The sequence below is a fragment of the Nonomuraea antimicrobica genome, assembly GCF_039536965.1.
In the GTDB taxonomy this organism is placed as follows: domain Bacteria; phylum Actinomycetota; class Actinomycetes; order Streptosporangiales; family Streptosporangiaceae; genus Nonomuraea; species Nonomuraea antimicrobica.
In genome coordinates, this window is sequence record NZ_BAAAZP010000057.1 from 1 (window position 1) to 54,377 (window position 54,377).

General features: G+C 66.7%; 39 protein-coding genes and 2 pseudogenes. 22 read left to right on the forward strand and 19 right to left on the reverse strand.

The features are described from left to right. Positions 1-180: 180 nt before the first annotated feature. Positions 181-807 (forward strand): thioesterase II family protein, encoded by a 627-nt coding sequence (locus ABD844_RS53120; protein WP_425568574.1) that lies wholly within the window; start codon positions 181-183, stop codon positions 805-807. Here ABD844_RS53120 and ABD844_RS15520 read toward each other — a convergent pair. Next, positions 737-931 carry a hypothetical protein gene (locus ABD844_RS15520; RefSeq protein ID WP_344877422.1) on the reverse strand — a complete coding sequence of 65 codons (195 nt, stop codon included), beginning with the start codon at positions 929-931 and terminating at the stop codon, positions 737-739. The two genes, ABD844_RS53120 and ABD844_RS15520, sit on opposite strands and share 71 nt — an antisense overlap. Before the next feature lie 291 nt (positions 932-1,222). Here ABD844_RS15520 and ABD844_RS15525 point away from each other — a divergent pair, with 291 nt between their 5' ends. The 5 genes from ABD844_RS15525 (at position 1,223) to ABD844_RS15545 (ending at position 9,814) form a co-directional block, all read left to right on the forward strand. Continuing rightward, entirely contained in the window at positions 1,223-3,928 is a 2,706-nt protein-coding gene (locus ABD844_RS15525; protein ID WP_344877424.1) for an AfsR/SARP family transcriptional regulator, read from the forward strand. A gap of 1,040 nt (positions 3,929-4,968) precedes the next feature. Continuing rightward, positions 4,969-7,776: an AfsR/SARP family transcriptional regulator gene (locus tag ABD844_RS15530; RefSeq protein ID WP_344877426.1), complete on the forward strand. Its 2,808-nt coding sequence runs from the start codon at positions 4,969-4,971 to the stop codon at positions 7,774-7,776. Between the two features lie 249 nt (positions 7,777-8,025). Beyond that, the gene (locus ABD844_RS15535; protein WP_344877428.1) at positions 8,026-8,316 is read left to right on the forward strand and encodes a PqqD family protein; all 291 of its coding nucleotides are present in this window, start codon (positions 8,026-8,028) and stop codon (positions 8,314-8,316) included. A 20-nt stretch (positions 8,317-8,336) separates the two neighbouring features. After that, complete coding sequence (locus ABD844_RS15540) at positions 8,337-9,020, forward strand: dTMP kinase (RefSeq protein WP_344877430.1); 684 nt, start codon at positions 8,337-8,339, stop codon at positions 9,018-9,020. A gap of 68 nt (positions 9,021-9,088) precedes the next feature. After that, positions 9,089-9,814, forward strand: a complete 726-nt coding sequence (locus ABD844_RS15545; protein WP_344877432.1) for a CPBP family glutamic-type intramembrane protease — start codon at positions 9,089-9,091, stop codon at positions 9,812-9,814. A gap of 17 nt (positions 9,815-9,831) precedes the next feature. On the opposite strand, the gene ABD844_RS15550 is transcribed toward ABD844_RS15545, so the two are convergent. Both ABD844_RS15550 and ABD844_RS15555 read right to left on the reverse strand, forming a co-directional pair. Further along, complete coding sequence (locus ABD844_RS15550) at positions 9,832-10,380, reverse strand: DUF6817 domain-containing protein (protein WP_344877434.1); 549 nt, start codon at positions 10,378-10,380, stop codon at positions 9,832-9,834. 14 nt (positions 10,381-10,394) lie between these two features. Further along, the gene (locus ABD844_RS15555) at positions 10,395-11,204 is read right to left on the reverse strand and encodes a hypothetical protein (RefSeq protein WP_344877436.1); all 810 of its coding nucleotides are present in this window, start codon (positions 11,202-11,204) and stop codon (positions 10,395-10,397) included. Between the two features lie 425 nt (positions 11,205-11,629). Between ABD844_RS15555 and ABD844_RS15560 the strand changes: the two genes are divergently transcribed. From ABD844_RS15560 to ABD844_RS15575, 4 genes are all read left to right on the forward strand, one after another. Then, positions 11,630-12,442, forward strand: a complete 813-nt coding sequence (locus tag ABD844_RS15560; RefSeq protein ID WP_344877438.1) for an SDR family oxidoreductase — start codon at positions 11,630-11,632, stop codon at positions 12,440-12,442. Positions 12,443-12,527: 85 nt separating this feature from the next. Beyond that, positions 12,528-14,048: an aldehyde dehydrogenase gene (locus ABD844_RS15565; RefSeq protein WP_344877440.1), complete on the forward strand. Its 1,521-nt coding sequence runs from the start codon at positions 12,528-12,530 to the stop codon at positions 14,046-14,048. 309 nt (positions 14,049-14,357) lie between these two features. Continuing rightward, a complete protein-coding gene (asnB, locus tag ABD844_RS15570) occupies positions 14,358-16,154 on the forward strand; it encodes an asparagine synthase (glutamine-hydrolyzing) (protein WP_344877442.1) in 1,797 nt (598 codons plus the stop codon). Positions 16,155-16,369: 215 nt separating this feature from the next. Then, a complete protein-coding gene (locus ABD844_RS15575) occupies positions 16,370-16,624 on the forward strand; it encodes a hypothetical protein (RefSeq protein ID WP_344877444.1) in 255 nt (84 codons plus the stop codon). 119 nt (positions 16,625-16,743) lie between these two features. On the opposite strand, the gene ABD844_RS15580 is transcribed toward ABD844_RS15575, so the two are convergent. Beyond that, positions 16,744-17,607 (reverse strand): TauD/TfdA family dioxygenase, encoded by an 864-nt coding sequence (locus ABD844_RS15580; RefSeq protein ID WP_344877446.1) that lies wholly within the window; start codon positions 17,605-17,607, stop codon positions 16,744-16,746. 559 nt (positions 17,608-18,166) lie between these two features. On the opposite strand from ABD844_RS15580, the gene ABD844_RS15585 reads away from it, so the two are divergent. From ABD844_RS15585 to ABD844_RS15595, 3 genes are all read left to right on the forward strand, one after another. Continuing rightward, positions 18,167-20,368 carry a RiPP maturation radical SAM C-methyltransferase gene (locus ABD844_RS15585; RefSeq protein WP_344877448.1) on the forward strand — a complete coding sequence of 734 codons (2,202 nt, stop codon included), beginning with the start codon at positions 18,167-18,169 and terminating at the stop codon, positions 20,366-20,368. Between the two features lie 229 nt (positions 20,369-20,597). Next, positions 20,598-21,806, forward strand: coding sequence for a cytochrome P450 (locus tag ABD844_RS15590; RefSeq protein WP_344877450.1), 1,209 nt, complete (start codon positions 20,598-20,600; stop codon positions 21,804-21,806). A gap of 247 nt (positions 21,807-22,053) precedes the next feature. Next, entirely contained in the window at positions 22,054-23,325 is a 1,272-nt protein-coding gene (locus ABD844_RS15595) for an MFS transporter (protein ID WP_344877486.1), read from the forward strand. Between the two features lie 182 nt (positions 23,326-23,507). On the opposite strand, the gene ABD844_RS53125 is transcribed toward ABD844_RS15595, so the two are convergent. Then, complete coding sequence (locus ABD844_RS53125) at positions 23,508-23,912, reverse strand: integrase core domain-containing protein (protein WP_425568572.1); 405 nt, start codon at positions 23,910-23,912, stop codon at positions 23,508-23,510. 18 nt (positions 23,913-23,930) lie between these two features. After that, on the reverse strand, positions 23,931-24,224 hold the full coding sequence (locus ABD844_RS53130) for a hypothetical protein (protein WP_425568573.1): 294 nt from the start codon (positions 24,222-24,224) through the stop codon (positions 23,931-23,933). A gap of 90 nt (positions 24,225-24,314) precedes the next feature. On the opposite strand from ABD844_RS53130, the pseudogene ABD844_RS15600 reads away from it, so the two are divergent. After that, a pseudogene (locus tag ABD844_RS15600) lies at positions 24,315-24,458 on the forward strand (IS701 family transposase); the annotation flags it as partial. Between the two features lie 2 nt (positions 24,459-24,460). Here the strand turns inward: ABD844_RS15600 and ABD844_RS15605 are convergent. Beyond that, on the reverse strand, positions 24,461-24,895 hold the full coding sequence (locus ABD844_RS15605; protein WP_344877452.1) for a tautomerase family protein: 435 nt from the start codon (positions 24,893-24,895) through the stop codon (positions 24,461-24,463). Between the two features lie 80 nt (positions 24,896-24,975). On the opposite strand from ABD844_RS15605, the gene ABD844_RS15610 reads away from it, so the two are divergent. Further along, positions 24,976-25,485, forward strand: coding sequence for a winged helix-turn-helix transcriptional regulator (locus ABD844_RS15610; protein ID WP_344877454.1), 510 nt, complete (start codon positions 24,976-24,978; stop codon positions 25,483-25,485). A gap of 381 nt (positions 25,486-25,866) precedes the next feature. Here the strand turns inward: ABD844_RS15610 and ABD844_RS15615 are convergent, their stop codons facing one another. Next, the gene (locus ABD844_RS15615) at positions 25,867-26,925 is read right to left on the reverse strand and encodes a hypothetical protein (protein WP_344877455.1); all 1,059 of its coding nucleotides are present in this window, start codon (positions 26,923-26,925) and stop codon (positions 25,867-25,869) included. Between the two features lie 1,136 nt (positions 26,926-28,061). Continuing rightward, positions 28,062-28,430 (reverse strand): site-specific integrase, encoded by a 369-nt coding sequence (locus ABD844_RS15620; protein ID WP_344877456.1) that lies wholly within the window; start codon positions 28,428-28,430, stop codon positions 28,062-28,064. A gap of 280 nt (positions 28,431-28,710) precedes the next feature. Here ABD844_RS15620 and ABD844_RS15625 point away from each other — a divergent pair, with 280 nt between their 5' ends. After that, positions 28,711-29,253, forward strand: a complete 543-nt coding sequence (locus ABD844_RS15625; protein WP_344877458.1) for a hypothetical protein — start codon at positions 28,711-28,713, stop codon at positions 29,251-29,253. A 309-nt stretch (positions 29,254-29,562) separates the two neighbouring features. Here the strand turns inward: ABD844_RS15625 and ABD844_RS15630 are convergent, their stop codons facing one another. Both ABD844_RS15630 and ABD844_RS15635 read right to left on the reverse strand, forming a co-directional pair. Beyond that, positions 29,563-30,441, reverse strand: coding sequence for an IS5 family transposase (locus ABD844_RS15630; protein ID WP_344877460.1), 879 nt, complete (start codon positions 30,439-30,441; stop codon positions 29,563-29,565). Positions 30,442-30,635: 194 nt separating this feature from the next. Further along, a complete protein-coding gene (locus tag ABD844_RS15635; RefSeq protein ID WP_344877462.1) occupies positions 30,636-31,004 on the reverse strand; it encodes a TetR/AcrR family transcriptional regulator C-terminal domain-containing protein in 369 nt (122 codons plus the stop codon). A gap of 246 nt (positions 31,005-31,250) precedes the next feature. On the opposite strand from ABD844_RS15635, the gene ABD844_RS15640 reads away from it, so the two are divergent. Continuing rightward, positions 31,251-32,720 carry a DHA2 family efflux MFS transporter permease subunit gene (locus ABD844_RS15640; RefSeq protein WP_344877464.1) on the forward strand — a complete coding sequence of 490 codons (1,470 nt, stop codon included), beginning with the start codon at positions 31,251-31,253 and terminating at the stop codon, positions 32,718-32,720. 468 nt (positions 32,721-33,188) lie between these two features. Then, positions 33,189-34,313: pseudogene (locus ABD844_RS15645) on the forward strand (alpha/beta hydrolase). 147 nt (positions 34,314-34,460) lie between these two features. On the opposite strand, the gene ABD844_RS15650 reads toward ABD844_RS15645, so the two are convergent. From ABD844_RS15650 to ABD844_RS15675, 6 genes are all read right to left on the reverse strand, one after another. Further along, complete coding sequence (locus tag ABD844_RS15650; protein WP_344877466.1) at positions 34,461-35,711, reverse strand: Gfo/Idh/MocA family protein; 1,251 nt, start codon at positions 35,709-35,711, stop codon at positions 34,461-34,463. Positions 35,712-35,724: 13 nt separating this feature from the next. Next, the gene (locus ABD844_RS15655; protein ID WP_344877468.1) at positions 35,725-36,705 is read right to left on the reverse strand and encodes an ABC transporter permease; all 981 of its coding nucleotides are present in this window, start codon (positions 36,703-36,705) and stop codon (positions 35,725-35,727) included. Next, positions 36,702-37,688, reverse strand: coding sequence for an ABC transporter permease (locus ABD844_RS15660; RefSeq protein ID WP_344877470.1), 987 nt, complete (start codon positions 37,686-37,688; stop codon positions 36,702-36,704). The genes ABD844_RS15655 and ABD844_RS15660 overlap by 4 nt, the downstream gene beginning before the upstream one ends. Beyond that, entirely contained in the window at positions 37,685-39,220 is a 1,536-nt protein-coding gene (locus tag ABD844_RS15665) for a sugar ABC transporter ATP-binding protein (protein WP_344877472.1), read from the reverse strand. The genes ABD844_RS15660 and ABD844_RS15665 overlap by 4 nt, the downstream gene beginning before the upstream one ends. Next, positions 39,217-40,251: an ABC transporter substrate-binding protein gene (locus ABD844_RS15670; protein WP_344877474.1), complete on the reverse strand. Its 1,035-nt coding sequence runs from the start codon at positions 40,249-40,251 to the stop codon at positions 39,217-39,219. Before ABD844_RS15670 ends, ABD844_RS15665 begins: the two co-directional genes overlap by 4 nt. 151 nt (positions 40,252-40,402) lie before the next feature. Next, a complete protein-coding gene (locus tag ABD844_RS15675; protein WP_344877476.1) occupies positions 40,403-41,611 on the reverse strand; it encodes an ROK family transcriptional regulator in 1,209 nt (402 codons plus the stop codon). A 97-nt stretch (positions 41,612-41,708) separates the two neighbouring features. On the opposite strand from ABD844_RS15675, the gene ABD844_RS15680 reads away from it, so the two are divergent. The 4 genes from ABD844_RS15680 to ABD844_RS15695 all read left to right on the forward strand — a co-directional run bounded on the left by ABD844_RS15680 (position 41,709) and on the right by ABD844_RS15695 (position 46,582). Next, positions 41,709-42,716: an ROK family protein gene (locus ABD844_RS15680; protein ID WP_344877487.1), complete on the forward strand. Its 1,008-nt coding sequence runs from the start codon at positions 41,709-41,711 to the stop codon at positions 42,714-42,716. 174 nt (positions 42,717-42,890) lie between these two features. Next, positions 42,891-45,167, forward strand: a complete 2,277-nt coding sequence (locus tag ABD844_RS15685; protein ID WP_344877478.1) for a polysaccharide deacetylase family protein — start codon at positions 42,891-42,893, stop codon at positions 45,165-45,167. A 245-nt stretch (positions 45,168-45,412) separates the two neighbouring features. Further along, positions 45,413-46,255 carry an integrase core domain-containing protein gene (locus ABD844_RS15690; protein ID WP_344877480.1) on the forward strand — a complete coding sequence of 281 codons (843 nt, stop codon included), beginning with the start codon at positions 45,413-45,415 and terminating at the stop codon, positions 46,253-46,255. Positions 46,256-46,333: 78 nt separating this feature from the next. After that, entirely contained in the window at positions 46,334-46,582 is a 249-nt protein-coding gene (locus ABD844_RS15695; protein ID WP_344877488.1) for a CHRD domain-containing protein, read from the forward strand. A 38-nt stretch (positions 46,583-46,620) separates the two neighbouring features. Here ABD844_RS15695 and ABD844_RS15700 read toward each other — a convergent pair whose 3' ends face one another. Both ABD844_RS15700 and ABD844_RS15705 read right to left on the reverse strand, forming a co-directional pair. Further along, positions 46,621-46,788: a hypothetical protein gene (locus ABD844_RS15700; protein WP_344877482.1), complete on the reverse strand. Its 168-nt coding sequence runs from the start codon at positions 46,786-46,788 to the stop codon at positions 46,621-46,623. Between the two features lie 31 nt (positions 46,789-46,819). After that, positions 46,820-54,304, reverse strand: a complete 7,485-nt coding sequence (locus tag ABD844_RS15705) for an RHS repeat-associated core domain-containing protein (RefSeq protein ID WP_344877484.1) — start codon at positions 54,302-54,304, stop codon at positions 46,820-46,822. Positions 54,305-54,377: the final 73 nt, after the last annotated feature.

The following is a 54,377-nucleotide window of genomic DNA, read 5'->3' on the forward strand; positions in this document are numbered from 1 at the left end:
TGGCCACCAGCGGTGACCTCAACCCGGCCACCTGCGGCTACTTTTGCACGGCCACGGACATGCTGGAGGGAACACCTGACGTCACGGCCAGCCGGCGGCTCAATATGTCGCCTCGAACGTTCAGCAGGCGCGTGGCCGAACTGCTCGAATATCTGGGGGTTCAGACACGTTTTCAGGGAGGTGTGGAGGCGGTGTTGCGGGGTTGGGCGCCGGCGCAGCACGGACGCCCGAGGGGGCGGCAGCCGTTCACAGACAGCTCGGGGAACGTGGTCCGGTCGGCGGGGCGTCTCACCACCGTGCTGCTCGACCCACCGAGACCGATTCCGGTGTCCTCCAGGAGGGTCCGGACCGCAGCAGAGGAAGGGCGGCCGGCTGTTCGCGGACGAACTCGGTGACGACCTGACCCAGCTGCCCCACGCCTTCTTCGGCCACAGCATGGGAGCCTGCATCGCCTACGAGCTCGCCTTGGAGATCCGGCCCCGCGGCCTCCCAGAACCGGCCAGGCTCATCGTCTCCGCGCACCGGGCGCCCCACTGGCCCACCCTTGGTCCCACGCACCACGATCTGCCCAAAGAGGAGTTTCTGGCCAGGCAGAAAGAGTACGGAGGGACACCGGAGGAGGTGTTCTCGGCGTCGGATCTGCTGGACCTTGTGGTGCCGCTGCTCCAGAAGGATTTCGCCCTGTTCGAGCGGTACCGGTGGACGGCGGGCGATCCGCTGGGCTGCCCGGTGACCGTCATGGGTGCGCTGGACGACACGGCGTCAGGGGCAACCGGACATTGTCGGAATCCGGCTGCAGTTCGGTGATCTCCACGGTGCTGTCCTCGAGACGCCGGACCCGCCGTACGCCCAGCAGGGCCGCTCCGTCCAGCACCGAGCCCACCGGTAACGGAAACAGGTTGACCAGGGCCTCCTGGATCAGCTCGCTCACTTGGACGAGGGGGTGCGCCCGGCGGGCACCTGGCGACAGCTGATCGCGGAACACGCCCTCGTGAGCGCAACCCACGAACGTGCGCCGCGACAAAGTGAGGTGGAGCCCGCTTCACCTGGGTGGTTTGACATGATGATCTCGCTCGGTCCACCATCTTCTACCGGCCTGCCAGGACAAGATGGTGACCGAGCGACACACCCGCGGGCGATCCCTGCCAAATCGCAGAGGATGTGTATGGAGTTCCAGGTGCTGGGCCAAGTGGGAGCGACTGTGGGCCATCACCAGGTTGAGATGGGCACACCGAGACAGCGCTGCGTCCTGGCGGTGCTGCTGATCGAGAAGGGCTCGGTCGTCCCGACCGAAAAGCTGATCGAGCGCGTATGGGCACATTCCCCGCCGCGCGAGGCCCGCAGCACCCTGTACAGCTATGTGACCCGTATCCGCGCCGCCATCCAGTCGCGGGGCACTGAGACGGATGGCGCCGAGCTTGTCCGCCACGCGGGAGGCTATGCCCTCCATGTCGCGCCAGAACGAGTCGATCTGCACCGCTTTCGCCAGTTGGTCAAGAAGGGACGCGCCGCCGATGACGAGCGCGGCAGCACGCTGCTACGGAGGGCTCTTGCCCTTTGGCAGACGGACGCGCTCACAGGAGTGTCGGGGATGTGGGCCGAGCGGACACGCGTACAGCTGGACGACGAGCGGATCATGGCGTACCTGCTGTACCAGGACATGCAGCTCAACCTCGGACGGCATGAGGAGCTGCTGCCGGGGCTGCGCGATCTCGTCGCGTCTCACCCCTTCGACGAGAGACTGGCGGCCAGGCTCATGACGGTGCTGGACCGGTGCGGGCGGCAGGCGGAGGCCCTGCGTCTGTACGAGCAGGTCCGCTCCCAGCTCGCCGAGCAACTCGGCGTCGATCCCAGTCCGGAGCTGCGGGAACGGCATCTCGAGCTGTTGTCCTCGGCCTCCACGCCCGCCGCTCTCACACCCCCTGTGCCCCGTGAGCTGCCGCTGCCGCCTACGGGATTCGAGGCCAGGGCTCGCGAACTCGCCGAGCTGAGCCGCATGAACGAGCAGGGCGAGGACGTGATCCTCGCCCTGGTCGGCACCGGCGGCATCGGAAAGACCTACTTGGCCCTGTACTGGGCCCACCAGCACCTGGACCGGTTTCCCGACGGGCAGTTGTACGCCAACCTGCGCGGCTTCAGCCCGACGGGCGAACACCTGTCATCGTCGACCGTGTTGCGGAACTTCCTCGAATCCCTCGGCGTCGAGCCCTCGGCGATGCCTTCCGACGGCGACGCCCAGTCCGCCCTCTACCGCTCGCTCGTCGCGGGGCGGCGCATGCTCGTCGTCCTGGACGACGTCCGTGACGCGGCCGACGTGATACCGCTGCTGCCCGGCAGCCCCGCGTGCACGGTTCTGGTCACCAGCCGCAACAAGCTCACCGGCCTGGCGGTCACTCATGGGGCCCGCACCCTGACCTTGGACGTGTTCACGCCCGACGAAGCACACGGGATGCTCACCCGCAGGATCGGCACCATGCGCGCCGCCGCTGAGGCGGAGACCCTGATGGCCCTGCTGGAGCACTGCGGGGGCCTGCCGCTCGCCATCGGCATCCTGGCCTCCCGGGCCACGGCGCACCCGGAGTTCCCGCTGGCGTTCTTGGCGGAGGAACTGGAAGGGGAATCCAGCCGGCTCGACGCCCTGGACGTCGGCGACTCCAGCACGGACGTACGCGCCGTCTTCGCCTCCTCATACCGCGCCCTGCCCTCCGGCGCGGCGCGCAGCTTCGGGCTCCTGGGCCTGGCACCTAGCTCGAGCATCAGCCTTTCGGCGGCCGCCGCCCTCCTGGCTCTGCCGATCCCGCGCGCCCGCACCGTGCTCCGCACTCTGGAAGCGGCCCACCTGGTTCAGCAGCACGTGCCTCTGCGGTACCGCATGCACGACCTCGTCCGCCTCTACGCGATGGAAGTCGCCGAATGTCACCTGCCGGCGGACACGCACGAGGCGGCCATGCGCCGCCTGATCAGCTTCTACCTGCGCAGCGCGCACACCGCCGACCGCATGCTGTATCCCAACCGCCTGGACATCGAGCTGACGCCTCCTTCGAACGACGGCGCCTCTCTCCCCCCGATAGCGAACACGGCGGAGGCGCTGGCCTGGTTCGATGCCGAATACTCCTGTCTGCTTGCCGCGCACCGGTTCTCCGCGGCCCGCGGCTGGGACACCGCGACCTCGCAGTTGGCATGGACGCTGGACACGTACTGCTGGCGCCGGTGTCACCAAGCGGATCGCGTCGAGATCTGGAAGACCGGGTTCGAGGCTGCGGAACGGCTGGCTGACCCGGTGCACCGCGCCATGGCCCGATGGCGCCTGGGGTTCGCCCGCGGGCACGCCGGAGAGCGAGACGGGGTTATTGATCTGCTGAACGAAGCGTTGGCCCTGTTCACTGAGGCCGGAGACGCCGTGTCGCAGGCCCAGGTTCACCAGTCGCTCGGCTGGGCCCTGTCGCAGCGGGACGAGCACGAACTGTCGCTGCACCACGCCGAGCGCGCCCTGTTCATGTACCAGGCCCTCGGCAACTCGGTCTGGGAGGCCAATGCCCTCAACAGCGTGGCCTGGTGCCTGGCCCAGCTCCACCAGCACGACAAGGCCCTGCTCCACGGCGAGCGGGCCCTCGAACTATTCCGCAAGAGTGACGACCGCGACGGTGAGGCCGCCACCTTGGACAGCATCGGCTACATCGTCCACCACATGGGACGGTACAGGGAAGCCATCGGCTACTACCGCTCGGCCGTACGGCTGCGCAACGTGATCGGCAACGCCGCCCAGGAGCCCGACACCCTGGTCAGGATCGGAGACTCCCATGCGGCCCTGGGGGAGAGCGCCCAAGCCCGGGCCGCGTGGGAGCGTGCGGCCCTCCTCTACCGCGGACAGCACCGCGTCAGGCAGGCCGAGAAGGTCCAGGCCATGCTCGACGCCTCGCCCCGGTGATGCTCTGCGGGCTGCCCTGAGCACGGCGCCGACGGTGTCGATCCATAAGGACGGGCTCAGCCGGCGCGACTCCCGGGCGCGGAGGTCTTTCGCGAAGATCTGTTCGCGAATGGGTGTTGGCGAGTTCACGACAAGTATGCGACTTCACGCGGCACGTTTAACTGCTGTATCTTTCCAAGACGTGACGACGAGCAGTTGTTGCCGTAGTCATCCTACCCGGTGTTCGTGGATCTGCCGGAAGCCGTATTCCGCCAGACGTAATCAGCAAGAAAGAAAACATGCCTGCCGATATCCCGTTCACGTATTACCGACCTTCTACGATCAGGAGCGCCGACCCGCCATCGTTCAGTGGCGCAACGCAGGTGTTGATGAGGAGGGCCTGTATCGGCTCGATTATAAGTAGGAGCCGTCGGAATGGGTGAGAGGGGCGTCGCCGGGTAAGCAGGCGCGGGTAACTGCCAGGAATGCCGGCGCGAGCACGACGGTGGTGACGAGTCGGTGCCGGCCGATCCAACCGCGGACCTGGCAAGGAAGAACCCGATCTCCTCGGGGCGCGTGGCGCTGCGGCGGATGAGCAGCGTGTGGGCATCCTCCGGCGCGGGGTCCTGGCCGCTGACGGCCACCGCGACCGCGCTCCGGTCATACAAAGGCAGACCCTTGCTCCCGGCTGCCGCAAAGACGACATTCCCCCGAATTCCTCTCGGCTGAACCGGGGGATACGTCAAGGCGCCGCATGACGCACTGCCAAACGGTCAGCAACCTGCACGGCCAGAGGAGCGCCGGCCGGCCCCGTCCCCGGCAGATCTCGCATCCAACTCGATGTGATCGTGCTTGTGCCTGTGGCGGATCACGGAAGTGGCCAGACTCAGAGCGCGAAGGCCATTGACGGCTCTGCACACGATCCGCCCGGGATGGGTGGTGCCGGGTGGGAGAAGACCGTCCCCTTCTTTCGTCGCACGACTCACAAGCGCCGTGTGAAACAACAGTCGGCGCTGACGCCACGAATGCGCAACCGAGCTACCCAGGTGAGGAGTGGGGCTTTGGCCGATGCGTTCTTCAACGTCTTGGGTCCGGTACAGGTGTGCCGGACCGATGGTCGACAGGTTCATCTGACCGGCAAGCAGCGTGCCGTGCTCGCCACCCTGCTGGTCAACGCCAACACGCTGGTCACCAAGGAACGGTTGATCGATGCGTTGTGGGAAGATCCTCCACCGTCGGCCATCCCTAACCTCGTGACCTACATCGCCGGGCTCCGCAAGGCGTTGCCGTCCGGCACGCGGCTGGTCACCAAGGAAACGGGATATCTCTTCGAGGCAGATGCCGAGGAAGTGGATCTTCTGCGGTTCGAGCAGGTGATACGGCTGGCACGGAGCAAGGCGGAGGAAGGTGATCTCCACGCGGCCGTTCGCCGGTACGAAGAGGCGCTGTCGATGTGGCGGGGCAAACCCGCCGAAGGCACCAGCCTCGCCGGCCCCATGGCCGCCCGCCTGGCCGAGCTGGAGCATCGGCTGGCCGTGACGCGACTGGCCTGGGCCGAAGTGAAGCTCGCCCTCGGCCAGCCCGCGGACGTCATCGAGAACCTCCGCCTCTTCATCGCCGAACAGCCGCTGCATGAGCGAGCCTGGCACTCGCTCATGCTCGCCCATTCACAAGCGGGACAGCGGGACAGAGCGCTCGAAGTCTTCCAGCACGCCCGCGCCGTACTTGTGGACGAGCTGGGCATCGAACCCGGCGAGGAACTCCAACAGCTCCAGGCGGTCATCCTCGCCGGGCCCACCCGATCGAGTGGGCACACAGCCGAGACGCCGATCTGGCAGTTCCCGTCAGACGTCAAATATTTCAGTGGCCGGGATGCTGAGCTGGCCACGTTGGACCGACTTCTCCCATCCGCAGGCGAAGGGCCGCCGAGCACCGCCACGACCTGCGTGATCAGCGGTGCCGCTGGGATCGGAAAGACCTCTCTCGCCGTGCACTGGGCCCGCCGGGTGCGTGATCTCTTTCCCGACGGTCAGCTGTACGTGGACCTGCAGGGATTCAGCCCAGCTTCCACACCTATGACGGCGACGGAGGCGGTGCGCGAATTGCTGGGACTGCTCCAGCCGCCCCATCACCAGATCCCCTCCTCCTGCGCGGAGCAGATGAGGCTCTTTCGGACCCTGCTGACCGGTCGGCGGGTGCTCATCCTGCTGGACAACGCCCGCGAACCGGATCAAGTGCGTCCGCTGCTGCCCCCATCACCAGGAAGCCTGACCCTGGTGACCAGCCGCAACGTGCTCACCGGCCTGATCGTCGCCAACGGCGCCCATCTGGTGCGGCTGTCGCCACTGTCCGACTCACACTCCGGCGAACTGCTGGCGCGGCGCCTGGGCGAACACCGGATAGCGGCCGAACGCGACATGGTCAACGCCATCATCAAGACCTGCGCCGGACTGCCGCTCGCCCTGGGCATCGTCGCCGCACGAGCCATCGTCAACGACGGCCTTCCCCTCGCCGCGCTGGCCGAAGAACTCCAAACCGAGACCACCCGGCTGGACGCCTTGCAGACCGACGAGCTCAGCACCGACCTGCGTGAGGTGTTCGGCTCCTCCCATCGCGTGCTGACCCCACAGGCCGCCGGCACCTTCGCCCATCTGGGCCTGGCGCCAGGCCCGGACATCAGCCTGCCGGCCGCGGCCAGCCTCATCGGCCAAACGGTGCCTCAGACCCGCATGCTGCTGCGCGGCCTGGAGACCGCCCATCTGCTGCATCAGCACGCTCCCGGCCGCTATCGTACGCACGATCTCGTCCGCCTCTACGCCATCGAACGCGCGGGCCTCGACCTCGGCGCGGACGACCGCAGCGCCGCCGTGCGCCGCCTGGTGGACTTCTACCTGCACACCTCGTACGCCGCCGACCACCTGCTGTCCCCGCACCGCCGCGGCGCCATCGAACTGGACCCGCCCGCCTCCGGCTGCCTGCCCGCCGCCCTGGCCGACGCGGCGGCGGCCCAGGACTGGTTCCGGGCCGAACACCCCTGCCTGCTCGCCACCCAGCGGCTGGCCGCCGAACACGACCTGCACGCCGTCGTCTGGCAACTGGCCTGGACCATCGACACCTACCACCTGGCCCACAACCTGCTCCCGAGCTGCGTCGCGGCCTGGCGCCTGGCGTCCAGCACCGTCGAGCACCTGAACGATCCGGCCGTGCACGCCCTGGTCCACCGATCATTCGGCCGCGCCTGCGCCCGCGCCGGCCGGCACGCGGAGTCCCTGTCCCATTTCGACGACGCTCTGGCCCTGTACGAAGCCTCGGATGACATCGCGGGCCAGGCTCTGGTGCACCATACGCTCGCGGTAACTCAGGGGAACCGGGGCGAGCATGAGCAGACGCTGTTCCACCTGAAACATGCGCTGCAACTGTACAGGGACGTGGACGACGCCCTGGGGGAGGCGAACGTCCTCAATTCCCTGGGCTGGAGCCACGCGTTGCTGGGCGGCTTCGCAGAGGCCATGGGGTACTGCGAGCAGGCGTTGACCCTGCTCCGCCGCCACGGCGATCGTCTCGGCGAGTCGGCGGCGCTCGACAGCCTCGGCTACATCGCCCACCACACAGGGCGGCACGAACAAGCCCTCGACCGCTACCGCCACGCGCTGACGCTGCGGCGCGAATTCGGCCATGTCGGCTTGGAAGCCGACACCCTCACCCATCTCGGCGACACCTATCGTGCGCTCAGCCGGTACGCCGAAGCCGACCGAGCCTGGAGTCAGGCGCTCGCCATCTACCAAGACCAGCACAGCACCGTGAGCATGAGGCGCGTACAAGCCAGGCTCGAGGCCATGCGAGAAGCGTCGTGCGAGCGACCCGAATGAGTCGCACCCCGGGTCAGCTTGTGGGGCTCATAAATAGGGTGCGGCGTCTGTGTGGCATCCATATAGCGGATATATATCGCGTCTCGCTTGTATTTGCCCAGGCAGATTATTTGGCTCGCTTCGAGCCTGGCGTGGTTCGCAGCAGCCGCCTGGCTGGAGTGCCGGAAGGGGAGTGTCAGACAACAGACCCGTAGTATGCGATTCAAGTTTAGATGTTACCCGAGAGTCCTGTGAGACGGGAGTTCAAAGTTGTCCAGTGATGTCCTTGGCACTGCTTCTCGTCCGCGCCGTCAAGACGGAACGCGTGTCCGTCGCGTCGGCGGTCGAGTTGTACTTATTCTTGATTCCGGAGGGCTTGAGCTCAATCAGACCGCAGAATCAGTCTGGATGCTGTGCACGGGTTCTGCATCCGTGGCCGACATCATTTCTCAGATAGCCGAGGAATACGACGCCGATGAGGACGAGATCCGCGCGGACGTCGTAGAACTCTTGGAAGAGCTGGAAGGCCTCGGCGCCCTAGAGATAGCCGCGCCCGCGTAGTTGAGAGTGGCGCGTCATCGATGCATTCCAATAATAGCGGCTTCCTCGCAGTTCTGCTTGGCCCTGACGGTGCCGGCAAAACGACACTCACGGCGCAGATGAAATCGCTTGCACCTGAATGGCGATTCACTTCATTGCAGCCGGAGGACCTGTACCCGATCGAGCGTCTGGAATGTTACAACTGGGCGCTACGGACTCACCCGCGCGAATATGTGAAGCATATGGCGCCCATGGTGCGGGCATCTTTCTTCATGCATATCATCGCGCTCGAGTGGGAGTATCACATCCGTCCGGCTCTGGCCGAGGATCGTATCGTGTTCTGTGATTCATATTGGTATCGGGCCGCGGTCAAGGAATTCATCCACAACCCGACCGCCGCCTCGATGCTGGATGGGATCACAGACATGCTTCCGGAGCCGGATCTGGTCGTCTGGCTCGATGTTCCGCTGGAAGAAGCGTGGCGGCGCAACGGTACGCCCACCGTTTTCGAGGTGGCCGGTGACGAGCCGACCTACCCCGCATTTGCGGACTTCCAGCAGAAGGTCTTGGACGATCTGCACGATCAAGTCAAAGGCATCCCGCAAATGGTATTGGACGGGAGGACGGCCGTTGCGGAACTCGCGCGATCCGCGGTCGACCGCGTCCGCATGGTTGCGGGAAACCAGGGCGCTGACCTGGCGGACAGCCTGAGAATGAGGCGGTAGTGCCTCCCCGCCTCGCTCGGGTCTACCCCCCGCCGCGCCCGACACCTGTGCCTCCCCCCATCTTCACGGTGCGCACCGTCGCGCTGCCGACGGTCGTGACACTTGGGGCGATCGTGTTCTGGGTGGCAGGGGTGCCTGATGTGGCCACCGTGTTGGCCGCTGTGGCGACCGTCTGGGCCATGCAATTGATCGCGCCCGCCATCCGGCGGCGGAGTCTGTCCATGGAAGGCTGGGCGTCGGAGATCTTCTTCGCCGCGCCGTTCGTCTTGTTCTTCCTGCCCTATGTGGCATGGGCCGTGCTCGCCCGCCCGCCGTTGGCTTGGGATTGGACCGGTGCCGTCCTCGCCCTCGTTGCTGCAGGGTCCGTGTACGCCAGCAACTGGCGACAGCTTCGCCTCGGCTTCGACCGGGAGTTGCTCGAGATCATGCCGCCGCTGCACTTCACCACGGCGGCCCTGCGCAGCTACCAGTTGCTGGCCGCGGCGGTCGGGCAGGAATTGTTCTACCGCGGGGTGGTCTTCGAGTTCCTCAGGCCGACCATCGGGTGGGGAGTAGTTGTCGTCTCGACCGTTCTGTTCGTCGTGGAACACCTGGGCAACCGCTGGGCCGGTGCTGTGCTCGACATCGCCTACGTCGTCCGGATCACCATACTCTCCACGATTCTGGCCACGATCATGTTCATGACAGGGTCATTGTGGGCGGCCCTGGTCGGACACGTGATCTACAACCTCTTTCCTGCGGCACAGGTCGCCTGGCGCTATCGCGTCAACCCCTACCGCAGCAGCGGGACATGACGCGGGGGTTGCGCAGCTCAGGCGGAGAAGTCGACCCCGAGGATCTCGGTCGCCGTCTGCTTCGGCCGCGAACCGACCAGGTCTGCCGTCAGGATGAGCAGGTAGGACACAGCCGACCAGTCCCCGTCCGAGCCGGCTCCGGCCGCTTCGAGGGCGTTCGCCCAGGTTAGGAGGATAAATGTAGCCAGTTCGTCCTCGCCGACCACCCACTCGCGGCCGGTGAAGCGATCACGCCATTGGACGTCGGCACCGTTGTCGAACTGTGGATAAACGACCTTGCGGTCGCAGCATCCGTACAGATGGACAGCCGACTCCGCAGCGGCACCGATGAGTGAGCGCAGCACCGGCCGGTCCTTCAACTCGACGAGCGGTGCGACGAGACCATCGGTCCCATACACGGCATGGCACAGGCCGGCGATTGCGGTCTCGTCCGAGCAGCCCCAGCTGCGAAGGAGTTGCTCGGTCCCGACCAAGTGGTCCAGCAAGGAGCGATGATGGAGCTTGATCTCCGCGGTGCCCCGGTCCTTCAAGAACTGTACAACCGCGCTTCTATCGACAACGGTCATGATGAATCGACCCCTCAGATCGCCTGCAAGATGATTTCGTCACCGAATTGGAGACACCGCTGGGTCAGGAATGACACGTCTCCCGGGAGCGTCCCGCCAAGCGCTTCGCATTCAAGGAAACGTTCAGCGAGAGAAGCGTCGCCCGTCAGCAGCCTCTTGAGCTTCTTCCACCGCCACTTGTCGACCCGGGTATTGGTCTCGCCGTGAGCGGCGAGGTACATGTCGACTGCGGCCTCCACTCGTTGCCGGGCGACGAAGTACGCCGAGATGACGTCGCCCTCCTCCAGGAGTCCTTGGGCGTCATCGAACAGGCCGTCGGCCCGGTTTTGGTGGAAACGCATCAGGTACTGGCGGAACTTCGTGAAGTCCACGCTGCTCTGGATCTCGCCGAACCGTTCGGCGTTCGCCAGCGGCACGCCGATGCTCAACCGGTGCACGAACTCCCGAAAGTTGTCGCTCCACGCCGTGGGGTAATCGGTTTCGCCATTGAAAGCCGTGAGGAAGGCATTAAGCGTGACCAGGAGCTCAACAGGGACCACGGTAAGGTCGATTTTGGTCCGGCCCGGCGTGAGGGTCATGTACATCGCCGGCATGCCTGGGCCTGTCACCTGCGGCACGCCGCTCGTGCGACGCGGATCCGAGGTGATGAGGTAGAGGTCGAGGTCAGAGCGCGAATTGGCGAACCCCTCAACCCACGAACCGCTCCAAAAGAACGTCTCATCGCCGTCGAGGTGCACATCCTCGACCAGTTCGGCGACGCTACTGCCGCAGCGCTCCTTCAGGAGGCCGTCGAGAAGGCCGGGAGTCGCTCGTTCCGCGTTCATTATGCATCCTCGTTCTTACAGAAGGTCGCCGACCACCAAAACTCATGGCAATGATCCTGAGCCGAGTAACAAGGTCGTTGTTGCCCGCGGGTCAGCAGTACGGACAGCAGTGTCGCAGTTGTGACAAATGGTAGTCAAGATGTCTTCCGAGATTATCGAAACTGAGACAACGAGGAAGTAGGACTAAGATAGCGGACATAACAGCATGTTTTGCGCAGGGGCGGCGTAGCGCAATTTTGTTGTGCCTTCTTTTGAAGGAGCGTCCGTCCCTCCATCACGTGAGGTTGCATCTTTTGTCAGCATAAACCTGGTCATTCTGATCACATGCATATATGGTTCCAGCCAAGTGTGCCGCACCGGCTGGAATGCCTATTTCGCAGCGGTTCAGAGAAGGATCGTGAGCCATAGATGAGAGGAACTGGCGCGTGTCGGATTCAAGTCTCGACCCCCGTTGGCAGCTCGCCCTGGGTGGCAAGACCTTCATCGTCACCGGCGGCGGGTCCGGCATTGGGCTATGCACGGTCGAGCACCTACTCGCAGCGGGTTCCTCGGTCGTGGCAGTGGACATCAACACCGACTCGGTCAAGAGTCTCGACGGAGACGTCGCGGTGGTGTGCGGTGACGTGTCGCTGCCGGACGTTGCCGACGAGGCCCTCGAACTCGCACTGGTCGGCGGGCAGCTCGACGGCGTGGTGTTCGCGGCCGGCACTTCCTCGACCGGTTCGATGACCGATCTCAGCTTGGATGCCTTCGGCCAGGACCTGGCCCGCAACCTGAGTGTGCACCTGCCGCTTTCGCAGGCCGTTCTGCGGCACCGGGCCGCGCACCAAACCGGCACCCAATGCTCGCTGGTGTACGTGGCGTCCAAGCATGCGGTGGCTCCCAACTCGGGCTTCGGCGGCTATCCGATAGCCAAGGGTGCGGTGCTCCAACTGGCCCGTCTCTTCGCGCTCGAAGGTGCCCGGCTAGGCGTTCGGGCGAACACCATCAATCCCGGTGCGGTCTTCGACGGCTCGAAGTTCTGGGAGGAGGCCCTGTCCGCGGAGAAGGCTCAGTCACACGGTGTCAGTGTCGATGAACTTCCCGACTTCTACGCGAAGCGCACACTCCTGGGCGTGCGAGTGTCCCCGACGGACGTCGCCAACGCGATCATGTTCCTGTTGTCCCCGCTCAGCCGAGCCACCACTGGCGCGATCATCGGCGTCGACGGAGGGCTCCCAGTCAGTTTCGCGCGGTAGGTGATCTCTGGTGCGGGCCTCAGGGGGCACTGCGCGGGCACTCGGACCTGAACGGACGAGCAACCAGGAAGGGAGCACACTCCAGATGACCGCGACCAATGCGATGACCGATCTCCGCACCACGGCGAACCTGGAGCACTACCAGATGCTGGTGGATGGCGTCTGGCGCGACGCCTCCGAAAAGGCGACATTCGATTCCATCAACCCAGCCACTTCTCAGCCCTGGGCTCGCGTACCCGTCGCGAGCGAGCAGGACATCGACGACGCCGTCCAGGCCGCACGCCGGGCCTTCGAGACCGGCGCATGGGCCGCATCGAGCCCGCTTCAACGAGCCACTCTGCTGCGCAAGCTCGGAGACCTCATCAGCGATAACGCCGACGAGCTTGCCCGAGTTCAGGTGCTCGAGAACGGAAGACTTATCCGCGAGGTCGGCGGAAGAGCGAGGGCGCTGGCGAACTACGCCTACTTCTTCGCCGGCGTCGCCGAGAGCCCCACCGGGGAGACGCTCGCCGGCAGCGTGCCCAACATGCAGGTCTTCACGGTCCGCGAACCCATTGGCGTGGTCGCCGCCATCACTCCCTGGAACAGCCCGCTAACGCTCCTGCTCTGGAAGTTGTGCCCGGCGCTCGCCGCCGGCAACACCGTGGTGGTCAAGCCGTCCGAGATCACCCCCGTCTCGACGCTCGTCCTGGCCAGGCTGCTCAGCGAGGCCGGGTTCCCGGACGGCGTCGTCAACGTGGTCACCGGAGCCGGCTCTGCCGGGGCGACCCTGGCCGCACACCCAGGTGTGGACAAGATCGCCTTTACGGGTTCCACAGCGGTCGGAAAGAAGATCGCCAGAACCGCGGCAGACCGCCTCGCCCGTGTCTCGCTCGAGCTCGGGGGCAAGTCGCCTAACATCGTGTTTCCCGATGCCGACCTGGCCAACGCGGTGAACGGCGTCGTCGGAGGCATCTTCACGGCCACTGGGCAGACGTGCATGGCCGGATCCCGGGTTCTGGTGCATACCGACATCTACGACAAGTTCTGTGACGCGTTGATAGCGAGGACGGAGCGTATCAAGATTGGCGACCCTATGGATCCCGACACTGAGATGGGCACCATGGCTTGCCGCGCTCAGTACGACAAGGTTCTGCACTACATCGAAGTGGCCAAGGAAGACGGGGCGCGACTCGCTACCGGCGGCGACCGCCCTGAGGCCCCAGAGCTCGTCGGCGGCCTCTACATCCGCCCGACAGTCTTCACAGACGTCGACAACCACATGCGCATCGCCCGCGAGGAGGTCTTCGGTCCGGTCGCAGTCGCCATCCGCTTCTCCGACGAGGACGACGCCGTCGCCATCGCCAACGACACCCGCTTCGGCCTGGCGGCCGGTGTCTGGACCAATGACCTCGCAAGGGCGCATCGGATGGTCCGACGCCTGCGTGCCGGAACCGTGTGGGTCAACAACTACCGTAGGACCAACCACGTCGCGCCCTTCGGCGGATTCAAGGAGAGCGGCATCGGCCGCGAGAACGGCTTCCACGCGATCGAGGAGTACACCGAGGTGAAGACGGTCTGGATCGACACCGGCAACCAGATCACCGATCCGTTCAGCAGACCCTGACTTCGGCTCATCGACTCTGTCGTGCTGGCCACCCAAGCGGTTTGCGCGTGAGCCACCTCGTCACCGTGTCACGAGGCACGGCCTCACCACCGCCTCCCCGCTCGGCACCGCACCGTCGATCTCGAATGCCGCGGGAGTGCCGTTCCGGCACCAGCATTCCTTCAACGGCGAGTCCAGCCAGATCACCAGGTCAACCTCTGGCAGCAGTAGGAGCCACTCACTACGACGCCACCGGCGTCCAGATACCGGCGCCGACAAGCACAACACGTACAGCAAGAGTGATTGCGTCGACACGTTTTGGGGTTAACAGTGTGCGGAATTGCAGGGGTCGTCAGATGGGGGCAGGACACATCTGATATCCAAACGGTCGAACGCCTCTTATCTGCTTTCGAGCACCGCGGGCCCGATGGACGAGGAATCGTTTCGCGCGGGCCCGGTGCCATCGGTGCCGTTCGTTTGTCGCTCGTGGATGTCGCCGGATCGGACCAGCCGATCTCCTGTCGAGTCAGCGATGTGCATCTCGTGTTCAATGGCGAGATCTATAATCACGCACAACTCCGGAGAGATCTCGAGAGTTTCGGGCACCGTTTCCTGACCGATGGGGACGGGGAGGTGATTTTGGCGTCGTACCTGCACGATGCCGAACACTTCACCGAGCAACTGGACGGGATGTTCGCCTTCGCGATCTGGGATGCACGCCGTGAAACCCTGATAGTCGGCCGCGATCGCATGGGAATCAAGCCCCTTTATGTGTACGCATCTCAAGATCGACTCGTCTTCTCCTCGGAGTTGCGGTCGCTCGTGACAGATCGCCACGTTCCGGTCGATGTGAACCGGGACGCCGTCGCGGACTACTTCACCGTCCGGTTCTCACCGCCGACCTATAGCCCATTGAGCCACGTGCGCAAGATCCAGCCGGGGACAACGGTTGCCTTCGACGGCCGACGCCCATCAGGTCTTGTTCGCGCGTCCCATGAACTCGAATTCCCCACCTTCTCCGGAGAGAAGGAGTCTCGGGAATCGCTGGACCGAGAGCTGCGAGAATCAGTCTTGACAACGCTCGCACCGGACGCGCTGCCCGCGGCGTTCCTCAGTGGCGGGCTCGACTCGGCGACCGTTTCCGCCCTGGCAGCGCAACAGACGGGCGGGATCGCCGCATTCAGCGTCGGGTACGCCGAAAACACCTGGCAGGACGAGACCCGTTACGCCATAGAGATCGCCCGGCATGTCGGTGCCCGGCACGACATCACGCATCTCACGGAGTCGAACGTACAGGAGACTTTCCTGGCGACGCTCCAATCCCTGGACGAACCCATCTACACCCCTGTGTGTCTCAGCACCTACGCCGTCAGCAAAATGGCAGCACGAGATCACAAGGCAGTGCTGGCAGGGGACGGTTCTGACGAGCTTCTGTTGGGCTACGCGCACATGCACGAGGCGCACCAGGCATCGCTTCGAGGCGAGCCCTGGCGCGATGAGTACTGGAACGCACTCGGGTGGTGGACCGACGACGATCGCCGACGTGTCCTGGACGACGACATGCTCAAGCGATGCGCCCCGGACATCTCCCAAGAGCGATTTGGATTCACAAAGCTCGCCGCTGGTGGGGTCGACGCGGCAGAGGCGATCCGCTGGTTCGAAGTCACGGCCAAGCTGCCTGAATACCACCTGCCGCGTGTCGATCGACTGTCCATGGCCCACGGACTCGAAGTACGTGTCCCATTCCTCCGCAACAACGTGGTGGATTGGGCACTTGCGCAGCCGGCTCGAGCGCTGATGATGGGGCGCCCGAAGGAGGTGCTCCGGTCCGTGGCACGAGGGCTCGTCCCAACGAGCATCGTCGATCGTCCGAAGCAGAAGTTCTCCGCTCCCGCGCGGGCTTGGCTCGCCGGACCATTGCGCGACATGACGCTCGACCTGCTCCGCGACGGTGTCGGCGCTGAGGAACTCGGGTTGGAGACCACCGGGCTCGCACTACTCGCCAACGACTTTCACCGTGACCCGGCGGCGAACACCAGGAGCGTTTGGGGAATCGTGGTACTCCTTGCGTGGTACCGATCGCTTCGTGACCATACCCTCCAGGTCCGCAGCGCAGACGCATCCTGAAGGTTGGCCGGAGCTTAGCTTGACGTTTAACCTTTCCTGTTCTGGTGCTCGGTGAGCGTTTCGGCGCACCGGCAGGTAGGGGCAGGCGCGGGCGGAGGTGGCGAAACCCTCGCCGGACGCGAGCAGGGGTCAGTCGTTCGAGTGGAGCAGGACGTTCCCGCGGGCGGCGCAGGTCAGGTGCAAGCGTCCGGGCGAGCCGAAGCTGGGCGTAGGCGATGATGATCAGCCAGGTCCAGCGGTCGGCGGACTGTGGGTCGGCGCTCGGCCCCGCTGACCGGCATGCTCAAGGAGGCCGGCTGCCTGAAAGCCGTCAGCTCGGTGGCGAGGACTCCAGCCTCAAGCCCGAGGTCCTGGCCGAACGCCTGATGCTGGAGATCTACGGGTACGGCACCAATACCGGGACCCGGGCCGCGGCCTCCAGTGGGCACGCCCACAGCGAGGACGACATCCGCTACGTCCGGTGGGGGTGAAGGAACGACCACCGTCGCCTCCGACGTCACCCACGTACGCGCCTGAACGACCGGCAAGAATCTCTGCCCATGACCTCACGGCTCGATGCACTCTTATCCGAGTGGTGCAGCGCGGATGATTAGATGATTCGCCAGGCGGAGTTTTTGAGGGAATAGCCCTTCATCCGCCGAAGCCTCCGTTCTCCGGGCCCCAGCGCCGTTCGAGCGTGCAAGGCGCGGCGATTGTCGACGAGGAGGAGGTCATCTGTGTCCAGTCGCACCTGCACTGCACGCGATTCGGGCTCGGTGACCACCTGGTGGAGCACGGAGAGTGCGTGGAGGTGGATCTCGTCGAGTTCAAATCGCTCTGTCAGCTTCGCCAGGATGTCGCCGCGGTAACGGACGTACCACTCGTCGCCGTCCGCGACAAGTATCGGCACCATCTGAATTCCGTGACCGAAGAGAGGGTCGCGGAGGTAGAACGGGTAGACCTGTTCTCCGAGGGCGGCCACTGCGTCGGCTCCACCGATCGCTCGTACCCGATTCGCCACGTCCGCCGCGCGCACGATGATGGACTCGCCGCCTGAGACGCTGTTCTGCACGCAAGCCAGTCCGAGGACATCGTGGGGCACCGAGAAGAAAGTGGAATCCGTGTGAAGAGGAAACTCAGCGCTGGTGCCCGACACGTCGGCCGAGTCAGGCGAACTCGGAGAGATATCGAAGAACAGAGTGTCGCCGTTTCCAAGAGCAGAGGGGATGGCGACGAGGCCGAGAAAGGCGACGAGTTCGGCATCCTCGCTACAAGGAACGTTCTTCACCAGAACGAAGCCGTTCTCGCGTAGGCTGCGCTGCACTTCCAGCCCAATGGACCGGAGCGACTCGGACTGTCCGGCCTGGGCCCGGAGGGCTTCTAATGACGGGCCATCCAGTGACCACCCCGCCACAACCGACGCCACTTCGCTCAGTTCACGCCGGTCGGCTTCACGGAGGCAGATCTCGTTCAAGATACTTCCCTCACGAGTGGACACTGAATGGACCGCCTGTTCATTCTTTAACACCATGCCTGTCGAACTTAGTCGATGATTACGGCACCCAGGAGGTCGATGTGCCGCACGACAGGCTTCACATAGCGCTTCTTCACTGCCATTCCCTTCTCTCGGCGATCTACGTCGAAATGATCGTAGGTGTATTCCCAACATTTCGTCAAGCACTCGTGTCCAGCTGACCGGATCGGCGACGTGGTCAAGAACTCATCTTTAGAACTCGTCGCGGGCGATAATATGGACGGCCGACATAAAATCACTACATGACAACTACATGGCGGCTCGCCCCTCCGCCGGCCACGACCCTGTAGCATTGTGCGGCCAGGAAATCGAAAGACGCTCCGCCCGAACCGCCACCGGATGGCGGACTTACCGAGGGCTCCTGTTGAACCGTTCCATCATTTGAGAACCAGCGCATCATAAGATTCCCGAACCGCTTCGGTTGCAAAGTCGCCCTTCTCGTTTACAATCTTGGAATCCGCCATGCCTCCCGGTGTCCACCGATGGAAGGGAAGCGCCCATGGGAGTCTTCAGTGAGTTCTCCGGCGACCAGAGAGCGCTGCTGACCCGCACGTTTATCGACCCTGCATTTCGAGAAGCCCTCCGCGATGATGTGTCATCAGCTCTGTGTGCCATCGGAATCGAACCGTCGAGCAAACTCGGCGTATCGATGCGCAAGGAGATCGAAGAGTTCTTCGCCCATGGAGGTGGATCGCGCAGCCTGGATGAACGAGCAACGGTGAGTCTCGATGTCGCCGCGGCGAATCCCACGACACAGGATGCCACCGCGTCACCACGCGTGGCTTTCGTGGTGATGCCGTGGGCAGAGACTCGTTGGGCGTCGATCGGCGTCTCGCTCCTGCAATCCGCCCTCACCGTGAGCAGCATCGCCAGCGACGTCATCTACGCCAACCTGGACTTCGCTGAAACCGTCGGGAACTCCATGTACAACCGCATCGGCACCTCCTCCCCGAAGGTGGCGTTGGTCGGCGAGTGGCTGTTTGCGGAGAGCTCGATCGATGCCACGGACAGCGGCGAGCGGTTCCTGAACGACGTCTTGCTCGACGAGCACGGAGAATTCGCCGACTTCTCCACGATCTTCCAGTTGGGTGAGATCAAGGCGTTGACGGCACCGTTCCTTGATGCCCTGGCCCGCCATGAGGTCTGGGAACGCTATGACCTCGTCGGTCTCACGTCGACCTTCCAGCAGAACGTCGCGGCCCTCGGGTTCGCTCGCCGGCTGAAGCAGCTCCATCCGAACATCACTGTCATCATGGGCGGCGGGAACTGCGAGGGGCCGATGGGGTCGGCGATCCTGCGGAACTTCCCTGCGATCGACTACGTGTTCCGGGGTGAGGCCGAGTGGTTGATCGGTCGGTTCGTGAGCGACTTCCGCGCTGCGGGGGCCCGCCCCGACTGGGTCGAATCGGACCCGTTCTGGAAAGCCCGGGCGGAGGTGCATCCCGGAGGCCGGGCTGTTGTCCTCGCCGGCACGGCCCCCAGCATGGATGACCTGCCGGTGCCGGAGTACCACGATTTCTACGCGCGGCTCCGGACCTCCCGCGCCGGCAGCAGCCTGCCCGTTGACACCGCCGTTCCTCTCGAGACCTCTCGGGGCTGCTGGTGGGGCGAGAAGAAGCACTGCACGTTCTGCGGCTTGAACGGCATGACGATGGCGTTCCGGAGCAAGTCGGCCACGAGAGCCTTTGATGAGCTACGGAGACTGGTCCACGACTACGGGCCGGGCCCGAAGCGCCGGACGAATGTCCTGGTCGTGGACAACATCCTCGACTACCGCTATTTCAAGGACCTCTTGCCGATGATTGCGAAGTCGGATCTGAAGGTGTCCCTGCACTACGAGGTGAAGGCCAACCTCCGCCTTGACCAGCTCATGCTGCTGCGGGACGCGGGCGTCTACCACCTGCAGCCCGGTATCGAGTCGATGAGCAACCGGCTCCTGGAGGCGATGCGTAAGGGGACCACCAGGCTACGGAACTTGCAAACGATGAAGTGGTGCACCGAACTGGGCATCGACGTGTCGTGGAACTATCTCCACGGCTTCCCGGGGGAAACCGATGACGACTACGCGGACCTGCCGCAACTGTTCAGCCTCGTCTCGCACATGTCGCCCCCGGAACACGTCGGCCCGGCACGCGCGGATCGCTTCAGCCCCTTCTACGAGTCGGGCAAGGACTTCGGGATCGTCGAGTTGACGCACGAGACTGCCTACGACCATGTATATGCCGACCTGCCCAGTGCTGAACGCCGCGAAATCGCCTATTTCTTCCGGATGCACTGCGATGAACCGCTCGCGTCAGAGCATGTGCTTGCCGCGCTGACGTCTGCCGCAGAGCGTTGGCGACATGACCACGCCGAGGCGCGGCTAGAAGCGTCCTGGATGGGTGACCACCTACGAGTCATCGATACCCGTCCTGCCCGTCCTCGCCCCGAGACCGAGTTCGACCTCGACGCGATGGCCAGCAGTGTCCTCATCGCGCTCGATCAACTCCGGTCAGCGCAGGCGATCGAGCGAGCCCTGCCCATCCCAGTCCCTTCCACCGAGATCACTGGCGCTCTCGAGCGACTGCTCGATGCCGGTCTCGTTGTACGCGACGACGACAGTTACCTTGCTCTGCCGATCCTCCACCGGCGGCGGCTGCCAAGTTCGAAATCCACTGCCCGCCTCCCCAGGGAACTCCCCATTCTGACCGGCACGACCTGAGAGCCAGCTATCACGGACAAAGCCGCATATGGCGACTTCCGCCCAGCCGACGACATTTGATGGCCGCCCTCATCGTAAGACTCGCTCGGGGAGACGGTGTATCCAGACGGATCGTTCCCGATCTATTCTGCCATTTCAACGCTGGTCAGCACTGCGGCAACGGGCCCTTCATCTCGGCCGGCACGCTTTGCCGGGTACCGGACAGCCTCCACGCTTTGAGGAAATCACAGTGACGGAAACCGCGTTTACCTACCCAAGCGACAGAAGGCCTGGACCCTTCGACCCACCGGACGTGTTCAGCAGGATTCGCGACCAGCATCCTCTCACCCCGATGACGTTCGCGGACGGGCACGAAGGTTGGCTCGCCTCCAGTCACCGCATTGTACGAAAGATTCTCGCGGATGATCGGTTCAGCAACCGGCGGGAGCTGATGCACCTGCCCATCGATCGGAACATCTCCAAGAAGCGGCAGCCATCTGAGCCTGGCATGTTCATTCGCATGGACCCTCCCGAGCACACGCGCTATCGCCGCCTCCTCATCGCTCAGTTCACAGTTCATCGGATCAAGCAACTCGAGCCGAAGATCACCGCGGTGATCCAGGACTGCTTGGACGCCATAGAACGATCTGGCCCACCCGTCGACCTGATCGAAGAGTTCGCAGTTCCCATCCCATCGGCCGTAATATGCGACCTGCTGGGAATACCGGAAAGCGACCGAGGCGACTTCCAGCAGGCGATGGGCGTCGCCGTCGACCTGAACACCAAACAGGACGACCTCATCGAGGCGTTCATCACGATGCAGAGCCTCTTTCCTCCTCTGATCGCCAGCAAGCGAGCACGGCCCACTGACGACTTCTACAGCGATTTGATCAACAACAGCAACCTCACCGACGAGGAGCTCACCAACATCGGCTTCATGCTGTTCGGAGCCGGATTCGAAACCACCGCCAACATGCTGGGGCTTGGCGCCTTCGCCCTCCTCGAGCATCCCGGCCAGGTTGCGGCGCTACGTCATGACCGCTCGCTGATCGACAGCACGGTCGAGGAACTGCTCCGCTACCTCACCATCATTCACATCGGCCCGATGCGGGCGGCCCTGGAGGATGTGGACATTGAAGGGGTCACCATCAGAAAGGGCCAGGTAGTTTGCATGTCTCTGACCGCGGCCAATCGTGATCCCGCGTGCTTCGACGATCCCGAACGCCTCGACATCACTCGGTTCGCTCGGGCAGGCAAGAGAAACATGGGTCATCTCGCCTTCGGTCACGGCATTCATCAGTGCCTCGGCCAGCAGCTGGCCCGCTCCGAAATGCGGCTCGCGTTCCCGGCGCTGTTCGATCGATTCCCTGACCTTCGCCTCGCCCTTCCTCCTGACGAGGTGCCAACAAGGGATGCCATGGTCATTTACGGCGTCCAGCGCTTGCCAGTTATGTGGTGATCCAAAGAGGTGAGTTGCCCTGGGAGTTTGAGGGACAGAATGCGCCCGAGGCATCGATGATGCCGCCTTTCTGGGTTGCCAGGCCTGACGTGGTTGTTCCAGCGCCATATCGATACCACTGAGTCTTTAACCTAACTTCAACCAGGGCCGCGTCCAGGAACTCAGTCTCTGACCCCGGACCTTGAGAGATAGGATCGCATGTGCACTCTTCAGCGGCCGCCGTCGGGTTCTCGGGCCGATGCGAATGATGTCATCGCCTACAGCACAGTCGGAAGGGTGGCGGACTCGCCTACTTGAGTCCGTTGAACTGCAAACGGGTCCTCGGCGGGTGCTGGCTATTTCGACGTTGGTAAATACCGCAGGAAGCGGGCTGTTCGTCACGGCCGGAGCCCTATATTTCACCCGCGTCGTCGGATTATCCGTCATGGAGGTGGGCGGAGGGCTAACGGTCGCTGGGTTCGCCGCTCTTGCCGCAGGAATCCCGGTGGGGAGGATGGCCGATCGTTGGGGGCCTCGTCGACTCTGGGCACTGTTTCTCGTTCTCGAAGCATGCGCCATGGCCGGCTTCCTTTTTGTGAACTCTTTTCCATCTTTCGTTGCCATGGCATGCGTGAGCCAGTTCGCAGCAGCCGCTAGCCAGACCGCGCGAATGCCCGTGTTTCGACGCATCGGCGGCGCCAACGCGACCCGTTTGCGCGCTGTATTACGGTCCCTCGTCAATATTGGCACGAGCTTTGGTGCATTGGCTGCGGGTATCGTCATTGCCGTCGACACGCGCTTCGCCTACACAACTCTTATTCTCGCGAACGCGATCACCTTCGCTTTTAACGTGCTGCTGGTCCTGCTCCTGCCGAGGCTTGAGCCTTTGCGCTCCAAGTCGGAGAAGACGACCGGGGTGGCGCTGCGTGACCGCGCATTCCTGGCGGTTACGGCACTGAACGGCGTACTGGCGCTGCAGGGACCTGTTCTTACCTTCGCGATACCTCTCTGGATCGTCCAACACACAGAGGCGCCACGATCGATAGTCGCAATCTTGATTGTCATCAATACGGTGATGATTGCTCTTCTTCAACTCAATGCGACAAGGGGTATCAACGGGGTAATAGGCGCAGGCAATGCGGCTCGTAGTGCGAGTTTTGGCCTTTTGGTCGCGTTCGCCCTCTTCGGCTGGGCGTCAGCATTCGCGGCCACCATCGCGACTAGTCTCCTTATAATAGGGGTGATCGTGTTGACGTTGGCTGAACTTCGCTATGCGGCCGCTGAATTCGAGCTGAGCTTCGGCCTGGTGCCCGCTCATCTGCAAGGCGAATACAGCGGGGTCTTTGGGCTCGGGCAAGGTTTGGCTGCGTCAGCCGGCCCGTACCTCCTCGCGGTGCTTGTGCTGGGAGCCGGTACGAACGGATGGATTGCCCTCGGCGTTCTGATGGTAGCCGCAGGGCTTCTGGTTCCGCCGGCTGTGGCGTGGGCGGAGCGGACTCGTTCTCATAAACCCGAGGCCGACTCTGAAGCCAATGCATAGATGGGTGACCGCTTCGCACCGTCTGATCAGTGAACGCTTTTCGTGCGCCCAGCAGAGCAAGAGGTGAAGCCGTGACGTAGCGGCTGATCTTGTTGTTCGTAAGCCCGTCGTCGCTTGCCGATGAAAGTCCGGTCCGGGTAGCTGTCAGGAGTGCGCCTGCTGAAGATTCCATCACGTGCAGTTCAAGCGGCATGTGAGTACGCGTGGAGGACGCCGCCGAGCCGGTCTCGTCGGCGTACGTTCAGGTCGATAATTCGCTCGGAGTCCGTGGTCGGGTTTGGGACGGGACGCACTGGGGCTGCTTGGTCTAGGGCTTGATGGGCTCGATGCTGGTTGTAGAAGTGTTCGTATTCGCGCAGGGCGTGCCGCGGGTGGTGTTCGTTCCATGCGAGGCAGCGGTCGAGAAGCTCGTGGCGGCAGGACTGCACCCACCGCTCCATGATCGAGTTCATCCGCGGCATCCGGAGACCAGTGAGCACCGTCTTGATGCCGGCCTCGGCGAGGATCTCGTCCATGAGGGCGGGGAACTTGCCGTCTCTGTCTCGGATCAGAAAGCGCGCCCGGCAGCCCGCACCTTCCAAGTCCATCACGAGATTCCTGATCGCCTAGACGACCCAGCCGGCAGTCGGGTGCGCGGTGGTGCCCAGCACACGAATGCGCCTGGTGGCGTGCTCGATGACGGCCAGGATGTACTGGCGTTGCCCGTTCAGGGTGATGATCTCGATGAAATCGCAGGCAAGCAAGGCGTCGGCTTGGGAGCGCAGGAAGTCGGCCCACGTGGTGGACGCCCGCTGGGGTGCCGGGTCAAGGCCTTCCTGCTTGAGGATCTGCCTGGGGCGTCCGCAAGGCTCCGGCGTTGGTGGATCGGGGTCATATGGCGACGGCCACCGCGTGATCATTCGGAGTTTGTGAAGACAACCAAAGATCGTGCGGTGGCCGCGGGCCACAGCGTAGACCCTGACGGCTGGATGGTTATCTTCAACGAGTTGATGGCCCGGATTGCCGGCCACTTTGGCCGCGTCGAACCACGCCGCACCGCCACCGCCACCGCCTACGTGCGCGGGCTGCTGGCCGACGTCGACCGCAAGAACTGCCGGAACCTGGCCGAACACGCCGGGCTGATCGGCCCGCAGAACTAACCGCTGGTCACGAAGGCCGCGATGTCCTCAACGCGGACGATCTCCCCGCGCGCGCCCCAGTTGCCCTCCGGGATCTCGTTGATGTGCACCCACGCGGTGGTGGCCTGGGTGAACCGTCCCGGATCCGCGTCGGCGTCCGCGAGCACACGCGTGACGCGCCGTACGATGTCACGGCGCTTGTCGTCGTTCAGTGAACCGGCCGGAACCCCTACGCGCACCACGTATCTCGGTTTCTCCCCGGCGGGCAGTTGCCGGCCGCCCACGAACCACGCGTCGATCTCGTTCACCACGAGCCATGAGATGGACCTGGCCGCCTCGGTGTCCGGGGCGCCTTCGGCGATCATCACCTCCGACACCAGTTGCCCGCCGATCTTCTCGCGGCTCTCCTGGTCGAGCGAGCCCTTGGGAACGAACAGCTCCACGAACGGCATCAGTTAGTCCTTTCATTGAACTCTAACCGTCCACAACGTACCCCAGTGAGTTCAATGAATCAACCCACTACACTGGAGCCATGCAACGAACCAGCTTTGCGGAGATGCACTGTTCGATCGGGCAGTCCCTGGAACGCGTCGGCGAGTGGTGGACGCCGCTGATCGTGCGGGACGTCTACCTCGGCCTGCACCGGTTCGACGACATCGCGGAGAACCTCGGCATCTCCCGCAACCTGCTCACCCGCCGGCTCGAGACGCTGGTCGCCGACGGCATCGTGGAGCGCCGGGCGTATCAGGAGCGGCCGTTGCGGCACGCGTACCACCTCACCGAGGCCGGCCGCGAACTCGTGCCGGTGCTGATGTCCCTGATGGCCTGGGGCGACAAATGGGCGACACCGGCGGGCGGTCCGCCGGTACGCCTGACGCACCGCGAATGTGGTGCGGAATTCACGCCGCAGGTCTGCTGCTCGGCGTGCGGGAAACCGGTGACCAGCGCCAACGTGAGGGCGCTGCCCGGTCCTGGCGCCGCCTCCGGACCCGGGACCAGGGTGCTGGCCCGGCGCAGCGGCCTCGTGCCCGAGGAGGTGTAACCCGCGAGATCCCCTGGCCGGCTCAGCAGCAGTCGCTGACCGCGGCCACGTCTCCCTCGGCCTGGGTGAGGAGGCGCAAACGCGTCGGCCGAGCCGGGTCCGTTCGGGGTGTACGCCTCCAGTCGGTGATCGGGGCTGTCGGGCTGCACCCAGACCTGGTAGTCCACGCTCAGCGCGCCGACCGTGGGATGCCGCAGGTACATCGTCCCGACCGTGCATTCAAGCAGCTGACCTGCTAGTTCGCTTGACAAGCCTAGATAAGAAGCGACTCACCCCTCTACCTTGTGACCAGCGCTACGGCTGGCCCTGACCTGCACAGACACCGCGCGTTCCTGTCCCGGTCCTTCGACTGCCCGCATTCGATGCACGCGCGCTCGGGCCTCAGTACATGCTGAGCGCGTCGACGCGGTCCATGAGGTCGGAGTACTCGCTGTCCGCGTCGTCGATGATCTCCTGAGGTGTACGCGCTTCGCGCCATCCGAAGTGGTCCTCGGCGATGCGGGCGATCGCGGGTTGCGGGTCGGCGTCCCAGTAGGAGGAGCCGAAGGTGATGGCCTCGTAGGGGCCGATGCCGCCCGCGAGCAGGTAGAGCAGGTCACACAGGTCCGGCGCGACCGGCCCCATGGCGCCCTCGCTCTCGAGGAAGACGACGGGCTGCTCCTCGATCGAACGTCCTTGGTGGACCAGCCAGAAGGCCGCCAGACCGCCGCTGCCGTTTTGGCCGAACACCCGGAACTCTCGTTCGGCCGCGGGGTTGCCGGTCCACGCGTGCGGTCCGCCGAACGTGAAGTGGTCGTGCGTCTCGAAGTCGATCTCGCCGAACCCGTGCGCGTCCTGGTGGTCGTGCAGTGCCCGCAGGGCCGCGGGGAAGGGTTCGTCGGCACTGGGTTCCGGCCAGGACGGGTACTCCCGCGCCGGCGAGGCGACCAGGACCGCATCCGCCGACTTCAGCAGTTCAGGATCGTCCTCGTCCCGCTCGTTGAGCGTCAGGAGAAACCAGATGAAGCGGCCGTCGTCGTGGTAGCGCGCCTCGAGGGTGCTGCGCTCGTCGCGGCGCAGGATGTGGACGATGTTCCCGTACTCCTGGACGCTGCTGTGCAGTGCCCGCGTGCGCGCCTCGGGCTCGGGCAGCGCCGTGCTGAGGCCGTCCCCCATCGGCAAGTGGTAGTCCTCCTTGATCCACACCTTGGTGAGGTAGCCGAGCAGCGGACCGCGTCCCCGCACCCGCACCGAGGGATAGCAGCCGGGCACTCGCGCGGTCGCCTGGTAGGTGAGCTCGAACCCGTGCGCGTCCGAGCCGGTAGGGGAGATGTCCTCCCGGTCGGTGAACGCAGGAAGGGGCTCCAGGGGGTAGGTCCGGTGCAGCTCGATCAGGCCCGGGTCGTCGGTACGGCGGCCGAGCAAGCCGTCGAGCAGTTCGAAGGGGGGCGATTCGATCATGCCAGCACGCTATCGCCCGATCCGGACACTTCGCCGCCGGACGGTCCTGCCGGCGCGGTGCGGCTCACCCGAGGCCAACGCACCGATTTACGAGGATGAGATGGAACTGCTCATCGCCGACGGCTCAGCTGGGACGCTTGCGTCGCGGAAGGGGCTGCTGTTGTCATCATCGGCGGCTTGGTGATCGCCTGGCAGCGGATGGGGACCGGACGCGGTAAGGAAGTCGCCGAAGGTGCGCCAGGCAACGGCAGAAGACACACGCGCGTAACTCGCTCGCGACGAGCAAGGGCAGGCGGCTCCGCACCGACAGCAGCGGCCGACCCGCCCACGTGACCGGGCAGGCGCTCCGCAAGATCCTGCTCAAGCGCATCGACCAGGCCGCCCAGCGGGAGCCCACAAATCGGCGGGCAGAAGTTCGCGCCGCACGACTTCGGGCGGACTTTCATCGGCGACATGATGGACGCTGGCGTAGAGCTGGCCATCGCGCAGGCCCTCGTGGGCCATGCCTCACCGACCACGACCGCCCGCTACGACCGGCGGCCGAAAGCCACCTGCCGCACCGCGGTCCAACGGCTACATTTGCCGGGCCGGGCTACCCCGCCAGTCGCCCATCCAGGGCCGTGATGGGCGGTTGCACGCCGGCGGCGGTGCTCAGCCCACGCTCATGCCGGGCGCACGCACGAGTAAGGGAGGTAGCCGTAGTTTTGAGCGGGAGTAGCCCACTGGACTGTCTCCCAGAGGCTTCCCCAGCCTGAGCGGCCACACATTGGGGGATACCCTCCGCCCTCCAGTTGGCACTGCGGTGCCTTCTCATACACTATTGTGCCGCCCGGGATCCACCCGATGACCTTCGATGAAATGTCGGGATTCGAGAACAAGTCGATACGGCGGCCGACGTCGCCGACCCGCATTGGTTTGCCATCGCACCGCCCTGCTTGTAGTGGTGCGGCCAGTGCTGGCGTCGAGGTAGTGGCCATCACCAACGCACTGGCGATTGCGACGGTGAGCTTTTTCATGGTTTCTCCCGTGTGTGATTGCCAGGCGGCAGATGATTTGCGGGGGCGGCGAGGCCCGCTTTACTCGCTACCCTGGCCCCATCACTGATAGTAGCCAGACGTGTCTGGACGGTAAACTGATTAAGGGCGACCCGGTGGGTCCACGACCTGGCCGGCAAACGTGGTGACGCCGAATACGAACGGGTCGACCTGCAGGACTATGGCCTGGGCCATCTGGACGAGCCGAACATCCCCGCCATGGGCGACTACCAGCACGAGCACACCAGGCGGTGGTCGGCGAAGATCGACCGTGCACTGGAACCGGTCGGCGAACCTGTACGCCTGGTCGGCGCGCGGCCGGTGCCCGGTGGTGGTGAAGAAGAAGCTGTCGCAGGCCGGCGAGCGGCAGAGCCGGTCACGCCGGGCGGCATAACCGGCCAGCATGCGTGCGGTGCTGGGATGCAGCGGGACGTGGCGGGTCTGCCGATTCTTACCCACCACGGTGAGCATCGAGGCGCTCAGATCGACATCGGCGCGATCTTAGAGGCCGCGCATATAGGCCAGCGCCTACTCTCTCGGCTCCGACCAGTTGAACCGGTGCACGAACCGCTCGTGCAGAGCGGTCAGTCCGCCCGGCCACAGCCTGACATCTCAGCAGGGCCCCTACCCACAACCACCCCAACGACCAACCTGGCCAGCTGTCAAACACCTTTGCAGTATTAGCATGAGCGGTGATCTTGGCCTCCGGCGGCCGTGTCCCACCGCGGTCAGCCCGACCCGTAGGAGAGACGTGGGCGTCACAGCGACACTGCGAAGCGTCACCGAGGAAGAACTGAAGCGCGCCAGGCGGGACCCCTCGTACGCGGCGCGCCTCATCCACGAGACCCCCGAGGGCGACAAGACGCCGCTCGACTCGAATCTCAGCGTCCAGCGCCGCACCTTCTCCATAGAGCGGTTCTCGCTCAACCTGTGGGAGGCGCTGGTCGGGAACGCACCACTGAACATCTTCATGGACGGGGACTACGTCGACCTGAACTGGGACTACGAAGAAGACGACGAGGACGAGGACGAGGACGACACGAATCACGACGAGGACGAGGACAGCATGGCCATGGAACTCGATCCCGCAGATATGACTGAACTGGCCGGCTGGCTGCGCGACATACGGTTCGCCGACGCGTGCGAGGGCAGCGGCGAGGCGTTCACCGTCGACGGCGACGGCTTCGCCCACGACGACTACGGCTTCGTCGACGAGGACGAGTTCAACGATTTCCGCACCTTCGTCCTCGCGGTGGCCGAACGCGGCGAGGGCGTGCTGTTCCACTTCGCCTGAAGGCTGTCCCGCATCTGCCCGCGGCTGTGCCGGCGGGAGTCCGGCAACCAGCTGTAGGCGTGGGAAGCCGTCTCGGGCAGCCGCATCCCGGTGCTGGTCACGAGGCCATACGCGGCAAGGCCAATCCTCATGCCAGAAAACCCCGACCGTGTGGAGTCCCGACGATGGCCGGCCGAGGCGCCGACCCAAGGGCCTGCCGAACCAGACGCGTCTGATCGGTCAGGAGCTGATGGCTCTCTGGCCCGACCTCCGGTTCGAACCGGCGCACTGCGAGGCGGCCGGCTTACAAGTGGGGTGGATGGGCCGTGATCACGGTCGGCGGTTCGGGCGTTCGTCCCAGCGGTGGGTTGTCCATGCCCGTCGGATCAGGCAGCGGACAGTGATAATCGTGTCGGCGATGTCGAAGAAGGCGTCGAAGAAGGCGTCGAAGAAGGCGTCGAAGAAGGCGTCGATGACGGTGGCGCGGCGTTCGTAGCAGCGGGCGACGCGGTGGAAGGCGTTCTGCCAGGCGTGGGTGCGTTCGACGTGCCATCTCTGGCCGGCCTGGATCGGTGCTTTCTCGCCTTTGTGTGCGATGCGGCCGTGGAGGCCGCGTTGGTTGAGGAGGGCGCGGGTGGTGTCCGAGTCGTAGTCGGCGTCCAGGTGCACGGTGATGTCGTCGGGTAACGGTCCGAGGTCGTTCAGGCGGTCCAGGGTCGGGGCGAGCAGCGGGGAGTCGTGGCGGTTGGCGCCGGCCAGGACACGACCCAGCGGGATGCCGTAGCCGTCCGTCATGCCCGAGCGTTTCAGCCCCTGTTTGCCGCGGTCGACCGGTGAGCGTCCGGCGACCTCGCCGCCACCGGGAGCCTTGGTGATGGAGCCGTCGACGGCGATCCGGTCGAGGACGAGGCCGACGATCCGGTCGTAGGAATCCAACGCGATCTGCTTGAGCAGGGCGAAGACGCCCAGCCGTACCCACTCGTCGCGACGGTTGCGGATCGTGGTCGCTGAGCATGTCGGGTCGGCTATCGCCTCGTAAGAACAGCCGAAGCGCAGCAGTTGCAGGAGCTTGTCGAAGATGATCCGGTCGCTGATCCGCGGGCGATGGCAGCCGAGGGGATGGTCCGGATGGTACTCCGGTTGCTCGGGCAGCAGGGCCACGAATTGGTCCCAGAGCGGTGCGGTCAACCGTGATGGCAGCGCCGGCACGGGCCTCTCCAGTGATCACGAGCGTCGCAGCTCCATGATTACCAGGACCTCTGCCCGTTCTGCTACCGAGGTCCCCACCGCGCCTATCCGCGCGACCTCTAACACCCTTCCACCAGTATGGGCATCTGGGACTGCTTACCGCGGCTGGCGCATGCGGCCACAGCCGATAGGTCGATGGCCGAGTCCGCCGCGGTCTACGCGTTCTGAGGTCGGGGGGCGTAGGCGTGGAGAAACGTGTCGACCGTGGCCTGCGCCACGGCGCGCAGTTCGTCGTCCGGGACCTGCCGGGTACCGAGCCGGGAGCGCATCTCCATCGGGCCGGCAAGCAGAGCGAGGAACTGCTCGGCAGCCAGGTCGGGGTCGCGGGTGTGCAGCCGGCCGGAGAGAGTGAGCCGCGCCAGTCGGCCGGCGAGGGCATCTTTGATGCGGTGCGTTCCCTCCCGCTGGACGACGTGGAGCAGGTCGGGGAACTTGATGATCTCGGCGTGGATGAGCCGACGCAGCGCCCATGACTCTTCGGCGCAGTGGGATTGAAGGAGTCGGTGGCCTGCGTCCTCCAGCATGGTGCGCACGTCACCCCCGGGTTCACGTAGCTGTTCAAGCGCTGCGAGGCCGTCGGTGACCATGTCTCGCCGTGGCGCGGCAGAGGTTCCGGCTTCAGTCACCTGGCCATCGTATCGACTGCCACGTTTGCTTATTTGAACCGGTCAGTACAACTGTATGGGCCAGTTGGTTGCATTCCTGCCAGTCGAGCCGTTAAGTTGAACCGCCTGGTTCAAATAATGTTCTAAGAGAGTTGCGTCGCGTCTATGTCTGAAGTGCAGGATGGCCGCCTGGATGCCAGGCTGTTGCAACTGATTGGCGTGGTCCTGCTGGGCGGGATCATGGGGATCCTCGACAGCACGATGGTCGCTGTCGCAGCCGACACCCTCTCCCAGCAATTCCGTACCTCGCTGACCTCGATCAGCTGGGCCTCGACCGCCTATCTGCTCACGCTCACCGTCACCATCCCGGTCACCAGCTGGGCAATCGGCCGGTTCGGCGCCAAGCGGCTGTGGCTGTTCGGACTGATCCTGTTCCTGGTCGGCTCGATGGCGTCCGCGCTTGCCTGGGACGTGGGGAGCCTGATTGTCTTTCGGATCGTCCAGGGGCTCGGGGCCGGCGTGCTCGATCCGCTCGTGCTGGTGATCCTGGCCCGTGCGGCGGGTCCCAGCCGAGCAGGGCGTGTCATGGGCATGATGGGTGTTGTCCTGTCACTTGGCCCGGTGCTCGGGCCCGTGCTGGGCGGGGTTGTGATCGAGTCCCTGGACTGGCGCTGGATGTTCTACATCAACCTGCCGATCGGGATCGTCGCCTTCCTGCTCGCGATGCGTGTCATCCCGGCCGACCCGCCCGCCGGCCAGCGGTCCGACACGCGTCTCGATGTCCTCGGCTTTGCGCTCATGGCCCCTGGTTTCGCCGCCATGGTGCTCGGCCTCACGCAGGCGGGCGAGCACGCCGGGTTCGGCACACCGTCTGTGCTCGTCCCCATGTCCATCGGCCTTGTGCTGCTCGTCGGGTACGTGCTCCACGCGCTGCGTGCCCGGCGCACCCCGCCGCTGATCGACGTCCGGCTGTTCACCAGCCGCAGCTTCGCCGCGAGCGTCACGGTTCAGGGGCTCGTCGGTCTCGCCACCTACGCAGGCCTGTTCGCGCTGCCGCTCTACTACCAGTTGCTGTATGGGCACGGCGCCCGTGCGGCCGGGCTGCTGGTGGCACCGCTGGGCCTGGGTTCCGCACTCGCCATGCCCCTCGCGGGACGCCTCAGCGATCGGATGGGAGCCCGGAGCCTGGCCCAGGGCGGAGCGGTCATCGCAGCGCTCGGCGCATTCGCTCTTACCCGCATCGGTGGGGACAGCAGTGAAGTGTGGTCGGCGCTGGGCGCGTTCGCGATCGGTCTGGGACTGGGCGCCGTCGGCGCGCCGACGATGGGTGCGCTCTACCGGACGCTGCCTCCGGAGAAGGTGCCGCAGGGCAGCTCGGTGCTGTACAACCTCAACCAGCTCGGTGGAGCGCTCGGCGTTGCCCTCGTCACCCTCATCCTTGCGACTGCGGGTGCCGACAAGGGAAGCGCGGCCGATGCGGTCGGCGGATTCCACAGTGTGTACTGGTTTGTGACCGCCGTCTCCGTCATCATTCTGATTGCCACTCCGCTCCTGCCCGGCCGGCCCGAGACCCCGCCCGCCCCGGCGGCGGAGAACGAGCGTGCTCCCGCGGAAGAGCCCGTCGGCGGTGCTTGATGAGCACCGCAGGGAAAGATGCTCGTACCCAGCTGAGCTGATACACCGTTTCCCGGCACTACGGCCTGAGACATACGGAGCTGGTCCGGCCCGGTCCACGAGACCGGACTCGGACCGGACCAGCTCCTCACTGTCAGTGGGACGACTTTCTCCCACCGGGCCCGGCCACCCGCGACGTGCCAGCTCCCGCTCATCCGGCCGCGAATGCCCTCGCACACGGCGACCCGCGATAGATCCTCCGGACCGAGTCCATCTTCAAAGGGGAGTACCTCTGTGATGTCCACAATGTACGAATAACCGTCCACAACCCAGTGGCGCACAGGCGCCGAGAGCGACCGGATCGCGAGACTCAGACAGGCACTCGAAGCCGGGACGGTTACGTCCGACTTCTGGTCAGCGATCCAACGTGCCGGTACGCCACTCGTCGAGGAGATCGCCGACGACCCGGAGGGCGTCTGCGTAACCTTTCTGCTCCGCGCCGAGAGCACATCAAACCCGTGGACCCTGTGCGACGGGATCTCGCCGGCCGCCGCCCCAGAGTTCGCGTTGACCAACCTGGCCGACACCGACATCTGGTATGTCAGTGTCCGTCTACCACGGGGAACCCGGGTGACGTACACCTTCACCCGAGACGAGGATCTGAACGCTGCAGCCACGAGCTTCGATTCGGCGGCCCACCTCGCCGGCCGCACGGTGGACCAGTACAACCCGAAGACGATCCGTTATCCCGCCCCGGATTGGCCGAGTCCCTGGGGACGAACGGTCTCGCTTCTGGACCTCGCGCCCACCGATCCGCAGGCCGGTCGATCGGGTCGGGACGGTGCGAGCCAGACCACCGTCCACGAGCTGCGGAGCAGCGCGTTGGGAAGGTCTGCCCGGGTCTATGCGTACCTGCCGCCGGGACCCGCCCCCAGCGAGCTGACCCCACTCGTTGTCCTGTTCGACGGCTGGGAACTTGCCAACATCGGTGCGGTGCTGGCCGTCTTCGACAACCTGATCGCCGCGGGTACGGTGCCGCCGTTCGTCGCGGTCATGCCCGAACCTGGCGAGCACCGGATGGTGGATTTCAGTTTCTCCGACGACTAGCGCTCGTTTGTCACCGAGGAGCTGTTGGATTGGACGCGGCGGGAGTTCGGCGTGGGGTCCCGGCCGGAGCTGAACGTCATCGGCGGCGCGAGCCTCGGCGGCCTCACAGCGCTGTACACAGCGCTCGGCCGACCCGATGTCTTCCCCAACGTCATCTCGCTGATCGGCGCCGTCGGTCTGGCCAGATATGGCGAGCGCGACTGGCTCCTGCGGCAGTACGCGGAATCGCCCCGGCTACCGCTCAACATCTACCAGGCTGCCGGGCTCCTGGACAACGACGTTTTTCCCGGTGGCATACCGCCGATGCTCGACGCGAACCGACGCCTGCAAGCCGTCCTGCGCGAAAAGGGCTATCCGGTGACCTACCACGAGTTCGCCGGCGGGCACGACTGGGTCTGGCTCGCGGACACCTTCGCCCAGGCACTCGTTCACCTCCTCGCAGGTCCGTCAGGAGCGCACCAGCGCAAGCCAGTCCATACGGAAGGGAATCCATGCTCAACGTTGTGATCACCGGCGACACCGATGGCATCGGCCAGACTCTCGCGCACGTCCGCCCCTGACAGCCGGGCCGGGGGCACGCCGGACCCGGAGGAGTGGCGGTGGAACGTCCCCGGACTCGACCAGTCCGACGTGTGCCCCGCCTGACCGTCCGGGTTACGCCGGGCGCCACGTCCCCTGGGCCACCTGCGGTACGAACGTGTCCAGGTCGGCCACGGGGAAGCGCACCGTCTCACCCGTCTCGGCCGACAGGTACGCGGCCATCATCAGCTCGCTGACCTCGACACCGTGCTTCAGGCTCTCTCGCGGCTGCCGGCGGGCGAGGAAGTCCGCGGCCACCGCGCGGTTCTCCGTCGTGTACCCGTAGGTCAGCGACTCATCGGACACGATCGGCAGCAGACCCTGCTCCGCGCCCTGTTTCTCGACCAGGTCCTCGCCCTCGGGGGAGCGGATCTCACGGCTGAGAAACAGCTGCGCCTCGGTGTTCAGCGTGCTCGCGCTCATGGAGTACTCCGGTCCCAGCAGCTCGAACGTCAGCCGCAGCCCGGGTCCGACATAGCTCCACGACGTGGTTGCCTCGATGACCGCCTCCTCGCCGTCGCCGTTGCGGAACGAGATGGTCGCGTGGGCGTAGTCTTCGGACGGCCGCCGTGCGTAGTCGACGGCGCCGCCGTACCGCTCGGCCAGTTGCGCGGCGTGCCGCTTGCGCGACCACTTCAGCGAGGCGATCTGCGTGCTCACCGACAGCGGGGTGAGCCAGTCCGACTGGTCCGCGCCGGGCGGCGTCAGCAGGTAGCGGCCGGCCTCGATCGAGTGGCACATCATGTCGCTGAGCACGCCGCCGCCCTGCCGCGTCCCGTCCCAGAACCAGGCGGCGTGCGGTCCGCTGTGCTCCTCGGCGCACCGGGCGAGGTACGGCGTGCCGGCCAGCGCGGCGCCCCTGGCCCACAGCAGTTCGTGACCCCGGGTGACGGCGGGCGCGTACACCTGGTTCTCCAGGTAGGCGTGCAACAGCCCGGCGCCCTCGACCAGCTCAAGCACGCGGCGGGCCTCGGCGAGGTTTCTGCCGAGCGGCTTCTCGACGGCGATGCCGACCAGGGACGCGCGCCCGGAGGTGACCTCTTCGGCGATGGTCTCGATGATGGCCGTCCGGGCGTGGTTCGGCGCCACCACCCAGACGGCGTCGACGCGCGGGTCGCGGGCCAGCTCGCGCAGGTCGGTGTAGGCACGCGCGTCGCCCACCCGCAGCTCGCGGCAGCGGTCGGCCAGCGCCTGGGCGCTCTCGGCCCGCGGACTCTGTACGGCGACGACGTCGGCGTCGCGGACGCCGGTCCACGAGGTGACGTGGAAGTTCGCCATGAATCCGGCGCCGACGATGCCGACTCCGAGCCGTTCGCTGTTCTCCATTGTGGAAGGACCCCTAACTCTGAAGGCGTCGCTGCCGCCCGTAGAGCGACAGCAGGACGAGCAGGACGGCGCCGTTGACGATGGTGCGTCCGGCGCCGCCGATGTCCAGCGTGGTGAGCAGACTTTGCAGAATGGTCAGCACGATCGCGCCGACTGCGGTGCCGGCGTAGCCGCCGATGCCGCCCGCCAGCAGCGTCCCGCCGATCACGACGGCCGCCACCGACGGCAGCATGTACTGGTCGGCGAGGTCGAGGAAGACCGACTCGGTGTATCCGAGCAACAGGATGCCGGCCAACCCGGCGAACGTCGCGGACAGCACGTACGCAAGGATCAGCGTACGGTTCACCCGGACACCGGTCAGCTCCGCCGCCATCCGGTTGGCCCCGACGGCGAACAGGTTCCAGCCGAACGTGGTACGGCGCAGCAGCCAGACGGCGAGCAGCCCGAGCAGCAGCCACAGGAACAGCAGACCGGGCAAGTCGGCGATCACCCGTCCGTTGACCAGCGACGTGAGCGCAGGCGCGGCCCGGCCGCTGGCCTGCCCGCCGGTGTAGGCGAGGATCAGCCCCTGCACCACGCCGATCATACCCAGCGTCATGACGAACGGCGGGATCCGCAGCAGCGTGACGCCCAGCCCGTTGACCAGCCCGATCGCCGCGGCGACCAGCAGGGCCAGGACCACGGCAGGCACGATCTCGCCGTCGTCGCCGGCCATCATCCGCGACCCGATGATGGCCGAGAACGTGGCCACCTTGCCAACGGACAGATCGACACCACCGCCGCCGGCGATGATCACAATGGTCTGGCCGATCGCGATGACCCCGAGGAACGCCGCCACCCGCATGAGGTTGACCAGTTGGCCGTACCCGGCGAACCCGGGCGAGACGATCTCACCGACGATCACCAGGACGACGGCGACCGCGCCGGCCAGTGCCACCGGTCCCGGCCGCCAGGCGAGGATCCGTCGAGGCGCCTCCACGGTCGGTGCGCTCATGCCGCCGGCCTCCTCTTCTGCAACGCCGGGATACCGGCCAGGGCCAATGCGAGAATGATCACGACGCCGTTGACAAGCTGCCGGTACGTCGTCGGTACGTCGGCGAAGAACACGATGTTCGTGACCAGCGCGAGGACCATGGCGCCGAGGATCGACCCGCCCGCACCGCCGCGCCCGCCCGCCAGCGCCGTCCCGCCGATCACCACCGCCGCCACCGACGCGAGCGTCAACTCGTTCCCGACGAACGGGTCGCCGGAACCGGTGTTGGCCAGGATCGCCAGCGCCGAGAACGCCGCGAACACCCCGCCGAGCACGTACGCCCAGACGCGCGTCCTGACGACCGGCACCAGCGAGGCGTACGCGGCGTCAGCGTCGCCGCCGACGGCGTAGATGTGGCGCAGCACGCGGTGCCGGCGCAGCACCCACCAGAGCACCGCGAGCACGAGGATCGCCAGCAGCGCGGTCGGCACCCCGAGTACGGCGTCGCGGTACGCCGTCGTGACCTCAAGCGGCACCGAGCCGCCGGGGGTCGGCAGCACCACCAGCGCCAGCCCGGAGAACACGAAGCTGGTCGCGAACGTCGCGACGATCGGCTGCAGCCGCAACAACGCGACCACGAGCCCGTTCAAGGCACCGCAGGCCAGCCCGACACCCAGCGCGGCGGCCACGGCCAGCGGGACCCGGTCCAGCCGCTCGTCGACGATCTGAACGGCGACCACGCTGGCCAGCGTGACCTGTGCGCCGAGCGAGAGGTCGAGGCCGCCGCTCAGCACCACGAACGTCTGCCCGACGGCGATCGCCACCAGCGGCACGAACGTCGCGAAGTTCGAGGTGAGCGCGTAACTGCTCCAGAAGTTCGGCTGCAGCGCCGTGTTGACGACGACGGCCACCACCAGCATCGCCACCGTCGCGGCGCCGGACAACTGGGCGCCGGGCAGCCGGATCTCGCGCGGCCAAGCCCTGTTCTTGGGCGGGGCGTTCACAGCGACTCTCCCGGAGCGAGCCGCAGCGCGCTGGACACCAGCCGGCTCTCGGTGATCGCCTCCGCGCTCAGCTCCTCGGCGACGGCGCCCTCGAACAGCACCAGCACGCGGTCGCTCAGCTCGGTCAGCTCGCGGTTGTCGCTGGAGTTGAGGATGACGACGGCGCCGTCGTCGGCCAGGCCGCGCACGATGGCGTAGATCTCCTCCTTGGCGGCGACGTCGACGCCCTTGGTGGGGTCGTCGAGCAGGACGACCCGCGGCCGGTCGAGCAGCCACTTGCCGATGACGACCTTCTGCTGGTTGCCGCCGGACAGCGTGGACACCGGGTCGGTCAGGGAGCCGATCTTGATTTGCAGCCGCTCGACCATCGACCGGGCGGCGTGTCGTTCGGCCGCGGCGCTGAGGGCGAGCTTCGCGCGGGCCCGGCGGTGCATGCTCGCCAGCGAGAGGTTCTCCTGGATCGGCCGGGGCGCGAACATGCCCTGCCGCCCGCGGTCGCCGGGTACCAGGGCGACGCCGGCGCGGGCGGCCCTGGCCGGCGAGCTCAGCGGCAGCGGTCGGCCGTCCAGCAGCGCCTCGCCCGCAGTGACCCGCGCGGCGCCGAACAGCGCGAGCAGCAGCTCGGATTGGCCCTGCCCTTGCAGCCCGCCGAGCCCGAGCACCTCACCGGCGCGGACGGCGAAGCCCACGTCACGCAGCCGGTCGGTGGTGAGTCCGCGTACCTCAAGAGCCGCCGCCGGCGACGACGTGGGGTCTGCGACGGCCCGTGCTCTCGCGGGCCGGGGCACCCGGTGCGGCGCGTCGCCGACCATGAGCCGGACCAGTTCGTCCTCGTCGGTGGCCGCCAGCTCGACGGTGCCGACGGTGCGGCCGTTGCGGAGCACCGTGGCGCGGTCGCAGAGCGCGAACACCTCGTCCAGCCGGTGCGACGTGAACACCACCAGGACCCCGGCCGCGCGCAGCTCGCGTACCACGTCGAACAGCACCTCGACCTGCTCCTTGTGCAGGGACGCGGTGGCCTCGTCGAGCACGAGGATCCGGGGCTCTCGGGCCAGCGCCTTCGCGACCTCGACGATCTGCTGCTCGCCGGGATCGAGGGAGCCGGCCGGCCGGTCCAGCGGCAGCCGGCCGGAGAACGCGGCGGTGAACCGTTCCAGCGCGCCCGCGGCGCGGTCGCGGGCGGCGCGGTGGTCGAGGAACCCCAACCGGCGAGCCGGCTCCAGCCCGAGCACCACGTTCTGCGTCACCGTCAGGTCGCCGACGATGCTGAGCTGCTGGTAGACGGCGGCGACGCCGAGCGCGTGCGCGTCGCGTGGCCCCCGGATGCGCGCCGCGGCACCGTCGATCCGGATCTCGGCGGAGTCCGGGACGACGGTGCCGGCCAGTGTCTTGTCCAGGGTGCTCTTGCCAGAGCCGTTCGGGCCGAGCAGGGCGTGCACCTCACCGCGCGCCGCGGTGAGGCTCGCCCCGTCGAGCGCCTGGACGCCGCCGTACCGCTTGCGGACGCCGGTCATCTCCAGAAGCGTGTTCACGCGAAGAATTCCGCGGCCTCGGCGCGGGTGAGCGAGCCGTCCAGGCAGTACGCGTCGCCCTGGGCGCTGACCTCGCCCCAATACTTGTCGAAGGTCGACTTATCGACGGTGTAGGGGATCGGAACGGTAACGGTGTTGCCGTTGATCTTGCCGGTCGCGAACTTCTTGCCCTCAAGCACGTTGACGGCCACGTGCAACGCGGAGACGGCGCCGCCGGGCGGGTTCACGACGCCGATGCTCTCGAAGTCGTCGCCCCGGGCCTTTTCCCACAACCGCATGAAGCCAACCCGGGCCTCGCCCGAGACCTTGATCTGGTCCAGGCGGCCGGCCGCCTGGACGGCGCGGAACACGCCCTCGGCCATGCCGTCCTGCGCCCAGACGCCGTCGACGTCGGGGTAGGTCGCCAGCAGGTTCGTCATCACCTGCTGCCCGGTGGCCTGGTCCCAGTTGCCGTCGGCGACGGTGAGCACCTTGACGCCGGCCTTGGCGAAGACATCTTTGGCGGCGTTCCAGCGCATTTCGTTGGCCGGGTGGCCGGCGACGCCGTTGACGACGACGATGTCGCCGCCCTTGCCCACCTGCCCAGCCAGCCACTCGGCGGAGATGCGGGCCCACTCGGCCTGGTCGATGACGACGTTCGTGACGTCCTTGGAGGTGACCGCCTGATCGACGGCGAACACCTCGATGCCCTGCTGGGACGCCTCGCGGAACACGGCGTCCAGGGCGGTCTCGGAGTTCGGGTTGACGATGATCGCGTCGACGCCGCGGTTGATGAGGTTGCGGATCTGCTGGATCTGGCCGTTGACGTCGGTGTCGGCGCTCTCGACGACCAGTTCGTCGACGACGCCTTCCTTCTTGTATTCGGCGAACGCCGTCTCCAGGCCCTTGACCATCTGGGTACGCCACTCACTGCCGACGAAGCCGTTGCTCAGCCCGATGGTGTAGGGCCGGTCGGCGGCTGCGCCGCCGCTGCCGACGCCCGAGCTGCATGCCGCCAGGAGCACGGCCACGGCGCCGGCCGCGGCACCCACGCGCCACCCTCGACTCGGTCTCGGCATCAGGACCACACCCTTTCTCGGCGACTTTTCATCCAGTGCGAGCGATAAGTGGCCTAATGGTGCCCCACAGCAGGGGGTGCCGTCTACCGTTCGCGGTGACCTTTCCGGCGGGAAGGGGTCGGAGTCAGCGGGTGGCCTGGACGTAGGCGAAGTCGCTCACCAGGCGCGCGGCCAGCTCGGCGGCCCCGACGATCACGGCGTCGTCGCCCAGCGCGGACGCGGCCAGCCGAGGCACGTGCGGGATCCGGCCGACGAGCCGGTCGCGCAGGCCGGGCGTGATGAGATCGGCCGCCTCGCCCATCTCGCCGCCGGCGATGACCAGCTCCGGGTCCAGCACCGTGCACAGGTTGGCGACGGCCAGCGCGACGTAGTCGAGCGTCTCCTCAAGCAGCGCCCGTGCCTCCACGCTGCCGCTCCTGACCAGGTCGAACACGTCGGCGGCGGTGAGCGGCCGGTCCGCAGGCTCGGCGATGCCGCGCTCGCGGGCCCGCCGGGCCAGCCCGACCGACCCGACCCGGCTCTCCAGATCGCCGAAACCGGGGAACAACCGGGCCAGCGACGACCGGTCAATCAGCATGTAACCGATCTCACCGGCCGCCGCACGTGAGCCGCGGTGCAGCCGGCCGCCGGTGATGATGCCGACGCCGATGCCGGTGCCCAGCACGACGGCGACCAGGTCCTGGACGCCCTGGCCCGCGCCGCGGTGGTGCTCGCCGACGGCCAGCACGTTGGCGTCGTTCTCGACCACGACGGGGAGTCTGGTGCGGTCGTGCAGCAGCGAGCCGACCGGCACCTCACGCCAGTCGAGCGCGGGCGCCCAGGTCACGCGCCCGTCGGCGCCGTCGACGACGCCCGCGACGGCGACCCCCACCGCCTGGCTGGGCTGGCCCCGCTCGGCGGCGGCCGCACCCAGCTCGGTGACGACGGACAGCGCCTCCTCCAGGCGGATGGTCGCGCGGTCGGCGGCGTGCAGCACGTCGGGGACCACCGGGCGCCTGACCCGGTGGACGATGGCGCCGTCGAAGTCGACCAGCGCGCCCTCGGTGCGGGTGGCGCCCACGTGGACCACCGACACGAGATGGGCCCGCCCGCTGTAGCGCAGCAGGATCGACGGCCGTCCGCCGGTGGACGGCTGGTGCCCGTCGGCGACGACCAGACCCTTGCGCAGCAGCTGCCCGGCCAGGCGGTTCACGGTGGCGGCGCTGAGACCGGTACGGGCGCCGATCTCCTGCCGTGAGAGCGGCCCGTTCTGTCGCAGCACGTCGAGGATCGCGGTCTGGTTCACCCGCGAGACGGTGCCGGCGTTGGCCGTCGAGGAGATCGGACCGGACATGGCTGCTCCCTCTGGAGTTTTCTATCAAGCTGATACTGTACTCATCCCCAGCACTCAACCCCCAGCCGGCCGAAGACTGGAGACGCCGCCCGTGGTGATGCCCGGAACCGACCGTACCGGCCTGGCCGGACCGCTGCGCCGAGCGCTCGCCGAGGCCGGCTGGCTGCCGTCGAGTGGCGCCGAGCCGGCCCTGCCCCGCGAGGCGTTCCGGGGAGCGGCGGCCGAGCCGGTGGTGGGCGTCGACCTGGGCGGCACCAAGCTGCACGCGGTCCTCTACGATCCCGCCCGGCACCTGCTGCTGGATCGCGTCGAGCGCACCGATCCGCGTGGCGGTACCGCCGTGACCAGCCAGATAGCCGGGCTGGTGGCGTCGCTGACGGCGGCCGCGGGCAGCGAGGGTCGGCCGTCGCGGGTGGCCGTCGGCTGTCCAGGAGCTCCGGATCCGGTCACCGGCGCGGTCGGGCACGCGCCCAACATCCCCGGCTGGGACCGGATGAACGTGCCCGCCGACCTCGAGGCCCGTCTGGGCACCCGGCCCCTGGTGCACAATGACGCGAACCTGGCCGCCTGGGGCGAGCACGTCTGGCAGCCGGGCGGCGCTGACCTCGCGTTCGTCGCGGTCGGGACCGGGGTCGGGCTCGGCCTGGTGCTGGGTGGCCGGATGCACGCGGGCACTCGTGGCCTCGCCGGCGAGGTGGCCGACCTGCCGTTCGGCGCGGACCCGTTCGACCCGGCCAACCTGGTGCACGGGCCACTGGAACAGCAGGTCAGCGGTGGTGGCATCGAGCGCCGCTACCATGAGCTCGCCGGTCGGCGGCGTCCGGCGCCGGAGGTGTTCGCGGCCGCGGCGGAGGGTGACGGAGCCGCGGTGCAGGTGCTGGACGAGTTGGGCCGGCTGCTCGCGTTGGCGCTGCGGGCGGTCCGGGCGATCGTCGATCCGGCGACGTTCGTGCTGGGCGGCGGGATCGGCTCGCGGCCGGAGACACTGGCCGCGACCCGGCGCTGGCTGACCGTGACCGAGGGCGATTCGCTGCAGGTCAGGACCAGTACGTTCGGGGCTCGTGCGGCGGTAGCCGGAGCGCTGGCGGCCGCCGTCGCAGCCTGATCCCCAAGAGTTTCCACTCACTACGACGAGAAAGATGCCCACCAAATCCGTTCGGGGGTTCCAGGGGCGATCTTTCGCGAGTACCTTCACAGAGATCAGGGATCCGCCTGGAGTTTCGATTCTCCCTGAGTAGATCCCTCGCTCGGCATGCCCTCAACCCCCGAAGGAGCGGCAATGGCCAGGACGATGACAGGACGATTGGTGACGGCGGGAGTGCTGGCGGTGGTGACCGCCTGCTCACTGATCGGGACGGCGTCGGCCGCACCCGCCGCGGAACCGTTAGACGGGTCACCAGGATCGGCGGCGGCCACGGCGGACGCCTGCCCGGCCGGCTGGTCCACCGAGACCACGGTCTGGTTCGGTCCCCCGCGCATCGACACCGGCATCCCCAACCCGGGACGCGACGACGGCTGCACGCTGCTCGACGTCGTCTGGAAGGAGGAGCCGTTCGCCACCCACGGCGAGTTCGTCGCCACCGTCGTCCGCGCCACCCGCGAGTTCCGCGACCTCGGCCTGCTCGCCGCGAAAGAGACGAACACCATCCGCGCGGCCGCCGCCCGTTCGGCCGTCGGCGGCCCGAAGGACGACTCGGTCCCGAACACCTGCACCGATCGGGTGGCGCTGACCTTCGACGACGGGCCGTCGTTCTACCGCGACCAGACGCTGGCGATCCTGCGCGAGAAGCAGGTCACCGCGACGTTCTTCGACACGGGCATGCGGATCGACGCCAACCCGCGGCTTCCGGCGTTCGAGCGGCGCGAGGGGCACCTCGTGCTCAACCACACCTACGAGCATCCCAACCTCAACCAGGTCACCGTACCGAGGCTCCAGGCCGAGATGCGGACCACCGAGGAGGCGCTGGACCGGGCCGGCGTCGAGCGGCCGTTCGTAGGCATGCGCCCGCCGTTCCTTGCGGCGAACGCCCAGGTCAGCGCCGAGCTGGCGCGGCTGGGCTTCACGGTCATCAGAGGTGACATCGATGCGGAGGACTGGCTGCCTGACCGGCCGGCCGAGCAGTTGCGGGCCGACATCGCCGATGGCATCGCCGACGGACGGCGGAACATCTTCCTGCACGACGGCCCCATCGACACCGTCGCCGGGCCGGAGTTGATGAAGGCGCTGCCGCTGATCATCGACGACATCCGGGCGGCCGGGCTGTGCTTCGGCACGTTCGACAGCACCGGTGCGATCGTCGCCGACCGGTACGTCTCAAGCGGTGACCCGATCCCGTCCGTCGTCAACGCGGTGCCGTACCTGCCGCTGAAGTTCGGCGGCGGGGAGCCGCCGGAGCCGTACAGGATCATCACCCCCACGCCGGTCGCCTCGGCTGAGACGAAGGATGAGACGACGCCCAAGACGACGGGCGAGACGACGGGCGAGACGACGGGCGCGGCGTCGGCCACGATGACGAGGGTCGTTCGGCCGGTCACAGCCACGAGCGCCGCGTCCGACGAATGCCCGAACGGCTGGTCCCCGGAGGAGACGATCTGGTTCGGTCCGCCGCGCGTCGACACCGGCATCGCCAACCCCGAGGGCTCGGACGGCTGCACTCTGCTGGACCGCGTCTGGGAGCGGGAGCCGTTCGCCACCCACAGCGCCTTCGTGTCCGCCGCCCGCACGGTCGCCGACGAGTTCGTCGCCGACGGCCTGCTCAGCAGCCGGGACCGGGCCGGCGTGGTCTCGGCCGCCGCCCGCACCCACGTCGGCGGCCCGCGCGACAAGTCCGTCCCGAACTCCTGCGACCGCAGGCTGGCCATCCAGTTCGACGACGGCCCGTCACACTACCGGACCGAGACGCTGCGGATCCTCCGCGAAAAGCGGGTGACCGGCGTGTTCATGGACACCGGCACCCGGGTCAAGGCGAACCCGCACTTCGCCAGGTTCCAACTGGACGAGGGGCACGAACTGCTCAACCACACGTACAGTCACGCGAACCTCAACCAGGTGCTGGCCAGTGAGGGTCCCGACGGTGTCCGCCGCGAGATCCAGGACGGGGAGGCCGCGTTCGCCGCCGTCGGCGCCCCGATCTCGTTCAAGGGCATCCGCCCGCCGTTCGGCGCTGCGAACGTGCAGGTCCGGCAGATCATCGCGGACATGGGCTACACGGACTACATGACCCGTATCGGCACCGACGACTGGGTGCCGGAGCGCACGCCGCAGCAGATCAGCGACGCGATCGTCGAGCAGCTGTACCCGGGCGCGATCATCTCGCTGCACGACGGCCCCTACGACAGCCCGGCCGGCCCGGGTACGAACGGGGGACTGGCGCTGCTCATCGACGCCGCCCGCGAGCGGGGCTACTGCTTCGGCACCGTCGACCACCACGGTGGGGTGGTGGCGGATCGGTTGATCCCGACGAAGCAGCCGATCCCGGTGGTCAAGAATCCGGTGCCGTACGCGCCGCTCATCTTCCCGGGTGAGCCGCCGGAGCCGTACGTGATCCTCGACTGACGCAGGAGACGGGTGCCACGGTCACCACAACGTCGTGGACGGCCCGGGACTTGGGGCGGCGGAGCCGACTCCGCCGCCCTCAGGCCGGTCCGAGCGCCTGCATTCAGGGTCCTTGCGAGGCTGCCGGCGCTCACGCGGATCACTGGGGTGCGGTTCGGAAATACGCCGGAAACGGGCCACGTGGGTAGTGGCGTCTGATCCCTCGCCATCGCTGGGCGAAGATCTTTTCGATAACCCCGGCCACGTTGCTGACCTGGCACCGCAACCTCGTGGCGAGGAAGTGGGACTACAGCAATCGTCGTCGTCCCGGACGGCCACCCACCCCGGCCGCGGTCAAGGCTCTCATCCTGCGCATGGCCGCGGAGAACCCGAGGTGGGGCCACCGGCGCAGCCACGGTGAACTCATCCGTCTCGGCCACAAGATCGCCGCCTCGACCGTCTGGAACATTCTGAACCGGGCCGGGATCGACCCCGCTCCGCGCCGCAGCGGGCCGACTTGGAAGCAGTTCATGACGGCCCAAGCCGAGCACGTCGTCGCTGTGGATTTCTTGCACGTGGACACCGTCAATCTCACACGCTTATATGCCCTGGTCATGCTCGAACACGGCAGCCGCCGGGCCCACCTACTCGGCATCACCGCCAACCCCACCGGATCGTGGATCGCCCAGGCCGCCCGCAACCTCCTGATGAACACCGGCACCGAGATGACGAAGCCGAAGTTCCTGATCCGCGACCGGGGCGGTCAGTTCACCGATGCCTTCGACGCGATCTTCACCGACGCCGGCCTGCGGATCATCAAGAGTCCACCGCAGGCCCCGAAAACGAACGCACACTGCGAAAGGCTCATTGGCACCCTACGCCGCGAATTCCTGGACGGCATGCTCATCGTCAACGAGCACCATCTCCGCCGAACCCTCACCCGCTATCTGGAGTACTACAACACGGCCCGACCTCACCGCGGCATCGGACAGATGTCCCCAGCGCAAGCCGAAACAGGACCGCCAACACCCATCGACCTGGCCGACCAACGAGTCCACCGCAGGACCATCCTCGGCGGCCTCATCAACGAGTACCGGATCGCCAGCTAATCAGGTTGCCGACTGACACCGCCCCGAGAACCGGCAGGTCAGACACCGCATCCTATTGATGAGCCCCACAGGAAGAAGATCAGCGCCCCGACGGCCGCGCACATCCACCGCGCGCCGAAGGGTAAGAACGGGCCCGTGGTGGGGCCGTTCTTCGAGGCCAAGGGCGGCCTGCCGGCCAACGTCAACGGGCTGGCGGGCAGCGCCACGACGTCGGCGGCCGTGGCGCGGCGCATCTGGAAGAACCCCAGGAACTGGTACGCCAATCTGCAGAATGCCAAGTTTCCGGGGGGTGCGGTGCGGGGTCAGCTCTATCGAGGGGACTGGTGAGTGACCGGCCGGAGTGGGTGTGGACGCCGGCCGTCACCTCATCGATCGTCCTTGTCGGGCGCGCTCAGCCAGCGGCCGATCGACCCGACGAACGTGATCACAGATCCCGCCAGGATCAGCGACGAGCTGACCAGCCCGTCCGCCTCGGGCGGCGTCATGCGCGAGTAGATCAGCGCGCCGGTCATGAGAACGAAGCCGACCACCATAACGGCCCACCACACCTTTCTCATGGACGCGCTACCCCCTGCCGGGCTGCTGGGTGCCTATCGTCGCGCTCTCGTGCCCATTGGTGACACGGTAGGTGACGACAATTCCATGGCCCTTGTTCGCCGCCCCGATGGCGACCGAGAAGACTCCCGAGAACACGCTGACCATGCCGCATGCAAGTCCTATCAGATGAGTTACCGCGATGAACATCGCACACGCGCCCGTGCCCCAGGTGGTGTTCTCCAGGACCGTCTTCAGCAGATTGCTGTCCTGGTTGTTGAGATAATACTCGCACTTCCAATCCAGCGCCTCGTATACATCCTTCGCCCGCGGGCAATTCGATCCGCTGTAGCCGGTGTCACCGACGCAACCCGTTTCACCGAACTTCTGCGCGCACTTCATGTACCAGTCGTCGACGACCGAGCAGTCTTTAGAGCTCTTCGCTTTGAGGCAGCCGAGCATGCCGTCCTGTACGCCGTTACAGAAGGCGTCGCCGTGCGTCCCGCCCTTGAACGAGGTGTTCCGGCACGCCATGTACCCCTCGGCGTACGGCTTGCAGGTGTTGTGCCCCAGAAGCTGTCCGCCGCCCGGCGCCGGAGAGCTTCGGCATTCCACGTAGTCGTCCGCGGTCGTCGAGCACATGTCCTGATTGGCCCTGCGGTTGCGCAGGCAATCGCGGTACAACTGCGACCCTTGGTCGCACATGTCCTTGCCGTAGCCCTGGGTGTTCTTCTGGCGGCATTGCTGGTAGTCCTCCGCACCCGCGTTGCAGTCGCCTCTTCCGGTGCCCTGCGATCTGCACTCGATGTAGTTGTCGGACACATCACGGCACATCGTCTTGCCGGACTTGCCGGCGGTGGGGATGCATTCGCCGTAAGCCGTTCCCGCATCCCGGCACGCGCTCTTGCTGCCGCCCGCGGATGTCGTTCCCATATGGCTCTTGGCATCCGCGCGACAGTCGCCGTAGACGTCCTTGCTCCCCGTACAGGTGTTCTTGTTGTTCTCCTTCCTGCAGGTCGTGTATTCCCGCTCGGCCTCCGTGCAGTAGGACTTTCCGTAGTCCTTCACGCACCGCCCATGATCGGCGATGATGTCCCCGCACGTCTTGGACTTCTTCTTCTGCTGCTTGCATTCGCCGTACGTGTCGACCGGGTTCGTCTTCTTCTTGGACTTGTGCCCGTCCGGGTCGGTGTTGGTGAGGGGGTTGGCGTTGGCGTAGGTGTAGCGGTTGAGCTGGATCGACGGGTCAGGGCTCTGCGTGAGGGTGTCGCGTGAGACGAAGCTGCCCGTGGCGGGCTGGTACCAGCGGGCCGCCATGTTGATCATGCCGCTGGCGGGGTCGGTGTAGCCGCCCTGGTAGCCGAGGCTGTGCTGGGCGCCGCTGCGGGTGATCACCTCGCCGAACGGATCGTAGGCCACCGAGTCGGCCAACGCGGTTCCGTCCGCGGTGAAGGTGCCGATCAGGTCGCCGCGCAGGTCGGAGAAGGCGAGCTGGGCGCCCACCCCCTCGCTGATGCCGAGAGTGCGGCCGAGCGCGTCGCGGCCGACGGTGGCCGTCGTGACACCGTTGGCGCCGGTGACGGTGACCAGGTTGTTGCTGGTCCCGTCGTAGGTGAAGCGGCTGGTCTGCCCGCTCTGCGTGCGGGTCTCCATGCGGTCGAGGGCGTCGTAGCCGTAGGTGACGGCGTCGTCGCTGATGAGCCGGTCGAAGGCGTCGAACTTGGCGATGCGGACGATGCCGGCCGAGTCCTCCTTGAGGGTGCCGCGGGCGGTGTAAGTGTAGGTGTGCCCGTCACCCGAGGTGAGCCGGTCGCGCTCGTCATAGGTGTAGGTGTTGTCGCCGGCCTTGACGCGGTTGCCCGCGGCGTCCCATCCGTAGTCGGTCTTGTTGCCGTCCGGTGCCGTCCAGGAGGTGAGCCGGTTGGCCCGGTCGTAGGTGTAGGTGTTCTTCCCGGCTCCGGCGGTTCCGGCGGTGGTCTTGGACGTCATGTTGTCGTCCAGGTCGTAGCCGTACGCGATGGACGCGATCGCGGCGCCCGCGGACGTGGTGAGCTTGTCCTCGGTCAGCCGGTTCAGGCCGTCGTAGCCGTAGGTGCGGCGGGCGCCGCCTGTGCCGTACACCATGCCGGTCAGGCGGTTGGCATTGTCGTAGCTGTAGTCGATGGCCTTGCCGGAGACCGGGTCCGTCGACTGGGTGAGGCGGTCGCCGTCGTCCCAGGTGAAGGTGGAGGTGCCGGCGCCGTCGGTGCGCTGCACGAGCCGGTTGGCGGCGTCGTAGGCGTAGACGTTGAGGTCGCCGGTGACGGCGCTGTTGGTCTTGAGCAGCAGGCCGCGATCGTTGAGGCTGAAGGTCAGATCGTTGGCGGTGACCAGCCGTCCGGCCTGGTCGTAACCGAACGTCTTGGCCTCGGTGTCGGCCTCGGCGCCCGTCCCGCTTTCCTGGACGAGCCGGTTGAGCTCGTCGAAGGTGCGCTCGACGCGCACCCCGCCGGGGGCCAGGGTGACGGTCGGATTGCCGCTCGCGTCGTAGCCGGCGGTCCAGGTGCGGTCCTTCAGGTCCTGGTGCTGCGCGGTGGACGGCTCGATCACCGTCTCGGTGAGGCCGAGGCTGTTGTAGGTGATGTAGGTGGAGTGGCCGCGCCCGTTGGTGACGCGGGTCTGCGCGCCGGCCGCGTCGTAGCCGAAGGTGCTGGTGATCTGCTCGCTCGCGGAGACCGGCTCGACCAGCTCGGTCATGCGGTTGGCCGCGTCGTAGGAGCGGGTAACGGTGTGTCCCTCACCTGACGTGGCGCTGATCGCGTTGCCGGCCGGGTCGTAGCCGATCTCTCTGGTACGCAGCGCCATGCCGTCGGTGTTCAGCTCGCGGGTCTCGATCTTGCGCCCGGCCAGGTCGTAAAGGGTCTGGGCGGTGAGCCCGAGTGCGTTGGTGGTCGTGGTGGGGCGTCCGGCCAGGTCGTAGCCGAAAGTGGTGGCGTTGCCGAGCGCGTCGGTGTGCTTGGTGAGCTCGCCGGTCGCGTCGTAGGCGCGGGTCGAGGAGTCGCCGGTGGGGCGGGTGGTCTTGGTCAGCCTGCCCGCGTCGTCGTATTCCAGCTTGGTGACGTAGATGCCGGGGGTCGGCCGGCGCTCGACGGTGGTGAGCGTGATCTGCCGTCCGAGGTCGTCGTAGGTGGCTTCTGAGCGGGCTCCGGTCGGGTCGAGTGTCCACAGCGACTCGCCGAGCAGGTCGTAGCCGAACGTCCACGTCCCGGCGGCGGCTTCGCTCGCGGGCGGGTCGGTGACCTTCACCTTGCGGCCCAGCACGTCGTAGAGGGTGGTGGTGGTCTGGCCCCGCGGTGAGGTGCTCTTGACGATCTGGCCGGCCGCGTCGTACTCGGCGGTCGTGGTCGGGGTGACCGGCTGTCCACCGGGCGGGGTGTAGGCGGGGGCGGTCTGGGTCAGCACGCGCCCGGCCCGGTCGTAGGTGGTCGTGGTGGCGCGGCCTTCGGCGTCGACCTTGTGGGTCGGCTCGGCGAAGGTGTTGTAGCCCACCTTTGAGGTGGGCCGCTCGCTGGCTGCGGCGCCGCCGTTGCGCTCCACCTGGACGGCGGGCATCTGCAGCAGCACCGGCAGTTTGGCCGCGTCGTAGGTCACGTTCGTGGTGAAGTCGGCCGGGTTCGCGCCCGCGACGTTGCCGCGCGGGTCCGTCGTCGCCGTCACCAGGCCTCGATCGTCCACGGTCAGCGTGGTGACCAGGTCGCCGCCGTCGTTGTGGACGGATTGCTTCGTCGGCTGGTTGAGCGCGTCGTACTCGAACTCGGTGACCTCGGCTCGGGTCGTGCCTGCGCCGGTGCGGGTCACCTTGGTCACGTTGTTGTTCGCGTCGTAGGCGAAGGCGGTCTTGCGGCCCAGCTTCTCCGGATCCACCGTCTGCGAGGCGATCCGCCCGGCTGCATCGTAGACGGTGTCGACCAGTAGGGTGCCGCCGCCGGTGGTCTGCCGGGTCAGCTGGCCGGCCGCGTCGTACACCTTCGAGTCCTGCACGACGTCGCGGCCGGTGTCGGAGCCGTTCAGCTTGGCGCCCTTGGCGATCTGCTCGAACGGCAGGTTGTCGGCGTAGTAGGTGTAGGCGGTGGTGCGGCCCATCGCGTCGGTCTTGGACGCCAACCGGCCCGCCGGGTCGTAGGCGAGGGACTCCAGCACCACGTCCGCGGCCGGCTGAGGGGCGAGCGGGTTTCCTGTCCATCCCTTCAGCACCGTGGTGGCGGGCTCGCCACGCGGCGTGAAGGTGTAGGCCAGTGTGGCACCGCGCGGGTCGGTGGAGGAGACCTTCTGTCCCTTGAGGTCGTAGCCGTGCCTGGTGACCGCTCCCTCGGGCCCGGTGATCGTCTCCTGACGGCCATGGGCATCGTAGGTGTGGGTCTCGGTCCGTGGGGCGTCGCCGCCCGTCAGGTCCGCGTCGGTCTCGGTGAGTAGCAGGCCGTCGGCGTCGTAGGTGGCCGACCATCGCGGCGTGTGGGTCTTGCCGGTCACCTCGTTCTTGACCCCGGGCCCGGTCCTGGTCAGAACCTTGCCCAGCCCGTCGTAGGTGATCGTGGCGGTCACGCCCTCGGGGTGCGCCTTGGAGATCTCGGTGGTGGCGGTCACCCGGCCGAGCGGGTCGTGGGTGTGCTTGCGCTCCAGCCCGGACGGCAGCGTCTCGCTGACGAGGTCACCGGCGGCGTTGTAGGCGTAGGTGGTCTCGTTGCCCTTGAAGTCCTTGGCCGATTTCACCAGGCCCGCCGGCATGGTGCCGCCGTCGGCCGCGGGCTCGCCGCCGTCGGTGTAGGTCTTGCGTGTGCTGCGACCGGCCGGGAAATCCTCCGTGGCCGGGGTGGTGACCTCGATCTCCTCTCCGTACGAGTTGTGCCGCCAGGAGGTCATGTACGTCTCGTCCGTGGCCGAGCCCGACCGGCCGTCCCGCTGGGCGGTCTTCAGGTCGTTGCGCGGATCGAACGGTTTGTCGTGGTCGATGGAGTAGTTGTAGTACTCCGTCGAGCAGTTCGCGCCCGCCGTCCGGCACGTCTTCTTCCACAGCAGGTTGCCGCGCTCGTTGAACGCCACCTCCGCCACGTTGCCGTTGGCGTCGATCATCTTGGCCGGGTAGCCGCCGATGTCGTACGCCCACTTGGTGGTCGCGCCGACCTGGTCGGTCTGCGACACCGGCCGATACCCGCGCTGCGCGTCCGCCACATGGGTGACCACGCCGTCGTACGGGTCGGTCACCTTCACCGTCATGAACGTCGACAGCGTCGTCTGCTTCTCGTACACCGGCTCGGCAAGGGTCCACTTGCCGCCGTTGACGTCGACCTGCGTAGCCAGCCGCCCGCCGTCGGGGTTGTAGGTGTTGACCACCGAGACCCGGCCGGACGGCATCGTCACCTGCGTCAGCTGCGGCTGCGGCTTGCCTGCCGCGAAGTGCCGTGCCACCGCCGCCGCGCCGAGCGGCTTGCCGTAGACCGCGACCTCGTCGAGGTCGCCGTTGAACGGGAAGACCGCGGCCGTGCCGGTCGTGGACGGCCAGGCCGGAGAGGCCTGACCGGACCCGATCCTGGTCTCCAACATCTCGCTGTGCTGGATCGTCCCGGTCAGGGTGCCCACGGCGACGCCGTCCAGGTAGAGCGTCTGCTTGTGCTCAGCAGGCACCGAGGTCGTGGCCGGCTTGGTCTCCGTCGCCGACAGGACGACATGGTGCCAGGCCCCGTCGTTCACCGCCGCGGAGGAGGCGATCGGGGTGTGCGCGATCGTGGACGGGCCGGTGTAGAACTGGCCGCGCAGCTTGCCGTCGGTGCCCACGTACACCGTCGGCATGGACGTCGCCGGCGTGTTGCCGTCGGTGTCCTGCATACCGATGATCGTGCCGGAGGCGGTCGTCTTGAACCAGGCCTCGACCGCCACCTCCCCGCCCTGGCCGCTCACGGCGTTCCGCGGCAGTTGCACGAAGGTCGAGGTCGCCGCGCCCTTGAAGCTCATCGCGGTGTCCGGCGACCCGGCCGGCGCGCCCGGCATCCGGGCGCCGAGGTCGGCCGGGGTCGTCCCGTTCAGCTTGGCCTGCTCCTCGGTGATGTTCCAGCCAGCCGCGCTCGCGACGGTGGTGCCGGTGCGGGTCTCGGCCTCGTTCAGCCGATAGTAGTACTCCGGCCGCGAGTCGGTGATCACGCTCTTGTACTTCGAGCCCGCTCCGTACGTGTAAACCGTGCAGGCGGTCGCCGACGTCGGCGGGCACGCCTTGACCAGCTGATCACCCTCGTAGGCGTAGGTCCAGGTCAGCGGCTTGCCGTCGACCGGGTCGGTGGACACGGTCCCGACGTGGGCGCCTGCCCAGGTGAACGTGAGCGACCGGCCGCCCGTCGCGGTCACCTTGGTCAACTTGCCGTCGGCGCCGCGGGTCAGCTCCTGCGCCCGCCCCCGATGGTCAGTGATCTTGGTGAGGCGGCCGGAGGCGTCGAACCAGTAGGAGGTGGCCGACTTGTCCATCAGTCGCCAGCCGCCCGCCTGCTCGGCGGCCAAGGTCGCGAACGTCCCCTGCGGAGGGGCGAAGGTGCCGTTGCCCGTGGGCGCGAATCGCATCTGCTCGCCGCCCGGGTAGGTCACCAGCAGGCTGCCGGTCGGCTCCACCTCGATCCGCATGTCCCAGCGGGTCGTCCACCCGGTGCCGAACATGCCGTCGGTGCGCGGGTCCAAGCTGTTGTAGGTACGGCTCACGTTCAGCGGCGGCCCCACCACCGCCACCGAGGCGTCGGTCGCGGTGTGCGCGAAGTTGCCCGAGGTGTGGTTGAACTCGCGGCCCTGCGTGCCGGGGGCCAGCAGCCCGTTGATGCCGCCCTGCTCCGGCGCCGGGGTGAAGGTCCGCCACGAGGAGGTCACCGTGGTGTACGTCGTGGCGGCCTTGGCCATCCACGAATACGTCTCGCCCCACTTCAACCGCTTGTCGTCGACCCGCCAGACGCCCTGCTTGGACCACTCTTCGCTCTCCTGCGCGGAGTCCTTGCACCAGCGCCAGTTCGGTGCGCTACCCGCGCAGAGCTGGAACCAATACTTGACCTCGCCGCCGTTGAAGGGCCGCGCGTTCGCCGACAGCACCGGCGTCAGGGCGTCCACCTGGCTGCTGTTCGCCGGGGAGAACGACTCGAACGGCAGCGCCGCCACGGTCGCGTACACCCATTGCGACCACGGCCCCGACACTCCGGAGGTGGTTGTGGCCCGTGCCCGCCAGCGGATGTGCCAGCCGTCGGTCAGCTTGTCCGCCGGGATGGCCGTCCAGGCGTTGGTGCCAGACGCGTACTCCTTGTCGGAGGTGCCCGACCAGATCAGGCCCGTGCCCTGGCCGGACTTCTCCGGGTCGTGCTCCACCTGGACGTCGAGCTTGCCTGGCCGGTTCTCCGGGTCGGTCACCTTGGCGTACATCCAGGGCGTCAGCGACTCCGCCGTCCATGACGCCGTGCCCCGGATCGCCGGGCTCATGCCGAGGCCGTCGATGCTCGGCTTGCGGAGGTCCACGGTGGCGTTCTGCCACTCCGACCATTCGCCTGCCGTGCCCGTGGTGGTGACGCCGCGGACCCGCCAGCGGAGC

Bases quoted from the DNA above. Each gene is read 5' to 3' on its own strand.
- ABD844_RS15650 (WP_344877466.1), bottom strand. From the start codon at position 35,711: ATGGAGAACAGCGAACGGCTCGGAGTCGGCATCGTCGGCGCCGGATTC.
- ABD844_RS15615 (WP_344877455.1), bottom strand. From the start codon at position 26,925: ATGATCGAATCGCCCCCCTTCGAACTGCTCGACGGCTTGCTCGGCCGC.
- ABD844_RS15680 (WP_344877487.1), top strand. From the start codon at position 41,709: ATGCCCGGAACCGACCGTACCGGCCTGGCCGGACCGCTGCGCCGAGCG.
- ABD844_RS15565 (WP_344877440.1), top strand. From the start codon at position 12,528: ATGACCGCGACCAATGCGATGACCGATCTCCGCACCACGGCGAACCTG.
- ABD844_RS15700 (WP_344877482.1), bottom strand. From the start codon at position 46,788: ATGGTGGTCGGCTTCGTTCTCATGACCGGCGCGCTGATCTACTCGCGC.
- ABD844_RS15610 (WP_344877454.1), top strand. From the start codon at position 24,976: ATGCAACGAACCAGCTTTGCGGAGATGCACTGTTCGATCGGGCAGTCC.
- ABD844_RS15685 (WP_344877478.1), top strand. From the start codon at position 42,891: ATGGCCAGGACGATGACAGGACGATTGGTGACGGCGGGAGTGCTGGCG.
- ABD844_RS15585 (WP_344877448.1), top strand. From the start codon at position 18,167: ATGGGAGTCTTCAGTGAGTTCTCCGGCGACCAGAGAGCGCTGCTGACC.
- ABD844_RS15550 (WP_344877434.1), bottom strand. From the start codon at position 10,380: ATGACCGTTGTCGATAGAAGCGCGGTTGTACAGTTCTTGAAGGACCGG.
- ABD844_RS15540 (WP_344877430.1), top strand. From the start codon at position 8,337: ATGCATTCCAATAATAGCGGCTTCCTCGCAGTTCTGCTTGGCCCTGAC.
- ABD844_RS15635 (WP_344877462.1), bottom strand. From the start codon at position 31,004: ATGCTGGAGGACGCAGGCCACCGACTCCTTCAATCCCACTGCGCCGAA.
- ABD844_RS15675 (WP_344877476.1), bottom strand. From the start codon at position 41,611: ATGTCCGGTCCGATCTCCTCGACGGCCAACGCCGGCACCGTCTCGCGG.
- ABD844_RS15620 (WP_344877456.1), bottom strand. From the start codon at position 28,430: ATGCTCACCGTGGTGGGTAAGAATCGGCAGACCCGCCACGTCCCGCTG.
- ABD844_RS53130 (WP_425568573.1), bottom strand. From the start codon at position 24,224: ATGATCACGCGGTGGCCGTCGCCATATGACCCCGATCCACCAACGCCG.
- ABD844_RS15555 (WP_344877436.1), bottom strand. From the start codon at position 11,204: ATGAACGCGGAACGAGCGACTCCCGGCCTTCTCGACGGCCTCCTGAAG.
- ABD844_RS15525 (WP_344877424.1), top strand. From the start codon at position 1,223: ATGGGCACACCGAGACAGCGCTGCGTCCTGGCGGTGCTGCTGATCGAG.
- ABD844_RS15605 (WP_344877452.1), bottom strand. From the start codon at position 24,895: ATGCCGTTCGTGGAGCTGTTCGTTCCCAAGGGCTCGCTCGACCAGGAG.
- ABD844_RS15655 (WP_344877468.1), bottom strand. From the start codon at position 36,705: ATGAGCGCACCGACCGTGGAGGCGCCTCGACGGATCCTCGCCTGGCGG.
- ABD844_RS15640 (WP_344877464.1), top strand. From the start codon at position 31,251: ATGTCTGAAGTGCAGGATGGCCGCCTGGATGCCAGGCTGTTGCAACTG.
- ABD844_RS53125 (WP_425568572.1), bottom strand. From the start codon at position 23,912: ATGGACTTGGAAGGTGCGGGCTGCCGGGCGCGCTTTCTGATCCGAGAC.
- ABD844_RS15595 (WP_344877486.1), top strand. From the start codon at position 22,054: ATGTCATCGCCTACAGCACAGTCGGAAGGGTGGCGGACTCGCCTACTT.
- ABD844_RS15575 (WP_344877444.1), top strand. From the start codon at position 16,370: ATGATGATCAGCCAGGTCCAGCGGTCGGCGGACTGTGGGTCGGCGCTC.